The organism is Flavobacterium sp. WV_118_3 (assembly GCF_039778605.1).
Classification (GTDB): Bacteria; Bacteroidota; Bacteroidia; order Flavobacteriales; family Flavobacteriaceae; genus Flavobacterium.
The window spans coordinates 3,096,922-3,151,724 of sequence record NZ_CP156060.1 but is presented as its reverse complement, the minus strand read 5'-3'; the positions used below and the strand labels follow the sequence as shown (position 1 = coordinate 3,151,724).

The window sequence follows — 54,803 nt, the reverse complement described above, 5'->3', positions numbered from 1 at the left end:
CAAAACACAACCAAACTGGCCTTTGCCAAAAACGCCATCGTGGAATTAAACGATGATCATTTAAACAATGTAAATGGCGGATCTCTGTTACTTAGTGCAATTGTAGTGGCTATATCTGTAGCTGCAGGTTACACAGTTGGAAAAAACCTGAATTAAATATACATAAAAAACAAAAAAAGATGAAAACAACAAACACACCAACAAAGCTTGCTTTTGCTAAAAATTCTTTAGTGGAATTAAATAACAATCAGTTACACGATATCAACGGCGGATCAACCCCGTTATGTTCCGGTTCGGCAATCTTTTATACGATTGTTTATACGGGAACGATGAATACCGTATTGGCTCAGGAATAGAAAGGCGATCTCAAGAAAACAACACAGTACACGAAACAGACTTTTGCGAAAAGTTCGGTAGCAGCATTAAACCCTGCAGACAGAATCAATGGTAATGATGGATTGACTATTGTTGACGGAGAAACCTGTTCGGGATACGGATGCTACGGTACAAACGGTTGTAAACGACGTATTTGTCGTAAGTAAAATAGAAAGTCGTCCGGACTTTAAGCGGAAAAAATCACACGACATAACGGAGAAAACCAGCGGTAAGAGAACATCTGTTTACTTGCGTCGGAACCGGTATGACTATTCACAACCTAAAAAACAATAACAGTATGAAAACACAAAACACCAACAAATTGGCTTTTGCCAAAAATTCTGTAGTAGAATTAAATGACGATCAATTGAACACTGTAAATGGTGGTTCGATAACAGTAACCCTTATTGTAACGGTATCGATATTGGCAGCCACTTATCTGGAAGCATAATAAATAAAACCGGAAAACCGAAACGATCCATTGACTGCTTTTTTCGGAATAAGATTCTTAACAAGGATCATTACAACTATATAAAAAGCGGATCATAATCGTTACGATAACGAATTACGACGGATTTGTCGTAAGTAAAACAGAAAGTCGCCCGGACATTAAGCGGAAAAAATCACACGACATAACGGAGAAAACCAGCGGTAAGAGAACATCTGTTTACTTGCGTCGGAACCGGTATGACTATTCACAACCTAAAAAACAACAACAGTATGAAAACACAAAACACCAACAAATTGGCTTTTGCCAAAAATTCTGTAGTAGAATTAAATGACGATCAATTGAACACTGTAAATGGTGGTTCGATAACAGTAACCCTTATTGTAACGGTATCGATATTGGCAGCCACTTATCTGGAAGCATAATAAATAAAACCGGAAAACCGATACGATCCATTGACTGCTTTTTTCGGAATAAGATTCTTAACAAGGATCATTACAACTATATAAAAAGCGGATCATAATCGTTACGATAACGAATTACGACGGATTTGTCGTAAGTAAAACAGAAAGTCGTCCGGACTTTAAGCGGAAAAAATCACACGACATAACGGAGAAAACCAGCGGTAAGAGAACATCTGTTTACTTGCGTCGGAACCGGTATGATTATTCACAACCTAAAAAACAACAACAGTATGAAAACACAAAACACCAACAAACTCGCTTTTACCAAAAGCGCTGTTACCGAATTAAACGATGCACATTTAATGGAAATCAATGGAGGATCGACACCAACAGTAACATTAGCCATAGTAACCATAGTGGTTATTGAAGCCATGATGGCGGAATAAGCAATACTCAAAAACGAAAACCATGAAAACAACACACCGCAACAAACTGGCCTTTGCCAAAAACGATTTAGTCGAACTAAATAACAGTCAGATGTTGGACGTACAAGGCGGAACATCTCCCTTTTTTCCTTCATCCATTATAGGCATAACCATTTTTATAGAAAAAGAAATGGAAACGAGCAACTAAACCTTAAACCATAAAACCATGAAAACAACACACCACAACAAACTGGCCTTTGCCAAAAACGACCTGGTAGAATTAAACAGTAACCAGATGATCAATGTGCAAGGTGGAACCTCTATCATTGCGACAACAATAGTTGGATCCACATCTCTTGTTACAGCTACATCTCCTGTAATATTTGATCAAGCGGAAAAAAATTAAGTCTTAACGATAAAAACAACAACGATGAAAACACAAAACACGAACAAACTGGCCTTTGCCAAAAACGACCTGGTAGAATTAAACAACAGTCAGATGATTGATGTGAAAGGTGGAACCTCGCCTCTTATTTTAACAACACTGTTTACGGTTACTTCTACGACTACTTTATTGGCTGATCAAGCAGTAAATTAATTCTTAACCTTTAAAAATCAAACAATATGAAAACGCAAACTTCCAACAAATTAGCTTTCGCTAAAAGTTCATTAGTAGAACTAAACGACAACCAATTAAACGATGTAAATGGTGGGACGACTCCGGTATGTGTAGGAGTAATCATCGGCCTTTCAATTTATGTCGCAATTGACAAAGCTTTAGACTAATCCTTAACCAACAAAAAACACAAAAATTATGAAAACACAAACTTCCAACAAATTAGCTTTCGCTAAAAGTTCATTAGTAGAACTAAACGACAACCAATTAAATGATGTAAATGGCGGAACGACTCCGGTATGTGTAGGAGTGATCATTGGCCTAACAATGAGCATCGCAATTGACAAAGCTTTAAGTTAATCTCTAACCAACAAAACTTTAAAAACATGAAAACGCAAACTTCCAACAAATTAGCTTTCGCTAAAAGTTCATTAGTAGAACTAAACGACAACCAATTAAATGATGTAAATGGTGGAACCACTCCGGTATGTGTAGGAGTGATCATTGGCCTAACAATGAGCATCGCAATCGACAAAGCTTTAGACTAATCCTTAACCAACAAAAAACACAAAAATTATGAAAACACAAACTTCCAACAAATTAGCTTTCGCTAAAAGTTCATTAGTAGAACTAAACGACAACCAGTTAAACGATGTAAATGGTGGAACCACTCCGGTATGTGTAGGAGTAATCATCGGCCTAACAATGAGCATCGCAATCGACAAAGCTTTAGACTAATCTCTAACCAACAAAACTTTAAAAACATGAAAACGCAAAACGCAAACAAATTAGCTTTCGCTAAAAGTTCATTAGTAGAACTAAACGACAACCAGTTAAACGATGTAAATGGTGGAACCACTCCGGTATGTGTAGGAGTAATTATCGGCCTAACAATGAGCATCGCAATCGACAAAGCTTTAGACTAATCTCTAACCAACAAAACTTTAAAAACATGAAAACGCAAAACGCAAACAAATTAGCTTTCGCTAAAAGTTCATTAGTAGAACTAAACGACAACCAGTTAAACGATGTAAATGGTGGAACCACTCCGGTATGTGTAGGAGTGATCATCGGACTTTCAATTTATGTCGCAATTGACAAAGCTTTAGACTAATCTTTAACCAACAAAAAACACAAAAATTATGAAAACACAAACTTCCAACAAATTAGCTTTCGCTAAAAGTTCATTAGTAGAACTAAACGACAACCAGTTAAACGATGTAAATGGTGGAACCACTCCGGTATGTGTAGGAGTGATCATCGGACTTTCAATTTATGTCGCAATCGACAAAGCTTTAGACTAATCTCTAACCAACAAAACTTTAAAAACATGAAAACGCAAACTACCAACAAATTAGCTTTCGCTAAAAGTTCATTAGTAGAACTAAACGACAACCAGTTAAATGATGTAAATGGCGGAACGACTCCGGTATGTGTAGGAGTGATCATCGGTCTAACAATGAGCATCGCAATCGACAAAGCCTTAAGTTAATCTCTAACCAACAAAACTTTAAAAGCATGAAAACGCAAACTACCAACAAATTAGCTTTCGCTAAAAGTTCATTAGTAGAACTAAACGACAACCAATTAAACGATGTAAACGGTGGAACGACTCCGGTATGTGTAGGAGTGATCATTGGCCTAACAATGAGCATCGCAATCGACAAAGCCTTAAGTTAATCTCTAACCAACAAAACTTTAAAAACATGAAAACGCAAACTTCCAACAAATTAGCTTTCGCTAAAAGTTCATTAGTAGAACTAAACGACAACCAGTTAAACGATGTAAACGGCGGAACCACTCCGGTATGTGTAGGAGTGATCATCGGCCTAACAATGAGCATCGCAATCGACAAAGCTTTAGACTAATCTCTAACCAACAAAACTTTAAAAACATGAAAACGCAAACTACCAACAAATTAGCTTTCGCTAAAAGTTCATTAGTAGAACTAAACGACAACCAATTAAATGATGTAAATGGTGGAACCACTCCGGTATGTGTAGGAGTAATCATCGGACTTTCAATTTATGTCGCAATCGACAAAGCTTTAGACTAATCTTTAACCAACAAAAAACACAAAAATTATGAAAACGCAAACTTCCAACAAATTAGCTTTCGCTAAAAGTTCATTAGTAGAACTAAACGACAACCAATTAAACGATGTAAACGGTGGAACGACTCCGGTATGTGTAGGAGTGATCATCGGCCTAACAATGAGCATCGCAATTGACAAAGCTTTAGACTAATCTTTAACCAACAAAAAACACAAAAATTATGAAAACACAAACTTCCAACAAATTAGCTTTCGCTAAAAGTTCATTAGTAGAACTAAACGACAACCAGTTAAACGATGTAAATGGTGGAACCACTCCGGTATGTGTAGGAGTGATCATTGGCCTAACAATGAGCATCGCAATCGACAAAGCTTTAGACTAATCCTTAACCAACAAAAAACACAAAAATTATGAAAACACAAACTTCCAACAAATTAGCTTTCGCTAAAAGTTCATTAGTAGAACTAAACGACAACCAATTAAACGATGTAAACGGTGGAACCACTCCGGTATGTGTAGGAGTGATCATTGGCCTAACAATGAGCATCGCAATCGACAAAGCTTTAGACTAATCCTTAACCAACAAAAAACACAAAAATTATGAAAACACAAACTTCCAACAAATTAGCTTTCGCTAAAAGTTCATTAGTAGAACTAAACGACAACCAATTAAACGATGTAAACGGTGGAACCACTCCGGTATGTGTAGGAGTAATCATCGGCCTAACAATGAGCATCGCAATCGACAAAGCTTTAGACTAATCTTTAACCAACAAAAAACACAAAAATTATGAAAACACAAACTTCCAACAAATTAGCTTTCGCTAAAAGTTCATTAGTAGAACTAAACGACAACCAATTAAACGATGTAAACGGTGGGACGACTCCGGTATGTGTAGGAGTGATCATTGGCCTTTCAATTTATGTCGCAATCGACAAAGCACTGGACTAATTCAAGACAACAACAACGAAAGAATTATGAAAACACAAAGCGAAACCGGATTAGTTTTTACTAAAAGAGCATTAGCGAAATTAAACGACAATCCGTTTCACGATGTGAATGGTGGAACCACTCCTTATATGTGTCCTTGTACTTCAGGAGTAATGACCTATTACCTGCTGGCTGAATAAGTTTTACAGCAGACGTAAAAAAGGCTATCTGTAATAGATAGCCTTTTTTATTGGCATTAAATCAAATAAAAGAAGAGTAGATTCTGTTTGCCAGGAGTAATTATTATAACGATTTAAAAAATATTTTTTTAGCATTATAAACAGTATTTAAGTTGTTTATTTTCAATTTTTTTTTAACCATTCTAGTTTATAGAAAGTAAGTCATAATAGAAATCATATGTTATACAAAATCATGTTTATAAGCTACTTGTTAAAGTTGAATTGTTTTTTAGTGGTCTGATAGTCAAATGGTTATTTTTGTTTTCTTGAAAAAAGCTAAATATGGTAGTATTTGAAAACAATAACATTTGTTTTACGGTGTTTCTGAAAATAACTTTTTTTTCGACTTTAGAAGCCACATATATATTCTGTTTATTGGGTATACTGTTGGTTATTGTCTTAATCATTTTTGTTTTTTGTTATTACTGGTACAGTAAAAGTGAAAAGGAGCATAAGGAAAAGTTTCAGATTTTATTCAATAAGATTAATGATTTTGAACTGAGAAAAGGACAGCAGAAGAACGTATTGTTTATTTCTGAAAATAACAATGGTCGAAAAGATTTTCCGGATGATGCAACATTTACGATTACGGACGAACGGATAAAGGACATACTTGAGAAATTAAAAAAACTGGCACAACAAAAATATTTTCTGCGTCAGGATTGTACCCTACATAATGTTGCTAAAAAATTAAAAACAAATACCGCTTACCTGTCCAGAATTGTAAACAATGAACTGGGGAAGAGCTTTAGCAATTATATTAACGAGCTTCGAATTAATTATGTCATTTCGGAATTAAAAAGTAATTCAAGGCTTCGGTCTTATTCGATAAGTGCGATAGCAGATGAGATCGGATATAAAAGTCCGGATTCTTTTACTAAATATTTTAAAGTAGCTACTGGTGTTTCACCCGCAGTTTACATCAGAAAAATAGAAAAAATGAAACATACTTCAATCTGAATTAAGTTGCTGTTAATTAGGTTTTTAATTGGTTAAAAGTGTACCGGTTTTTTATAAAAATAGGGTGAGTTTGTTTGTGGAAGCCAAAAAAGCGACATTTCTTTGCCGTGTTGATGAAGGAGAGATGTGACGATACAATCAAGGCATTTCGAGAGCAGCAACGGATGGGTTTTTGTGTAGCGAAAGTATTTTATTAAATATGAGTAGCTACTTCAAAAACACAAAACAGGAAATAGAGTTCTTATATCTCATAGGTATCCCTGTTAAATGGAATACAACTCCCCTGATGTCTGTCTAAAAATCTCCAATCAAATACAGACAGTTTCAAATTTTGAAATGAAACACGAATACACCCCTTTAAGAAAAAAGGAACAACGATTATTTACAATTTGTCTGAATTGTAAAGTTTCCCCTAAAACAAGAAGAAACGGTTTGATTTTTCAGCCGATTGGCGGTACTGTTATTAAAACGGTTAAAAGAGGATTTCAATCCCTTTTTAACTAAAAATAGCTATTGGACTGGCGCGCGTAAAGTCCTGACAGGAGTAACCTGAAAATCCTGAAATAGAGTAAGGGATAATTTTAAATACAATAATTTAGAATGAAAAAGCAGAAATCAAACAATAAGCTTGTTTTCGATAAAACAGCTATTGTAATATTAAATAAGGATCAGTTGCAACAAGTAAATGGAGGAACGTTCTCAGTAGGTTCTTTATGGCAATTGGATCACGGGTTTTGGGAAATAACATATAACAAAAAACCTACTGCCCAGTATTATCATACCGTAACGAGAGACTAGGATATTCCACAGCTATGTAAAAATAAAAACCACAGGAGGAAGCTATAAAAGCAACAATAGCAATAATACGTTTTTTAGGATATAGTATTGCTGTATTATCGAAATCTCGGATCGGTTTTTAGAACAAAGAAAACCCCCATTAGCAACTAATGGGGGTTGAAGAAGAAGAGAGGAGGAACGTATCAGGAATATTTAAAAGAAACTTTCCCGAATTTGTTTCCTTCCGAATTATACGTTTTTTCTAAAAATGAAGTAAGGGCATTTTCGTCGGTAAAAACCTGGTCGATAACCAGGGTGTCATTTTTAAAACCATCAATGCCATTTTTAAGATCCTCACCGGTTCCGAGGCAGTTGGCGATCAATTGCACATTGCGGAACATCAGATCGGCGATCAATGTAGTAAGATTTATTTTTTCAGTCGTTTTCATTTTTTCAGACGACTGGTTATAGACGCCGCAGGTAAGATAGCGTGCGTTGAAGTTTAAACGACTGCATAGTGCCGTTAAATAGGTATCGGCAAAAGCATCCAGTACCACATCAAAATACAAATGATCCGGGAACACCATGTCTTTAAAAGAAAAAATTTCCTTGATAAACGGAAAATGACGTTTTACGGTATCCGTATTTTTTCCGGAATAGGACAATCCGTACACCGTACAGTTTTTATCCTTTAGAAGGTTTAAAAAGAAAAAAGAGGTATTGGAAGTTACTGAAGTCACCAAAACCACATCACCGTCCTTGATATTCGCTTTGCGAATCATTGCTGCCGCGGTTTGCGCTCCGATACTCATACTTCCGGCCTGTTCTTCCGGTATTTCGTCTGGAACTTTCATCAGTTTACCGTGATGATAAATTTCAAATTCTCTACTGGCATGATTGGAAGGGATTCCTGGCATTGCATTATCTTCCGGATACGGAAAGAAGTTATTCCCGATTACTTTGTCGCCCACTTGTAAAGTGGTTACATTTGAACCCACTTCTTCAACAATACCACAAAAATCCGATCCGATAGGATAAAACGTTTCCTGTTCCATATCGCGTACCTTTTTCCAGGCTTGTTCAATAATGCCCAGATCCCGGTAGTTTAGTGAAAAACTGGTTTTACGAACCAAAACATAATTGGCAGTAGTGGTAGCGTTTGTATCAAAATCCGGTGGATTGGCAGTTACAAAACCAAGTGGAATCTGATGTTGATCGATAGCAAACAGATGCCTTTTTCGGGCATCTGTTTTTTCATATAATGACGGACTTAATACAGCTAAGGCTCTCATAAATTATAGCATTTCAACTTGTTTGGAATCGGTGTTTTTAGCTTTCGAGGTGTACAATTGTTTGCTGTAATAACGATACAGATAATCGTAAACCACCATTTCGTGAACGCGTTGTTTTGCGATAAATACCCGGTTACAGATCATATGCAGGTAGCTTAAAGCAATAGAACCGAAAGAAGTAGGCAGTTTTTGTTCCCGTGCCAGTTCCTGAAGGTGTTGTGAAATCGTACTATTTTTAGCCGAACGTTCCTTTAAGATATCCCATATCGGTGCATACATAGCATCGGTTAGCGATTCATCCATAAACAATTCGATATCGCGTTCGTTTTTGGCAAACATCTCGTTGATCTGTTTGTTCAGGTCGCCGGAACCGGAACGATTAAACTCATTTCCGAAACTCGTTTTGGCCACTTTAAGCATTTCCACGCGATCTTTAAGGCTAAAGCCAAGGTCTTCCAATAAGAAATGCATCGATAGTAAACAGAATTTCCAACGGATTTTCTCGCCCTGATCGCCTTCGATCATATCGGAAAATCGCAACGTACATTCACTGTCGTAATGGAATAAACTTTCGGTTTCGGCAATTGCCAGATGACCGTAACGTTGTAATTCTCTCAGATAGGTATCCGTTTGGGTTTTCCAGATGATATTGTTCTTTTCAAACGGTTGAACGTGTTTTTTAATGCTATTGATGCATTCCGTAAAATGTTGCTTGTCGTTTAACAATACGCGAAAGCGTAAGTGATGACCTAAAGCATCATGATAGCGGATAAAAAACCATTTTTGAATCAGGTTTTTAGCTTCCAGTTCGGCAACAATAGGATTGATGGCGCGATTTAAAAGTTCTTCACCGGCTCTTTCACCACAATAGAATTTATAGTACAACCATTCTTCACCGATAGAGAACGACGGAATAGCAGTAATCTCATTTGGAGTACCTTCTGCAAACGATTTGGTTTTATAGGCCGATACGACTTCGGTGTGCTTGTTGTTGGATTCTTTTTTCACTTCCGCATTTCGGTAGGCCGAAACAATAAACTCATTGCAATAGTTTTCGGTAACGGTATCGTCTTTAAACAAGAACTCTTTTAATTGAATAAAACGTTCCCCTTTTAACATCAGGGCAAATACTTTGCAGCTTAAATCGTTAGTAAAGTTTACCACCACTTCGTTATCGCCCTGTACAAAAGCAACCACATCCGGGATTTGACGTTCGCGTTGGAAAGCACGCACCGATTCGATCACGTTTTCCTCTTTTAAACCAGTAATGAATTTAATGTCCTTTTCAGACAAATTCCAGGTCGCTCTCGATAAGATAATATCGTTATAAGACAACCTCGGAAGAAAGTCAAAATCGTTTTGAAGATCACTCCATGAGAAACCGATTCCTGAAGACTCCTGATTTTGAAGGTCGCAAAGGAAGTGATAAATCGGTAAAGCATTAGCGCTAAAGTTATGTGCATTTCCAAGGCGAGGAATAACCTCTTTACCCAGTCTTTTCGAACGCAGGATGATACGGTTGTTTTTTACTGAAACATATAAATCATCAACCAGTATTTGGTGGTCCAGATCCAAAGAGGAACTACCCAGATACGGAATTTCATAGTCTCTCTGGAAACCGCGGTACAGGATATTACCTGTTCGGGCTTGTGGTAAGTGGATAATTTCGGCAATAATTTTATCCGGATGTAACGCATTTTCTTTTTCGGAAATCTCGTTACACAGGTTCATAATATTTTCGTTCAGGTGACCGAAACGCCCGATAAGACCATTAGCCGAAGGACCGCTAACATAGGACAAGGCGATTTTCTCTTCGTTGTTTTCGTGGAACATATTAAAGAAAACCGAGAAACTGTCCGGATACAAACGTTCTTTTTCGTCAAACTGGTTGATTTCCTCATCGGTTAAAGCAATGGTTTTGGTTCCGGATTGCGTCGCCTGAATCAGTTTTCGGAATAAGAAAGCGCGTTCCGGGCTCAGATTCACTTGTTTCTGATTCGAATAGTTCGGAATAATATTTAATTCGTCAACCAATGGTGTTTTGGCACCGGATTGTTTTCCGTAACCGATTCCCACATCCGGATCTAATACCTTGATCAGTGGTTGTTCGTATTCTTCGTATCGCTCCGAGAATTTACGTTTGAATTCTTTTAGGTTTCCTTTTTCGTGTACTGGTTGTAATTTGTTTAAAGCGGTTACACCGTTGCGCAGCTTTTTAAGCACCTTATTGCTCAGACTGGCATTCGGCAGGTTTCGGTAACCGTCCACCTGGAATAATTTAGATTCGTCCACTTCGTCCAGTTCCTGATTCAACAAGCTATAAATTTCCTGATATTTTTCAGGATCGTTAAATACCTTTTCATCCAGCGTGCTGATTTTTTCTTTTAAGTTCACGATCAGTTCGCGGATCACTTGTGCTTCGTGGAAATTAAAACGATCCTCATTAAATATAGTGATCAGTTTTTCGAAATAATCCGCACCAGTTAATGTAAATTCCAGTTCACTCACCAAAAACTGGCTGTCGATAATGGTATTGATAAAGGCAACCGCATCTTTTTCGGTAATGTCGTCCGAAATAAGATATTGAGCCATTTCGGAAATAGTGGCGCCGTTCGTTGCATTTTTCAGGATCACATCCAGATATTCGGTAGCCATAACTTCCGATATTTTATGAAGTCGTGCGTTCTTTTTAAAATAGTATTCCACATAACGGTATTTGTCGAAAACGGTATAGATAGAATTGTTCGGGAAATATTTCAGGACATTTCGGATCGCATTATCTTTCGTGATCACCGGCATAAAACTACCCAAAAAGTACATATCGTATTTGGTAGAACGACTGATGGTTGCGTTTTCGAAATCAATTTTGGTTTCCGGTCCCATATCGATAGCCGATACATGGGCAAACATACCGAAAGGCGTACAGCGGTTCGACATTCTGGACGTATATTTATAAAGCGAACCTTTCAGGTTTTTCAGATCGCTTTCATCCTGGAAAGCTTCTCCTTTTTCCCATAATTCCAGCGCTTTGTAAATACTCGGAGATCCGATAAACAAAGCCTCACGGTTTTTAGGGTTTTTAAAAACCTCCTGGATCATTTCCCAGGTGATATCCATTTTTTTCGGCTCAAGGGGCGTTCTAACGATAGCTTTATTAGCAAAAGAATAATTTTTCATACTATAGTTGGTTTGGGTTTTTTAGTTTAAATTGTTTTGCCACATTTTGTAGTAGTAGCCTTTTTGGTTTAGTAAATCGTCGTGGGTTCCGTTTTCGATCAGTTCCCCTTTTTTAAACGCCATGATAATATCGGCATTTTTTATGGAATGTAGTTTATGTGCGATCACAATAATTGTTTTCCCCTGTTTGGATAAATCATCAATTAAACGTTTGATTACCAGTTCCGATTCCGAATCCAGAGCGGATGTGGCTTCGTCCAGGATGATCACTTCCGGATCTTTATATAAGGCTCTGGCAAAAGCAATACGCTGGCGTTCTCCACCGGATAAATTGGCGCCAAATTCCCCTAAATAGGTATCAAAACCGTTTGGTAACGATTCGATAAAATCGTAGGCCCCTACTTTTTTACTCACTTCAATAATGCGTTCCATATCCGGATTTTGATCACCAATCGCAATATTGGAGATAATCGAACCGTCAAAAAGTTCCACATTCTGTGGTACGGTAGTGATCAATTTGTTGATACTGTCTTTTGCAATATATTTCAGATCGTAATTTCCTACCGAAATCTTCCCGTCGGTTGGATGATAAATATTCTGAATCAGAGAAGCGATCGTACTTTTTCCACTACCACTTTCCCCGACAATCGCAGTGAATTTTCCTTTTTGAATGGTAAGATTCAGCTCTTTAAAAGTATTTCTTCCGATTTCATAGGAGAAATCCACATTTTTGAATTCGATATCACCCAGATTATTTTTATTGAGGTTGATGGTTGCTTCCGTTTTTTCCGTATCCAAATCCATGATACCAAACAAACGATCGGCTGCAATCATGGCATTCTGAATCTGAACATTGGTTCCGATTAACTGCGAAGCCGGACCTGTAAAATAGCCGATTACCGAATAGAACGAGAACAATTCTCCCGGCGTAATTTGTCCGTCGATAGCATAATGCGTCCCGGCCCATAACAAAATCACAGTAAAAATGCGCGATACAAACTCGGTTGAGACCCTTGAAAAAATACTGTTAATACCGGAAGTGTAAATACTTTTTAGAAGATCAATAAAACGCAATTCCGTTTTATTTTTGGAGAAATCTTCCAACGATAACCGCTTTATGGTTCCGATATTTTTAATGGACTCGACTAATTGTGCTTCCAACATAGCATTTTTTTCCATCACCTGACGTTCTGCTTTTTTATTCAGATTGTTGACGATAAAATATATGATCACATAAACCGGAATAATCAGGGAAACAATCAAGGCCAGTTTCCAGTAATAGGTATACATAAAGATAAAAGAGAAAATCACGATCAGGATATTTACCGATACACTTAGCGCTGTTTCGTTGATCAACAAACGAATTTTAACGGCATCACCAATCCGGGACATAATTTCACCGATACGCATCGTGTCGAAGAACTTTTGCGGCATGGTGAACAAATGCTTGTAATACCCCAGAATTAAGCGGGAATCCAGTTGCTGGCTCGTTTTCAGCAGGAAAAAATCCTTTAAGGCACCAAACGTAAATTGCAACAGGATGCAGCCTAAAACGATAACACTCATGAGGTTTAACAGACTTTTGTTGCCACTAACCAATACGAAATCGGTAATTTTTTCTACGTAGATAGACATCGAAAACCCGAGCAAAGTGTAGATGACCGCGCCGATAAATGCCTGAATCAGGATGTATTTATGTGGTTTTAATAAGAACGTAATGCGTTTCAGGTTGGATATTTTTTCGTTTCGTTCCTTAAAAATATCTTCATCCGGAATCAGGATCAGAAAATATTCGGTGGACATTTCCTTGAATTCCCCGTGTGATTTTTTTTCAATTTTTCCGGAAGCCGGGTCCATGATCTGGATATACTTATCGGTTACTTTGTAAATCACGACATAATGTGGAAATTCGTGTTCTTCATGTTTAATGATCACATGCGCAATTGCCGGAAGCGGAATGTCTTTGATACTGTCGAAAGAAGCTTTTACTCCTTTTGCAAGAAACCCCAATTTAATAGCTGCTTCGCGTAATCCCAAAAGGGTAGTTCCTTTTTGACTCGTACTGGCGTATTGTCGGATACGAGCGATTGGCAGACTTAGGTTATAGTGTTCGGCAACTGATGCCAGACAAGTGGCGCCACAGTCACTGAAATCGTGTTGTTTTATAGCAATCTTATTCATTTTTAATGCTGTTATAAGGGTTTAACCAATCTTCAATTTCATCAAATAATAGCTGGAACATACTTCTCTTGGTCAGAAAAAAACGACTGGTTAGTGTCATTCCTTTTTTTAGTTTTCCTTCCGAACCGTTTTTCAGATACAAACTTTTTTTAGCGATCGAGCTTCTGATCTTATATACCGGTGTATCGCTTATAAAAACCACGTCTTTTCCGACATCAATAATTTCTCCGGTTGCAAATCCCCATTGATTGGAGTTGTAGGCATCAATCTGGTATTTTACGTTTTCTCCTTCTTTGATAAATCCGATGTCCGAAGGCGATACATAGGTTTCCACGATAATATCTTTATCGGGTGAGATTTCGGCAATCACATTCCCTGGTGTTACGGTACTTCCTTTAGTGATTCCCTGTACGTTTAGTAATTCCCCGCTAATTGGAGCGATCAGGACATACGTTTTTTCTTCTTCGCGTAACTGATTGGAATTCGAGTGAATATTGGTAACGGACTGTAAATAATCGGTTAGTTGTTTTTGCCAACCTAATTCCGCCTGTTTGATGATGTTTACCCGGTCATTCTTCAATTTGTTTAATTCCAACAGCGTTTTTTCATATTCGGCTTTGGCAATAATTTGTTTGTTATACAAACGATCGGCGCGGTCGAATTCGGCTTGTGAAGTTTTGATTACAACATCAATATTGTACAGCTCCTGTTCGTGTTTCAGGTATTCTTTTTTGTATTGTTCGGTTTTCAGTGCGCCGTAATTTCTTTTTAAAAGGTGACGTAGATCCGTGATATAATCCCGGTACTCGCTGGTTTGTACATTATTTAGGCGTCCTTTTTCTTCAATTATTTTGTGATCAATTACAAGTAAAGTATCACCGGCCTGTACTTTTTTATTTTCTTCCAGCCGGGAAAAGACTACGCGCCCGCTAGCCGGAGCATATAAGGCTGCTTTTTTCTCCTGTGGAATAATTTGTCCACGGCTTGTCGTATACAAATCGACATAGATAAAAGGAGTGGCAATAATGATACTAAACAGGGTAACAAAAATGGCCCAGAAAATAATGTTGGTTTTTTTGTTGTGTTTTGCAATATGATATTCTACCGTACTTTTTAGAATATCCTCCGGAAAAATGTTTTGGTCGTTCATAGCGCTATTAAGTTTTGAGTTGGACTTAACTGACCTTTTCGCTTAAAAAATTCAGTGTTCATAATCGTGTGGGTTTTGATCCAAAACAACGAATAATATATAGCGTACACAAGTGAAGGAACCCGAAATTTATAAAAAATGACTGGTTTTTAAGGTTGTAAAATACTGATTTACAATTATTTATGTTGTTTTGGATTTTGAGAAGCTGCTTTTGGAAGCATACAGTGAAAAAGGAGGAAAGTTGTCCTTTCGAAAGGGAAAGAGGTGCAAAACAGCGTCCCTAAAAAAGGAATAAAAAGGTGTTTTTTGACGAATTATATCGGAAGTCTGTCCAATTGTTTTTCGATTTTTTGAAAAACTTTTTTAATGGGTTTGGACTCTTTAAAGCGATATCCGATAAAAAAATCGAATCCAATACGGCTACTGATAAATTCCGTATTCAGTTCGTTGATGTAGTTAAAATTCCGGTAATTTGCTTTGAAGCCGGAAAAAAAGTTACTGTTGTTAAAGCCCAAAGCGAGGTTGGCATCGATGTTAATATTAACACCTTGTGAATTTTTTTCTAATTCCTGACTGCTTTGATTGTTGAGGTAAAAGTTTTTGGAATGATTATAGCCGATTCCGGGATGTAATCCGGCTGTGGCAAACCATTTTTTGTCCAACACCAGATTGTACATATAGCCGGCCTGAACGATCACATCATAGGAATAAATCTTATCGATAAAGAGCTTGCTGCTATTATCTGCATTGGTTTCCAGTGTATTGTAGGCATAATAAATGCTTGGAATAAAAGAACCCACGCTTTTCATTTGCCGTTCCGTTTGGGATTCGTAGGCGCGATAGGAAAAATTACGATTAACAATAAAGAATGTTTTTCCGCCATAGGTATTCACTTTCATTTGTGCGAAAGCCTCGATAAGGGCATCATTATCCGGATCGACCAAATAATACCCCTGTACGTTTTTATAGATAATCTCCTGTCGAAGTCGATCGGAATAGAAAAACTTAAAACCCAAATCCAAAATTAAAGTATTCCCTTTAATAGCATTGTCGTTATTTCCCGGGAAGAAACTGGGCGAAAAAGAAACCGTAAGCCCCAAAAAACGATAGTCAAATGAAAAACGGAGCTTAAAAATCTCATTCGGAATAAATTTATTTTCCGATTTTTCCTTGACATTGCGGATATACAGATTGTTAATATCGGAATCGATATTCAGTTTGCATATCATTTTATTAGCATAATTGACACGATACAGCGTGTCGTATTTTTGCGTAACTTCTTGAATGGAATCATTCTGTGAAAAAGCAAAAGTCGACAGGAATATGCAATATCCGATGAAAACAAGTTTTCTAAAATCCATCGGTTAGAGGGGAATGGTTAGCGTATCGGTCATGAATCGATTTAAGCCCGCAAGGTACAAAAAACTATTTTAGCCAGTCAACGGGTGTTTTTAAAACGGAAAGCAACTGTTCTTCAACACTGTCTTTTTCCGGGTGATGATCATAAACCCACTGTACATGAGGTGGTAAGCTCATTAAGATACTTTCGATACGGCCATTGGTTTTTAATCCGAACAAGGTTCCTTTGTCGTGTACAAGGTTGAATTCCACATAACGGCCACGTCGGATTTCCTGCCAGGTTCTGTTTTCCGGTGTATAATCCAGTGTTTTCCGTTTTTCAACAATTGGAAGATAAGCCTCCAAAAAGCTGTTTCCGACTTCGGTAACAAAAGCATACCATTGCTCCATGGTCATTGTTTCGGTGGCTTTGCAATGATCAAAGAAAAGTCCGCCGATTCCTCTGGCTTCCTCGCGATGTGCATTCCAGAAATAGGCATCACATTGTTTTTTAAACTGATCGTAAAATGTCGGATTGTGTTTGTCGCAGGCCGTTTTACAAACCTGATGGAAGTGTCTGGCGTCTTCTTCAAACAGGTAATAAGGCGTTAAATCTTGTCCGCCACCAAACCATTGGTTGATAACGTTTCCGTCTTTATCATACATTTCGAAATAACGCCAGTTCGCATGAACCGTTGGCACCATCGGATTTTTAGGGTGAAGAACCAAACTCAAACCACAGGCAAAAAAATCAACGTCACCTACATTAAAATAGGCTTGCATCGCCGCAGGAAGTGGTCCGTAAACGGCAGAAATATTAACGCCACCTTTTTCGAATACGTTACCATTTTCGATCACACGGGTTCTGCCACCACCACCTTCGGGACGTTCCCAGATATCCTGGTGAAAAACAGCCTTACCGTCGGCTTTTTCCAGAGCTGCGGTAATGGTATCCTGTAAATTTTGTATGTAGGTATAAAATTGTTCTTTCATATTATAATTTATAAACGAGCATTAAACCACCGCGGTACGGAAGAGATTCCCCGCTTTTATTGTATTTCTCAGCGCCATCAAGTCGCTCATGAGTTGAAATTGTATATCCTTTGTAAAAACCCTGATGGGTTCCGCCACCTAAAAATAATTCAAGGCTAAAGCGATCATTTATCGGATACAAATAACCAATAGTAGCACCGATCATCACGCCAATACCTTCCTGATAATAATCCATATGAAAGGAATCCCATTTCTGGATTTTATATTGACTTCCACCAATGTGTGCGCCAACAAAAAAACCTTTGTTTATATCTTTGGTATAATAGCGAACTTCTGCAAAAGCCAATGTAAATTCCAACGGACTACCTTTTACCGATTTCCAGAAAGAAGCGGTCGCATCGAACTGGAACGTCATTTTCTCACCGATTTTGGTTTCGATTCCAAAATTCGGAATGGCCGCCAAAGCTGTCGCAACATTTCCTTTAATACGGGTCTGACCGAAAGTAACCGAAGTTATCAGGCAAACCAACAGGTAAAACATGTTTTTGTATGTCACAGGGAAAGGGGGGATTTATTAGGGGATACTCTTTTTTATTTTTGGTATTCTTTTACCGCTTCTACAAATGCTTTTGCATGATCAACAGGGATATTCGGTAAAATACCGTGTCCCAGGTTTACGATATATTTGTCTTTTCCGAAGGCATCGATCATTTCGTGTACCATTTTTTTGATGGTTGGAATAGGCGATAACAAACGCGAAGGGTCGAAGTTTCCTTGTAAGGTGATGTTTCCACCAGTTAAGTAACGCGCATTTTGCGGCGAACACGTCCAGTCTACTCCTATGGCAGAAGCTTTACTTTTGGACATTTCGTTTAGCGCAAACCAACATCCTTTTCCAAAAACAATCACTTCTGTATGTGGTGCCAGAGCTTCTACAATCTGGTTGATATATTTCCAGGAGAACTCCTGATAGTCGACTGGTGAAAGCATTCCGCCCCAGCTATCGAAAATCTGAACGGCATTCACTCCGGTTTTTACTTTTTCGATCAGATAGGCAATCGTGGTATCGGTGATCTTTTGCAATAAAGCATGCGCCGCTTCCGGTTGCGAAAAGCAAAACCCTTTGGCGGTATCGAAACTTTTCGAACCTTTTCCTTCTACAGCATAACAGAAAATCGTCCACGGTGAACCGGCAAAACCGATCAGCGGCACTTCATTGTTTAGCATTTCTTTGGTCAGTTTGATGGCATCCATCACATAACCTAACGATTCCTGAATATCCGGATTGTAAACTTTCGCCACATCGGCAGCCGATCGAATCGGATTTGGAATAATTGGACCTAAATTGTCTTTTAGTTCCACATCAATTCCCATGGCTTGTGGAACGACAAGGATATCCGAAAAAAGGATCGCCGCATCGGGTTTTACAATACGGATCGGCTGAACGGTTATTTCAGCAGCCAGTTCGGGAGTTTTACAACGGGTGAAAAAATCATATTTGTCGCGCAATGCCCGGAATTCCGGTAAATAACGACCTGCCTGACGCATCATCCATACCGGTGGTCTTTCCACGGTTTCTCCTTTTAAAGCTCTTAAAAATAAATCGTTCTGTATCATAATCTGTTGTTTTGAACAATCGTCTAATCGATTGCTTATTTTTTTATTTTAAATATATTGACAATGGTGTGGTTTACTATGTCGGTATCTTCCCATTCCATTCCGAGTTCACTGAAAATAGCTTCGCGTTCCTGATCGGCCGGGCTTACATGGGCGAATAGTGCTTTGATTTTCATGGTGTCAAAAGCCGTTTTAATGCAATGTTGCAAGGCTTCTTCGGCATAACCTTTATCGCGAAATTTGGGAAGAAGTGCATAGCGAAGGACTACTTTTTTAGGATCGTTCGCATCGGGTTCCAATCCGCATTGTCCGATAAGGATGTTACTTTTTTTATCGATCAGGGCATTCAAACCTCCGGATTGCTGTTCGTATCGTAAAAATTGCTCTTCAAACCATTTTTTACAAGCTTCTTCGGGTGCTTTTCCGGCATTATAAAATTCGATGGCCTCGTCATCATGGTGATACGGTAGCCAGTTTTCGAAATCCGACGCAGTCAGTTTTCGGAATACTAAACGATTGGTTTCCTGATTTTCTAAAAGATAATTCATGACGATACGGATTTGAAATGAGTAAGACATTGAATTATCGTGTTTTCAATGGTAGGCTGATTGGCAATAATACGGTTTTGTGTGGTATTTTCCAATGCTTCGGCCGTGGTTGTTCCGATACAAAAACACATTTCGTCGGTTATGGTATTTTCTTTTAGATAACTTTCAACCCCCGACGGACTAAAAAACAAAATGCCATTGGCTTTGGTTTTTATCGGATGCGGGGTTAATAAGGTGGCATAAACGGTCACTTCGTTAAAAGCGATTCCAGCCAGATGCAAGGCTTCGGGTAGTGTATCCCGACGCAAATTACCATTAAAAAAGGTAAAACTGGTTTGCGGATAATGTTGTGTAATATAATCGGCCAGTTCCGCGGCATATCCGGTACAAGCGATTACTGTAAAACCATTTGCTTCGAGTAAGGCTTTGGTTTTGGTGCCAACGCAAAAAACGTCTTTATGTTGTAAGGTTGTCAGATCGGCATGTCTCAGGATACTATGAACCGCATTCTGACTGGTAAAAAGCAGGGAATCGTGAAGGATTGGCATTGAAAAAGGCAAGTCTTCCGTTTTAATAAAATCCGATTCAATAACCGAAAAACCGGCATTCAGCAGGTATTGCTTCTGGTTAGACAGAAGTTTTTTGGTGCTGATGATACGAATCGGTTCGGGCATTATTTTTGTAATGTTTTTTTGATAAGCGTCATCAGGACACTTCCACCATTATCCAATACTTCGCGAGCGGCTTTTTGACCGAGTTCGCGGTAATCGTCCCGGGAAACCACTTTTTCAATCTCGTGTTTTTCGGTTCCGTCCAGCGAAAATAGAACCCCTTTAAAGGTGATAGTATTTTCGGAAATGGTTGCCAAAGCACCGATCGGAGCGGTACAACCACCTTCCAGTTCCCGTAAAAACTGCCGTTCGATATGCGTACAGATTTCGGTTTCGTTATGGTTTAATCGGGCTACGGCTTCACGACAAAAAGCATCATTTTCCATCGCAACAACAACCATTGCCCCTTGAGCGGGTGCGGGAGTCATCCAATCCAGATCGATATACGTATCGGGTTTCAGATTGATACGTTCCAGTCCGGCTGCAGCAAAAACAGCACCGTTCCAGTTGTTGTCGTGTAATTTTTGCATACGGGTATTTACATTTCCGCGTAAATCGACCACTTCGTGCGTTGGATATTTATGGAGCCATTGCGCTTTACGACGAAGGCTTCCGGTGGCAATAATTCCATTACCGTTTAAAAAATCAAGGTTTCCTTTATGGACTAAAATATCGACAGTATTCGCGCGTTCCAAAACGGCTGCCTGCACAATTCCTGTTGGAAGTGCTGTGGGAACATCTTTCATCGAATGAACGGCAATGTCTACTTCGCCTTTAATCATCGCGATGTCGAGCGTTTTGGTAAAAATACCGGTGATGCCCAATTCATACAAAGGTTTATCCAAAATAATGTCGCCTGTAGATTTTACGGCGACAATTTCTGTAGGGTATCCTAAGTCGTTTAGTTTTTTGGCCACGGTGTGCGCCTGCCATAACGCCAGCTCACTGTCGCGCGTACCAATACGTATTGTTTTATTCATTTTTAGCAGTTTCTATCTGGAAAATTTTTTCAATCCATTCGATACTTTCGTCGACCATGGTATTGTTGTCTTTCAGATGATTGGCAAAATGGGTGGTTATTTTCTGTATGATGCGGGTACTGATAATTTCAGCCTGCTCCTCGTCGAAGTTATCGAATTTTTTGCGTTGAAAATTCAATTCACTTTCTTTAATCGTGTTGAGTTTTTCTTTTAACGCATGAATGGTTGGTGCAAATTTTCGGGCTTTGGTCCAGTTAAAGAATTCTTCTTTTATTTCTTCGATAATGGCCTCGGCTGCCGGAATGTGTTTTTTGCGGTTTTCCAGGGTTTCATCGGTCATTTGCGAAAGATGATCCATATGGACCAATGTTACATCCGACAATTCTTTTACATTGTCATCAACATTTTTAGGTACCGATAAATCCAGAATTAACAACGGTTTTTTCAGATTCAGGATGGCTTTGTCGATTGTTGGATTTTGTGCTCCGGTAGCGACAACAAGCACATCGGCTTTTTGAATTTCCAATTGCAGGTCGGCATAATCTTTTACGATCAGGTTGAATTTACCGGCAATTTTTTCCGCTTTGTCTTTGGTTCTGTTGATCAGTGTAATATGATCATTTTTGGTATGTTTAACGAGATTTTCACAGGTATTCCGTCCGATTTTACCGGTTCCGAACAATAAAATATTTTTCGAACTGATATCCGGAACGTTATTCATAATATATTGCACGGCGGCAAACGAAACGGAAGTAGCACCGGAACTGATCTCGGTTTCATTTTTGATACGTTTGCTGGACTGGATTACAGCGTTGATCAAGCGTTCCAGAAAATTATTGACTAAGGTATGATTTTTAGATTCCATAAAAGCATTTTTCAGCTGACTGATAATTTCGAAATCACCTAAAATCTGACTATCTAATCCGGTTCCGACACGAAACATATGGTTAATGGCTTCGTTGTTTTTATAGACATAGGCTACTTTCTGAAAATCTTCGATAGTACCCTGACTGTTTTCGCAAAGTAATTTTATTAACTGAAAAGGATGTTGTGCATAACCGTAAATTTCGGTTCGGTTACAGGTAGAGGTAACGATCATGGCGTCAAGGCCATCGTTTTTGGCTTGAATCAGTAAGTTGTTTTTCGCCTCATTGTCAAGGCTGAATTTCCCTCTCATCTCGGCATCCGCTTTCTTGTAACTCAATCCAACGGCATAAAAAGTTGGATGCTTCGATATTGTATTGTTCTCCATTTTTTCCACTTTAATCTAAAGTTAAACAAAAGTATTACTATCTGATTTATAAAAATAACGCTCAAAGGTCTTTTTGTATCGCTTCGAGATATTTTAAACTAAAATAGGATTGTCTGCTCAAAATCTTTTAAATTTGTAGCGAAATCAATGCCTTACGTAATTTTTATTTGGAATTATTCTAAATAAAGAAAATCCGTGAGTTTTTATTTATATACGAAAAAATACCGCTATGGGTTCTCAGGAAGACATAAAAATTGAAGACGACTTTTCTTTAATTCGTTTTCAGAATGATACGAATGAAGTTGTAAAGTTTGAACGTCCGGTGAGTATGGGGTTGATCCAGTTTCATTTTGGACTGAAGGGAAAAGCGAAGTTTTTGTTTAATCAGGGGAGTTATGGTCTGGATCTGGTTGAGGAAAAATCACTGTTGCTTTACAATCCGCAAAAGGAATTGCCGTTACATTTAACCATCGAACCACATTCGTGGGTGGTATCGGTATTGATTTCGATTCAGAAATTCCACGCGTTATTTTCGTCCGAAGCCGAATATATTCCGTTTCTTAGCGATGAGAACCGGGATAAAAAATATTATAAGGAAGAAAATATCAGTCCGTCGATGGCGATTGTATTGAATCAGATTTTTAATTATAACCTGAATCCGTCCATTAAAAAGCTATATTATAAAGGTAAAGGATATGAATTGCTGAGTTTGTTTTTTAACCGAAGTGAAGATCCCGATGCCGAACAATGCCCGTTTCTGATTGACGAAGAGAACGTATTAAAGATCCGGAAAGCCAAAGATATTGTGTTGGCTAATATGGCGGAGCCACCAGGATTACAGGAACTGGCCGATCAGGTGGGCTTAAATCTGAAAAAACTTAAAATGGGATTCAAACAGATTTATGGTGATTCGGTATACAGTTTTCTATTTGACTATAAAATGGAATATGCGCGAAAATTGCTGGATAGCGGTTCGTATAACGTAAATGAAGTCGGATTGAAAATAGGATATAGTACGGCGAGTCATTTTATTTCGGCTTTTAAAAAGAAATTCGGAACGACGCCCAAAAAATACCTGATGTCGATCAATATCAGTTCTTAATATATAAAGTAGTTATAGGAGTATTAAAAAAAGAGATTAGTAGAAACCATAAAATACTTCGCAAGCCGATAATTTTGCGAAAAAAAGATTTATGAAAGGAGTATTGTTAGTAAACCTGGGTTCGCCGGAAAGTCCGGAACCGAAAGATGTAAAGCCGTATCTGGATGAATTCTTAATGGATAAATATGTAATCGATGTACCTTTTTTACTGCGTGCCTTACTGGTAAGAGGGATTATCCTGAGAAAACGCCCGGAGCGTTCGTCGGAAGCGTATAAAAAAATATGGTGGGAAGAAGGTTCCCCTTTAATTGTACTTTCCAAGCGTACGCATAAAAAAGTACAGGAAAGAGTAGAACTTCCGGTAGCATTGGCCATGCGTTATGGAAATCCTTCCATTTTAAGTGGTTTACAGGAATTGGCCGATAAAGGCGTAACAGAAGTGCTGTTGTTTCCGCTATATCCGCAACATGCGATGGCATCGACTACAACCATTCTGGTATTGGCCGAGGAATTGCGTCAGAAGCATTTCCCGCAAATGAAGTTTACGATAGTACCGGCTTTTTACAATAAAAAGGATTATATCCAAAATCTGGCCGATTCAATTAAAAAGCATCTGGAAGGTTTTGCATACGATCATTTATTGTTTTCGTACCACGGTATTCCGGAGCGTCATATCCGTAAAACCGATGTAACCAAATCGCATTGTAAAATCGACGGAAGCTGTTGTAATACACCATCACCGGCACACGAATTCTGTTACCGTCACCAATGTTTTGAAACGACAAGACAGGTGGTGGAATTATTAAATATCCCCAAAGAAAAATACAGTCAGACGTTTCAATCGCGTTTGTCCGGAGACAAATGGTTGGAACCGTATACCGATATTGAGATCAACAAAATGCCGGAAAAGGGCATTAAAAATCTGGCCGTTGTAACGCCGGCTTTCGTAGCCGATTGTTTGGAGACGCTGGAAGAAATTGCCATGGAAGCCAACCATCAGTTTAAAGAACACGGCGGCGAAAACTTTTTGGCGATACCGTGTTTAAATGACGACGATAATTGGGTTGACACGATGAGCAACTGGATTAAAGACTGGTCTAAAAATTAACGCCATTTAGATGGAAGAATATTATAATTATATAAAGTCCCTGCATCTCATCTTTGTAATCACATGGTTTGCGGGGCTTTTTTATATCGTTCGGTTATTCGTTTATCATGCTGAGGCCAAAGATAAACCGTCGCCGGAAAAAGAGATCCTGATCAAACAGTATCAATTGATGTCCTACCGTTTGTGGTATATAATTACCTGGCCTTCGGCCATATTGGCAAGTGTTTTTGCTTTTTGGATGTTGTTTTTTACAACACTGGGAAATGCCTGGTTACAAATGCCGTGGATGCATGTAAAATTGGGATTTGTGTTCCTGTTGTACTTGTATCATTTAAAATGCCATCAGATTTTTCTGCAATTACAACGCAATGAAATTCGCCATACGTCGGCTTTTTTTAGAATATGGAACGAAGGCGCAACCCTTATCCTGTTTGCGGTAGTGTTTTTGGTTATTTTAAAAGATGCGTTGAATTGGATTTATGGCGTAATCGGAATTTTTGTATTTTCGATCCTGCTCATGTTAGGATATAAACTGTACAAACGAATTCGGGAAAGAAACCAGTCATAAATGTTCAAAGATTTCAAAATAACGCAATTATCATTACAAGTCCGGATTTTTTTCTCGATGATTTGTCTTACGCTGATTGCGTCGGTTTTGATCGCTACCGTGTCGATTTATCAGTTCCGAAAAGAAGCCCGGATTTACCATCAGGACCGATTGGAACGGAAAGAAGATGCGATTACGCAGCACATCAATTATATCCTTTCTACGACAACCTATCCGCTAACAACGGAAAACCTACCGTTAATTTTTAAAGACAAAATCCAGGAATTGGCCAATATTCATGCACTGGAAATCAATATCCACGATCTGAAAGGAAACCTGTTGATTTCGTCCAAAGGAAACTTTTCGATCGATAGTCTGGCGCGTCCCATATCGCCAATCATTTTAAAAATCATACAATCGTCAACAAGCAAACGTTTTGTCGACTTGCGACAGATAGACGGGCAACGGTACCGTTCGTCCTATAGTTATTTGAAAGATACCAAATTCAAACCGTTGGGGATTCTCAATTTACCATACCCGGAGGAAACCAGTTTTTACGAAAATGAGGTGAAAAACTTCCTGATCCGTTTTGGACAGGTTTACTTTTTTATGTTACTCACTTCCATTATGCTGGCGTATTTCCTGTCCAGTTATATTACCAAATCCTTACAGGCGATTAGTGAACGAATTTTTGATACCCGTTTTAACAAGAAAAACGAAAAAATACCGATAGAAGCCTCCAGTAGTAAAGAAATTATTTCCCTGATTACGGCCTATAACGGAATGGTAGACAAACTGGAAGAAAGTGCGGTCAAGTTGGCGCAAAGTGAACGGGAACAAGCCTGGCGTGAAATGGCCAAACAGGTGGCTCATGAAATTAAAAATCCACTGACACCGATGCGTCTTACGGTTCAGAGTTTTCAACGTAAATTTGATCCGAATGACCCCAATGTGAATCAAAAAGTGGATGATTATTCGAAAACATTAATCCAGCAAATCGATACGATGAGTTCGGTAGCGTCGGCTTTTTCCAACTTTGCATCGATGCCGGCACAGCAAAATGAAACGCTCGATGTGGTAAAGGTTGTCCGACTGGCACTGGAGATTTTCAATGAATACTATATTTATTTTGAAGCGGATCAGGAAGAAATTATTACAAAAATCGACCGGACACAGTTGATCCGTATTATTACGAATCTGGTTAAAAATGCGATACAGGCGATTCCGGAAACCGAGCCGGAACCAAAAATTGAAGTAAAGGTTTACAAAGAGCACAACAATGCTAAAATTATTGTTAAAGACAATGGTGTAGGTATCAGTATGGAGCATAAAAATCGTATTTTCGAACCTAAATTCACCACCAAAACCAGCGGTATGGGATTGGGATTGGGAATTATAAAAAATATTGTGGAGAATTATCACGGAACCATCACCTTCCAGAGCGAAGAAGGAAAAGGAACCGTTTTTTTGGTAACATTACCAATCATAAACACCTAAAAATCAGATTATGAACTACGAGAACATTTTAATTGAAAGAGAAAACGGTATCGCGGTAATCACGATTAACCGTCCCACGAAGTTAAACGCCCTTAATAAGGCAACGATAGAAGAATTACACAAAGCATTTAAGTCAGAAAACGAAGACCGATCGATAAAAGTAATCATCATTACCGGTAGTGGCGACAAGGCCTTTGTAGCCGGAGCGGATATTTCGGAATTTGCTAATTTTTCAATTAAAGAAGGAGGAAGACTGGCCGCACAAGGACAGGAAATGCTTTTCGATTTTGTTCAGAATCTGGAAACCCCGGTTATTGCTGCAGTAAACGGATTTGCTTTAGGCGGTGGATTGGAGCTGGCGATGTCGGCTCATTTCCGTATTGCTTCCGACAATGCCAAAATGGGACTTCCGGAAGTATCTTTGGGTGTAATTCCAGGTTATGGCGGAACACAACGTTTACCACAATTAATTGGAAAAGGGCGTGCTATGGAAATGATTATGACAGCCGGAATGATCGATGCTCCAACTGCATTAGGGTACGGATTGGTGAACCATGTGGTACCACAAGCGGAATTACTGGATCTTGCTAAAAATATAGCAACCAAAATCACTAAAAATTCCAGTGTAGCGATCGGAAAAGCGATCCAGTCGGTAAATGCCGGATTCGAAGAAGGCGTAAATGGATACCATACAGAGATCCGGGCTTTCGGAGAATGTTTCGGAACCGAAGATTTTAAAGAAGGAACGACTGCTTTTTTAGAAAAAAGAAAAGCCGAATTTCCGGGGAAATAGATTAAGAGAATAAAGAGAAAGCCCTTGCCAACTAGTTGGCAAGGGCTTTTCATATATAGATTAACGTGGATTAGGATTTTTCGTATATAGTCGGGCTTTAAGTTCTTTAAATTTAGCTTTTGATCTTACATCGGTATTATGTTCGCACCATGATAATGAAACATCTCTTTTAAGGTCGGGATAACGATCCCATCTTTTACAATATTCAGGAGCAAAATTTCTCCAGGGACTTTCCAGCCATGCTCTGTGGCCCAATGGGAATCCGGCATAGGGATAACCAGCAGCGCCATCAACAATGTGAAGGCCGGAAAATTGATTTTCTCTGTAACTTGGATTTGGAGTCATTGGCCCGGAAATAGATCCGTTTGCAACGGTATACCATCCTATAATCTGACTTATAGGGATGCCGCCCATGGCAGAAAATTGATTTTCTCTGTTTCTGAATTGTCCAAGGATATTAGAAGTATAAAAAATATTAGGGGCCTGAGCAATTACATAAATATAAGAAGTCTGCAGACGACTAAATAACCGGTTTCCCTCGATATAAGCCCTTTCAAGAGAGTTGTTAATGCTTATGTAACCATAAGAATCCCTCGTCTCAGATCTGGAATGTAGGTATAAACTCATTTGTTCTACATTTTCTCCCCAGGTCAGATAGGTCTGATCGTCATTGTCATCTCCGATAATTCCTCGAGATTCCTCTATGTGCTCTGGAGTTCTGCTTTCTGCGCGGAAAAACTGGTTTGTGAATCCAGGAACGCTAGTAAATATTGTATAAGGATGCGGACTTCCGGAAGGAATAACGTTTCGGTTATAGTTTGGATTTTCCCGTACTTCCACCTGGTGGTAGCTACCATCTCGAAAATGATACCGAACTGCTCTTCTAATGTTACTGCTGGGAATGTGGCCTAAAAAGGCCCATTCCTGTTGTTCCTGGAATAAAGTAATCAACTGATTGACACTGGCTCTTATACTGCTATTTATAGTATTGTTTGCAAAATGTTGAAATGAGGGTATAACGCCATAGGCATTTGGGGTAGGAGTAATAACATATAACCAGAACTCCTCATTGGGCATAGGTTGAGTAGGATTTGTGGCCCAATTTAGAGAGGAAGAAGTGGATACCCATCCACTTGGTGCTACACCCTGTTGGTATAACGATATTCCGGACACGTGAGCAATCAGATCATTGTTTTGTCCTCTTGGGCTAAAGCCATTTGCAAAGATATCGGAAGGATCCCTGGTGTCTCTCCGGTAAACAGTATTAGGAGGATTTATAATGTCTCTTTCAGGTCTGTTGAGATTGGTCTTTTTTTGGTCTTTTTTTGTAAGAATAAAATCGGTGTATGCACTGGCTGTGAGACGAGGTCCCGTAGTAAGGGTTATATATAATTTGCTGTCTTCCGGATATAATGTTCCTAATATATCCCTGATTACAGCATTTTTAATATATCGGGTATAAAACATATCGCCATCATACTCTATAGAGTTTGTTTTTCCGGATAATATATTTGCATAAATCAGAACTTTTGGATTGTGAAAAGTTAAAGGCTTTTCATGATAATAACCGTAATCCGGAATATCTTGCCGTCTTCCAGACTCCAATTTATGCGAAATAGTAGGAGGGATATCAACATCCTTGGCAGAAACCATGGTAATGGTGCTTTTAAATGCTAAATGATAAGAGACGCTGTCAACAGTAAAAACAGCAAGGTTTCCCATTAAATCGGTTCCTTCCCAAATTCCCAATAAATCATCAATTGAGATATTGTCATCGCGATTTTTATTCGTAGGTGTATTGGATAAGAATTTTTCATCCATCTCAAAATCCGAACAAGAACTTAAAATTACAATAATAAATAAAAGATAGAAATGTTTCATAAGACTAAAATTTATAGATTATACGATCTACAAATTCTGAAAAAATTAGAAAAAAATCATTTTTCAGGGATAAAAGTCCCAGTTCGATCTTAAAAGTTCTTTGTTGGGTTTTTAGGGGTTTACTTTTTGCGAACGTATTCTTTTATCGGTATATTTTTGATGATCACATCAGATAATACTGCGTTGCCATCTTTCACATGTACAAGGGCATACGTAGGGAAGGAAGTAGTATCGCGTACCTGTTTCCGATAAGCTACTTCTGCATCGTAAGCTTTGCTTTCTTCCATATAATAGGTGTTAAAGGGAAACGAAAAGTGAACATTTCCATCGAAAGCATAATTTACTTTAGCGAGAACAAAATCATCCATACTGTTTTTATCTTTGGTTTTAACGGCTTTTTTAATAGCGGCAAATCCATTTGTATCTTTAGTCAGATAAATATAAACAGGATCGCCACTTTCCCAGGTCGAATCTTTAGATGGAAAGGATTCCAATGCATATTGTAGGGCGATATATTTTCCAACAAACGGATTGTTCGGATCTACCGGAGCGGTTTTAAATTTATAGGCCGTACCTTTTTCGATGGTTTGCTGGTTATCCCAGATCATGGAAGCCGGAACTGTAAGTTGTATCAGGGCAACGATTCCAAAAAGGAGTAAAAGCTGTTTTGTTTTCATGACCTGTTATTTTTTGTTTTCTGTAATAGAATATAATTCGCGTAGAAAAATCCGACACCAACAGCAATAAATAGTAAACCCCGGATGACAAAAGAAATATTGGTGTCAAAAAAGCGACAGATGATCAGTACGGCAATTATCACCAAACCATAATTGAGTATGGTGAAATCGGATTGTTGGGAACCGTTTTTGATCAGTAAAGCACCCATAAATAAAACCACAATATTGGTGAGGATCATTCCGATAAGATTGTCGGTTAGTGCCAATAGAAAGATCAGGTTAAAAACCAGAAATACTACTTGAAAACCGTTGATTTGCCGGATGTCTTTTTTCTTTTTTAGAAAATAACGACCGAGTAGCACTAGAGTGGTAATCTGTATGGATAACAGTAGTATCAGATCGCTGGTATTGGAATGATTGGCCTGATAAAATTCCAGCCAAAACCATTTTGAACTCAGGATGATGGACAAAATACTGGTTCCGAGAACGCCTAAAATGGGATAACCGTTTTTGATAAAACGCTGTTCTTCGAAAAAAGAAAGTGTGCTGGTATTGTAAAACAATCCGAACAATGAAATGTAAATCAGGAAGCCCAAACGGGATGTTCCGCTAAAAAAAGCGCCCAACAGAATCGTGATACTAAACGGAAGCAGCCAATGGAAAACCGATGTGATGTTTCCCTTTGGATGGTGTTTGCAAAGGCTGTAATAATGCGGTAGGAACAATGCGATTAGGAGTAGATAAAGCCATGGATAACCGGGGTTTCCATAGCCGGTTTCGACACCATAATACGTAGTAAAAAGCAGATGGAGTAATGCCAGTGCATTCGATTTTAAAATATAAAGCACCGGAACAGACAGCAATATCCAGGTAAGCAGGAAATTGCTAAGATTGCCCGGTATATTATAAATCTGACTGATCAAGGCAATTGTCGCTCCGATAGAAAAAAACAAAAAGGTTCCGGTGACTTCTTTCCAGACGGTACTTTTTTGTTTTACGATGGCATAACCGGTAAAAAACTGACAAATCACAAGCGGAAGAAAGGCCAGCGTAACTTTAGCGGCTTTAGGGAAATCGTCCCAGTTATGTGCAAAAATCAGAATGATTCCCAGGCCGATCAGAATCGCACCCAAGACTCCAAAAATGGTTAACAGACTGTTCGATTTTGTATCCGGACTATTGCGGTAGTAGTGCTCGATAGCCTTTGCCGTTTCCGGACTGATGATTTGGGCATCAACTAATTTGGGTAATTCTTTGACAATTTTCGAACTCATAACGGGATGATTTACCACTAAAATACGGTTTTTAATCTAAAAAAAGCGCAAAAGAAAAACAGTTTAGTTAGTGCTATTGGCCTGTTTTATGTCACGGGTATTTTTCTGAACGGTGATAGCGGCAAATAAACTTAATACGAATGCCATACCATAAAAGCCTTTTTCGCTTAATGCCAGACTGGCATTCCATAAACCGATAACCAATAAAGTGATGGATGCAATAGTAGAAAACCAACTAATTCCATAATAGATTTCCGTAACCGGAATGCCTTCCATTTTATCCCGTACACTTTTTTGAACCGAAATCACAGAGAATAAACCAAATAACAGTAATGTAAAATAATACCCTTTTTCATTTAATTGCATCGTTGCATTGGACAATCCGATACAAAAAGCGGTAACACCAATCAGGAGTACGCCCCATGAAGCACCTACAAAAGCGTTACTGGGTTTTTGCATCCCGGTTTTAGGGTTGTTCTGATTTTTAGAAACGGATTCATCGGTGGTGGTTGTTTTAAAATCTTCCATAATTTATTTTGTTTTTTGTTGAGTCAAAATTCCTATAAAAAATAATGCTTTAAAAATCAATTTTTAATAAAAAATGACGATATAAAAATGATTTTAATATCTTTATTCAGATAAACAAACAATCGATATGAATTCTGTTTCCGGAATTATAAATATACTTTCAAGTACTGAAAAAGAAGAATTTGTATTATTTCTTAAAAAGCAAAATAAAAGACATGATACGCATAATATTCAGCTTTTTACGCTTTTAAAAACTGATGATATCATAGAAAAAAACATTGATTATAAAAACAAGCCGGCATTATATGCACTTCGCAAGCGTTTGTATGATAATCTTATTGCATTTATTGCAAACAAACGTTTTGAAAATGATACTTCGGAAGAAAAGATGATTTTAAAATTGCTTATTGCAAGCAAAGCTTTTTTCGAACACAAACAGTACAAACCGGCCTTTAAGACGTTGCGAAAAGCAGAAGAAAAAGCGGTAAAAGGAGAATATTTTAATCTGCTGAATGAAATCTATCATATCGGAATCGAATACGCACATCTGGATAATAAAATTGTTTTTTCGGAACTGGTTGAAAAATACCAACGAAATCAGAAAAAGTTTTTGCAGGAGGAACAACTCAACCTGGGTTATGCATTATTACGGCAGGAATTGTCAAAAATCAAACGCGGTACAGTGGCTTTCGATTTTCAGAAAACAATCCAGTCAACGATCGAACAATTTAATATCTCGCTAAAAGAAATTCTAACGTTTAAATCGCTGTATCAAATCCTTTTTATTGCCAATGAATATGCTGCGCTCCTTAACGATTATTATCAAATCGAACGCTTTGTAAGTAAAAGTTACCTTTTTATTCAGTCCAAACAGGAACAGGCAGACCGACATTTGTTTTATCATATTCAGATACTGTATTTTATTGCGAACATGCTTTTTAGGAATAAAAAATTTGCCGAGGCATCGACATATCTGGATAAGATGGAAATGACAATGCAAAAACAGGACAAGGTCTATTTTGAACGGTTTTACTGTCGACTCCAATTACTGCGATGTCTTACGGATAATTATTCCGGAAATGCGGCAGCTGCAATTGCACGGGCAGAAAGTGTTTTGAAAACACATAAAGGAGTAGATATTTCTGAAATACTGGATTTGCAGTTAAGTCTGGCGGTCTTCAACTTTCAACAACTTAATCTGAATCGGGTACAGCAAATCTTTAAAAACTTTAACCATAGCGACACCTGGTATGAAAGCAAGCAAGGTATAGAATGGACGATCAAAAAGAACCTGATCGAAATTTTATTACATGTTGAATTAAAAAATCTGGATTATGTACAGTCCCGATTAAATAGTTTTAAAAGGCGGTATAAGAAATACCTGTTGGAAATTAAAGAAGAACGCGTCCATGCATTTCTTTTGTTGGTAGAAAAATACCTGAACGCGCCCGAAAGCTTTGCGTCTTTGACGTTTAGAAACCAGGTTAAAAATGCTTTTCAATGGAAATCATACCGTAAAGAAGACATTTTTGTAATGAGTTTTTATGCCTGGTTAAAAGCAAAGATTGAAAAAACGGATATTTATACGGTCACACTGCAATTGGTACGCGAAAGCTGATTATTTCTCTCCGTCCCATTCGGCATAAAACTGCGATAAAAAGCCTTCCATATAGTGATGGCGTTCCAGTGCAATTTTTTTACCGGTTTCGGTATTCATACGATCTTTTAGCAACAATAATTTTTCGTAAAAATGATTGATCGTTGGCGCTTCCGTTTTTTTGTATTCCTCTTTCGACATATTGAGGTTTACCGGAATATTCGGATTGTGTAAGGTTCTGTTTTTAAAACCACCATAGTTAAACGCACGGGCAATTCCGATGGCACCAATGGCATCCAGTCGGTCGGCATCCTGAACAATATCCAGTTCTTTCGAATGGAACTTGCGATCGAAATTTCCGCCTTTAAACGAAATGTTTTCAATAATGTTGATCACATGCTGTATCGTTTCTTTCGGTGTGTTTTCACTCTCCAGAAAAGCACGTGCCATTTTTGGTCCAACCGTTTCGTCGCCATCGTGAAACTTACTGTCGGCCACATCATGAAGGAGTGCACCGAGTTTTACCACGGTAAGATCGCAGTTTTCACCCTGAGCGATTAACAGGGCATTTTTGTAAACCCGTTCGATATGGAACCAATCGTGTCCGCCTTCGGCATTTTCAAGTTGTTTTTTTACAAAAAGGATAGTGTTGTCAATTAGACTACTCATAATCGGTATAATTTAAAAATCCTTCCGGTTGCGAAAGGATTTTTGAGATGTTACATTATTTTATAATAGCGGGTTGTACCCATTTAAAAATATGAGGTTCCTGAGAAACGACCATCCTCTCGGCGATACGTGTCATTCGGGCCGGTAATTTCATTAAATAATCACGGGCTTTTTCGGCTTCATCGTTCAAACCGGCAATTTTATCGATTTCCCATTTGTCGATTAATTTTTGCAAAATATCCACATAATCCATAGCAGTATATACACCGATACGTTGTGCCGATTCTGAAAACTGTTCGAAAGCCGAGCCTATTCTTTCTCCGGATTCACGAATAAGATGCGCGGGCATCGTGATTTTTTGCTTCATCATATAGTGGAAAGCCATCATCATCTCACTTGGATCCACTTTAAAGATACGGTTTACAAACTCGCTGTAGGCATGATGGTGACGCATTTCGTCTCCGGCAATCATTTTACAGATTTTAGAAAGTTTGTGATCACCAAATTTTTTAGCAATCTGAGCCACACGGTTGTGCGATACATAAGTTGCTAATTCCTGAAAGCTTGTAAATACAAAGTTTTTATACGGGTCACGGTCGGTTCCGGGATCGAAACCATCGGTGATCAAATGCTGCGTGGTGATTTCTACTTCACGCATATTTACACGTCCGGAAAGGTATAAATATTTGTTTAGCAAATCGCCGTGTCGATTTTCTTCACCAGTCCACTGGCGGATCCATTTGGACCATCCGTTGTCCGGGTGTTGTGATACACCTTCCACATCCATCAACCAGGATTCGTAAGTGGGAAGTGCTTCTTCGGTAATGGTATCGCCAACGAGAACTACCCAAAAATCATAAGGTAATTCTTTTGCGATTTCGCGTAATTCGGTTACTTCATCAAGGAAGGATTCTTTTTCGGAATTGGGCAATAAATCTGTTGGCTGCCATATTTTTTCTATTGGCAACAGATATTGCTCGACAAAACTGTCGATGTTCTTTTCCAGAAACTGCATCACTTCCAGACGTACATTTTTTATTGACATAATCTTAGTGTTTTATTCCCTGAACCACTGCATTTTCGGTCTTTTCCATGATTTCTGCGAAGGAATAGTCTTTTACTGCAAAGGGTTCGTGAATAGTGAATTTTAAAGAGTTGCCCAATCCAACCGGGAAAAGTCCAAAACGTGCCATTTTCCAGGAGTTATTGATTGATATCGGAACGATATAGGCTGATGGGGCATATTTACATAAAATTTTCAAACCGTTTTCGGAGAATTTTTTCGGAGCGCCGGTTTTGCTTCGGGTTCCTTCCGGGAAAATTACTGCCGAACGGTGGTGTTGTTCAATATATTCTGCCAGACCTTTAATAGTTGGCAAGGCTTGCTTTGGATCTTTTCTATCTATAAGAACGGATCCGCCGTGTCTTAAATTGTATGAAACGCTTGGAATTCCGCGCCCTAATTCTTTTTTACTTACGAATTTAGGATGCGAACGACGCAGGTACCAGATAATGCCAATGATGTCATACATACTTTGATGATTGGCTACAAAAATTACCGGAACATTTTTCGGAATGCGTTCGCGGTGTTCAAAGGTATATGTAGTGCCAAGCAGATTGGTACACTTGGTTAGCAGGAAATTCAGGTAATCCACACTTTTCTTATGCGCCTGATAGCCAAAAACATTCAGGCAGATCCATTGGATCGGATGAAAAATCACCAGACATAATCCGAAACACAGATAGTAAATAACGGATAACGGATACGAAATTATTTTTTGCATAATTGTGGCTATTTCGCGCAAAGATAAATAATCAATAAATAAAAAAACCACGCTTTAACGTGGTTTCTATTATTTTATATAACAAAATTAACAGTATTCGTTATAAGCGTCTTTTAGATTTTCGGCAATCATCTCTGCCGGGCGACCTTCAATGTGGTGGCGTTCCAACATATGCACCAATTCTCCGTTTTTAAACAAAGCCATACTTGGCGATGAAGGCGGGAATGGGAACATGTGCTGACGGGCTGCATCAACGGCATCTTTATCGACACCTGCAAAAACAGTGATCAACTGATCTGGTTTTTTACCATTATCAAGGCTCATTCGAGCGCCCGGACGTGCATTTCGAGCGGCACAACCGCAAACCGAATTGACTACTACCAAGGTAGTTCCTTCTTTCGAAAGGGCGTTTTCTACATCCTGGGCACTATATAATTCCTGAAAACCAACGTCTGATAATTCAGCACGCATTGGTTTTACCATTTCTTCTGGATACATAACATTTCTTTTTATGATGTTTATGCCACAAAGTTACAAAGTTTTACCGTATTTCAGAATCATCCGATTCATAAAGATTTGTTATTGTATTCCGGGTCATTTGAGCTGAAACAATAAAGGCCCCCAAGGGCCCCTTATTGTTATATATGTAATTAAAAGCGATACGTAAGCATTCCGGAAATGTTTCTCGGATCGGTTTGGTTGATAAACGAAGTTCGGTAGGCATTATAACCGATCTCGTTAAAGATGTTGTTGATAAACAAGCGAACACCCCAATGTTGGTCGAATTTATAAGCTGCCTGAACATTGACATTCATATAGGCATCAATGTCGAACGGTTTTTGCCCGGGAACGATCCCTTCGTGGGTAACCGCTCCGGCCGACCAGTCGTTCATCGGTCTTTTTCCGGTATAATAAGCTCCGGCTCCCACTGAAAGCCCTTTCAAATTTCCGGTAAACGTATAATTAGCCCAGGCATTAAAAGTATGCTTTGGGGTATTTAATGGCGATGAATTATAAACATAAGCCGTATGCTCTTTGTATTGGGCATCAATATAGGAGTAACCGGTGATCACTTCAAGATTTTCCAGGATTCTACCGGATAATTCCACTTCAATCCCCTTACGCTCGTCATTACCTCCTTTTTGATAATAGCCGGTAGCTACCCAGTTTTCATCGTAAACCGGAAGGTTCATGTCTCTGTTGTTAATCTTAAATAAAGTCAGGTTAAAACGCAGTCGGTCGTTAATCCAGGTGGTTTTAAAACCGGCTTCAAACTGATCCCATCTTTCGTTACCCAGCTCTTCGCCATCTTTACTTAATAAAGTGGCGCTTCTTGGATTAGAACTATTGGTATAGGAACCGAAAAGGTTAATGTTTCGCGTAGGGGAAATGATAAGACCTGCCAACGGATTCCAGGCGTCATTGCGTTGTGTTCCCACGGTACTCGATTTGGTAATTTCAACACTGCTGTAACGCAATCCGACAAATGTTTTTAACCATTTGTTCCACGTTATCATATCCTGAACCAATAAGCCTAATGCTCTTGTTTTGGAATCTTCGGAACTACCAAAAGGCAATACACTGTTTGGAGTCGGGTAATTATTAGGGATCGATCCGAAAACATTGATCGTGTCAATGGCCACCGATTTGGAATTGGTTGTCGAAACGCTGCTGCTGGAATAATCCATACCGGCCTGGAACGTATGTTTTACAAAACCGGTTTGTACATCCTGTCCGACTAAATCCAGTTGTAATACATCGTTTACGTCTTTTCGGGTACTGTTGCTAATGGAACGTTTGCGCTCGTTAAAGCTTGATGCCAGTTGTGACAGGCTGGCCCCGGTATCGTCAAGTGCCAGATCCGATTTAAAGTAAGCCGCACGTAATGAAAAAGTATCATTTAATTTTCGGTCAACGCGAATCGTATAGGTGGCATTTTTAGTCGAAACACGATCGGACTTAAAGCCCAGGAATTTATCATGCGGTAAATCATAAATAGCATTTATATCGTTTCCGGCCAGATTAACAGTTCCTAAATCCGGAGTCCGGCTATCGTCCAGATAATCCATTTCTACGGTAATTGTGGTTTTATCGTTGGCTTTCCATTGTAATGACGGGTTAAAATACAATCGTTCACTGGAAATCATACTTCTGTAACTATCGCTTCTTTCGTAAGCACCATTCACACGAAAAGCGATTTTCTCGTTATCATCGATAGGGCCATATACATCAAAGGTAGGACGGAACAACCCCCAGCTTCCACCGCGAAGTGAAACTTCTCCGCCTGACTGGAATTTTGGAGTTTTCGTAACGATATTGATCACGCCACCCGGACTTCCGATATCGGTTGCAACACCTTGTGTAATGGCCGCGGTTCCTTTTAATACCTGGATATTATCGATACCACTGGCATCGGTTAAAATACCGACACCACGGAAATCGGAATTCACACGAACACCGTTTTTCAGAATCGGAATGCCACGGAAACCGCGGGAGGACATACTTTCTCTTTTATTTCCATAAGTCGCAAAAGTATATACACCCGGTACGTTTTTGGTTGCGTCGGAAATCGTCAGGTTTCCTTGTTGTTCGATTAGTTTGGAGGAGATGATCGAAATACTCTGGATTTGTTCGCTTGGTTTTAACGGTAATCGCGTCAAAGCCTGAAGTTTTTCGGGTTGTTTGTTTCGCTTTCCAAATACTTCGACTTCGTCCAGCATTTGTTCGTTCACTTTTAATTTGAAGTTTACCGTAGTACCTGGTTTATCGATGTTAACGATGATGACTTCCGTTTTATAAGACAGACTGGTAATTTTAAGGGTGTATTTACCGTAGGTCAGATTGGAGAATTCATAATTACCGGAAGTATCGGTAATGGTTGATTGGTTGCTTTCTGCGATAATAACATTGGCATGTGCTACCAGATTGTTATTTTCGTCGGTTACAGTTCCTTTTAATGTACCGTTTTGCGCTAATGTGGTTAGGCTGAAAAAAAGGCTAAGGAGTAGAATCGATAAAAGTTTCATATTGCATTATTTAGACTCAATAAATATAATGCAAAACTAAGGCTTTCCTAAAACATAAAAAAAGATAGTGTGGTATATTTTTAAAGGATTCTAACTGTCAGTATTTCAGGTGTTTGTATTTGATTTTTAAATTTATAGTTCATTTATTATTATTGTATAAAACCCTTTTTTTTAACATATTTTTTTTAACAACAATAGGGTTTGAAAGGTAATTTTGGGATATATTGAAAAGACTACGGTGTATGTTTGAGAAAAGTTTTGTTTTATCGAATGTAAAAATAAAATAAAATTTATGCTGTTTTTTTGCAAAAAGTGCTTGTTTTTGGCGTCAGTTATTGATTTTGAAGAGCTTTATTCAGAACCACTTTTAATTCAGGTGTTGTTAAAAAACGATTGATCTGGAAAACAATCTCGTAGTTACGATTTAGAATACAGGAAACCGGGAAAGAAAGTTGCCGTTCCATCTGTCCGAGTACGTAAGCCAGTTCGTGATACCCGTCAGCCTGGTAAGGAAAGATTTCGTTATGAAATCCAATAGTTGATTTCGTCTCGGCATCAAAAGCAATAAAATAGAAATGATCATTTAAAATAGAAATGATTTCCGTATTTTGAAACGTCGTTTTTTGCATCATCTGGCAATACTTACACCAGGAAGTGTGGATAAAAACAAAATAGGGTTTCGGATTTTCTTTGAATTGTTTTTCGGCTTCTTCAAACGTATACGTTTTCAATTGGGCAAATCCGTGAGGAATCACCCAAAAGAAAACGAACAAAAAGAAAACGGTTTTTTTCATTATTTTAAAGTATAGCGCAATCCGAGGAAACCGCGAATGCCCTGATTGGGTCCGTAAACATAACTCGGATCAAAGGTTAGCGCATACGGATTATCCGGTGTGGCGATTACATTTCCACTTGCGTCGTGTTGTACGTTATGATCAAAAGGATCATTGGCACGTGCAATAAGAAACGGATTCCCTTTATTTGGCGTCCAGTTCAATAAATTTTTGACACCACCGTAAATTTCGAAATTTTTTAGCCTGGTGTAGGTCAGTTGTATGTTTTGAATACTCCACACCGGCGAATATTCTTTTCTGGGGTCCAAAGGTCCCAGTAACGGCAAACGCATCGGTCCGTACAGGTTTCCGGTATAATCGATATCCAGATACAATTTCGGAATTTTATACGAAATCGCCCAGGTTCCGGAAAAACGTTCCGTTAGCATCTGTCGTGTGGTGACACCGTTTTCGGTTTTATTCACATCCATATAAGTTGCGCCAAGTATAACTTTTAAACCATTGTTAAACACCATATCGATATTCGTACTGATTCCTTTGGTAATCGCATGTCCGTCCAGATTTTTATAAATAATCTGATTCGGATTGGTATCGTAATCCGGAATAATGGAATTGGTAAAATAGGTATACCAGGCACTGGTTTCGAGTCCGATAAAATTGCCGTCTCCGAAATAGAATTTTTTCAGATAATTCAGGTTGACGTTATAGGAGCGCTCGGGCTTTAAATCGCCTACCACAATTACATCGCGCGAACCGGTAAGTGCGGCGTGTTCTTCGGTAAACAGATTGACAATTCGGAAACCGGTTCCGGCATTTAGTCGGATAATATTGGTATCGTCCACTTTCCATTTATAGGCAAAACGAGGTGTGAAAATAGAACCGTGGTTGCTGTTGTAATCGTATCGGGCACCTAATAAAATACTGTGTTTTTGGGCGAAAGAAATCTCATCCTGTACAAAAAGACTCGGAATCCAGGTTTCATCGGCCGTTACTGTAGCCGGTGTATTGTCGTTATACAATTGATATCGGACAGCTGTACCAAATAATAAATCGTGATTTTTAATTTTTTTATCCCAGGTAAGTTGTCCGAAACCAATACGCTGAATGGCCATAAAAGGGGAATTACCATAAACAGAATTCTGATCGTGATTGGTATAGGAAAACGAAAGCAGCATTTTTTCGCTCACCGGAAGTTCATAAGCTCCGATCAATTCCCAGCGTTTGGTGTAAATACTTTCCCCGTAAACTTCGTCGCCACCGCGGTATTTCTTTTCCCATTGCATCTCACCGCCCCAACGATCTTCGTAAAAATAGCGTCCGGCGATTGAAAACAGCTTGTTGCTTTTCCGGTTAAAATTCCATTTCTGAAAAACCGAAACCCGATCCTGTAGTGTCACATCGGTAAAATTATCATTGTTTTTATCGATAGGATTGCTGTAATTAAAATAATTGACACCGGTTAAAAACGAAACCGATTTTCCGATATTGGATTTAAAACCCAAATCGGTATTCAATTCGCCCCAACTGGTTCCGAAGGCATCGGCCGAAAACACCGGTGCATTTTTCGGGCTTTTGGTGATAATGTTGATCAATCCGCCTACGGCTTCACTGCCATATAAAGACGACGCGGGTCCTTTTACGACCTCTACCCGTTCCAACAGCGAATTTGGAATACCCGACAGGCCATAGACGGTCGACAAGCCACTTACAATAGGCATTCCGTCAATTAAAACCAAAGTATACGGACCTTCCAGGCCGTTAATATGAATGTCGCCGGTATTGCAAACATTACAGTTGAGTTGCGGACGTACCCCGTTTACATTTTGTAAAGCCTCAAAAATATTGGAAGTGGGATTCTTTTTAAAAAAAGTAGGCTTGTACACTTCAACGGGAACAGGGCTTTCGAGTCTGTTCACCGCTTTCAGTGTACCGGTCACTACGACTTCGTCCAACGACTGGTTTTCTTTCAGATCGAAATGAACCATTGCCGGAGTCGCGTTATGAATCGTTATGTTTTTTTTCTGAGATCGGAAACCGGTAAAGCTTACCTGGATTTCGTAGGTTCCGTCCGAAACGTTTTCAATTGTAAAAAGGCCGTTGGCATCGGTCGAAGCACCGAGTTGCGTTTTGGCAATAAGCACATTGGCATATTGTAGCGGAACGCCATCGGAAGTGACTTTCCCTTTTATAGTAGTTTGAGCCGAAATGGAGTAACCGCTTAAAAGGCAGACAAAAAAGAGCAGAATTAGATTTTTCACAATATTATTTTAGATTAAAACGAAGTTAAAATTTAGACAAAACTAAAAATATTTTTTGAATCAAAAAAATTTGTATTTTTGAAAACATAAAATTTACCCATGACGCATTCAGAAGAGAACTATTTAAAAGTCATCTACCATCTATCGGTTGTTTCGCCAAGAGGTGTTAATACCAACGCTATTGCCGGCATGATCGAAAGTAAAGCCTCGTCGGTTACCGATATGGTTAAAAAACTGGCTGAAAAAGAACTAATCCTGTACCAAAAATACCAGGGAGTAACCTTAACGGAAAAAGGCTTGTTGGCGGCCAAGATGATTGTACGTAAACATCGTTTATGGGAGGTGTTTCTGGTTGAAAAGCTTGATTTTACCTGGGATGAGGTACACGATGTAGCCGAAGAACTGGAGCATATCAAATCGGAAAAACTGATCAATAAACTGGATGCTTTTTTAGGCTTTCCGACAGAAGATCCGCATGGGGATCCGATTCCGAATGCCAAAGGAGAGATCAAAAAGATAGACAAACAATTGTTATCCGATCTGGAAACAGGACAAAAAGGGATATGTGTGGGTGTAAAAGACTCTGCTTCGAGTTTTTTACAATACCTGGACAAACAGCAAATCGCATTGGGATCGAAAATTGAGATCATCGGTAAGGAAACTTTTGATATGTCGCTAACGATTATAGTAGACGGAAAAGAAATGATTATATCGAATAAGATTGCGAATAATCTCTTTGTGAAACTAGCCACCTGATTATGATGCAAAAAACAACAAATTCACTGGAAGAAGTACACGAATCGGTTGCCATAGTACAAAATACTTCTGTATGGAAAAAAATCCTGGCCTTTTTTGGTCCGGCCTATATGGTGAGTGTCGGTTATATGGATCCGGGGAACTGGGCAACCGATATTGCAGGGGGAAGTCAGTTTGGTTATAAACTGATTTGGGTACTACTGATGTCCAATATTATGGCGTTGCTATTACAAAGTCTTAGCGCCCGGTTGGGAATTGTCCGCCAGCGGGATTTGGCTCAGGCCTCGCGTGATACGTACTCCCGTCCGGTGAATATGGTGTTGTATATTTTGGCGGAGATCGCTATTGCAGCCTGCGACCTTGCCGAAGTGCTCGGAATGGCTATCGGGTTGCAATTGTTATTCGATATTCCGTTGCTTTGGGGTGTTAGTATTACGATGTTGGATACTTTTTTACTGTTGTTTTTACTGAATAAAGGAATCCGAAAGATGGAAGCCTTTATTATCGCATTGATTGCTATTATCGGTTTGTCTTTCCTGATCGAAATGTTTCTGGCAAAACCCGATGTCACCGAAATTGCCCGTGGGCTTATTCCTTCCATACCCGATAGTACGGCCTTATATATCGCCATCGGAATTATCGGAGCGACGGTCATGCCACATAATCTTTACCTGCATTCGTCATTGGTTCAGACACGGAAATTCGATCGCAGCAAAAAAGGAATCAAACAGGCAATCCGGTATAATTTTCTCGATTCGTTTCTGGCGTTAAACATGGCCTTTTTTGTCAATGCGGCAATTTTAATTTTAGCTGCGGCTGCTTTTTATAAAAACGGAATGCACGAAGTGGCCGAAATTCAGGATGCACACCGATTACTGGAACCCTTACTGGGAACGCATTGGGCTTCGATCTTATTTGCTGTGGCATTGATTGCTGCCGGGCAAAGTTCTACGATAACCGGAACACTAGCCGGACAAATTGTTATGGAAGGCTATCTGAATTTACGGATTCAACCGTGGGTGCGCCGGATCATTACCCGTTTAATTGCGATAGTACCGGCCTTGATTGCAATCATTTATTTTGGGGAGTCGGCCACTGGAAAACTACTCTTGTTAAGTCAGGTGATTTTAAGTTTACAATTGGGATTTGCCATCATACCGTTGATTCATTTTGTAAGTGATAAAACAAAAATGCAGGGATTTGCCATTGGAAAATGGACTAAAATAGCCTCGTGGCTTATCGCGCTGATTATCGTAATGCTAAACGCCAAATTGGTTTTCGATGAAATTGAAACCTGGGTTACTACTTCCGAACATCCTATTTATATCTGGTTGTTTGTGGTGCCAATTGCCATTTTCGCAGCCTTTTTACTACTCTATATTATCATCAAACCATTTGTGGAAAAAAACAGAACGATCCCGAATCTGGTTCCGCATATCAATGAAATCGTAGTAAGTGAATCCAATAAACCGATTGTATATTCCAAAATAGCCATTGCGCTGGATTTTTCAAAAACCGATCAGAAGAGTATTGCGAGTGCGTTACAACTGGGCGGAAAAACGGCACATTATACGATTATTCACGTCGTGGAAACGGTTGGAGCTATGGTACATGGGAATGAAACCCATGACTATGAAACAACCAGTGATCATTACTATCTGGAAGAATATCAGAAAGCACTCGAAGCACGAGGTTATCAGGTGAGTAGTATACTGGATTTCGGAAGTCCGAAAAAAAGTATTGCCAAAGTGGTCAATGAAAATGATTTCGATATATTGGTTTTGGGCGCACACGGACACAACTGGTTTAAAGACCTGTTGTTTGGGACTACGGTCGACGCGGTACGGCACAAAATCACCATTCCGCTTTTAGTTGTTAAAGACCATTAACTGCACCCGCAATCCGGACCACCGCAATTTTTCTTTTTCTTTTTCCAGAAATATTTTCGGATAAAGAAAAGGACGGCCGCAGCCAAAATTACATATACTGCTATTTGTTGAAAATCGATCATGATTATTGCAAAATTTGATACGCAACCAGTGAAACGACATACGCAAAGCCACTCATAAACACCAATTGAATCATCGGCCATTTCCAGGAATTGGTCTCTTTTTTAGTGATAGCCAGTGTTGAAATACACTGCATCGCAAAAGCATAGAAGAACAAAAGGGAAACACCGGTGGCAAAATTAAAGACCTTTCCACCGGTAATCGGATTGATCTCGGCATTCATTCGGTTTTTAATCGTAGTTTCTTCTTCGGAATGACTTCCTACACTGTAAATCGTCGCCAACGTTCCTACAAAAACCTCACGAGCGGCAAAGGAAGTCACCACAGCAATACCGATTTTCCAGTCATATCCCAACGGGCGGATCACCGGTTCGATCGATTTTCCGATTATCCCGATATAGGAATTTTCTAATTTATAGGAAGCAACCAAGTCTTCTTTTTCACCGCTGATTTTATTTTGTGCTAATTCCTGTTCGATAATTTGTTCGGCATTTTTAAAGTTCCCGCCAGGCCCATGCGAACCCAGAAACCATAAAATAACAGACAGTGCCAGGATAATTTTACCAGCTCCAAAAACAAAGGCTTTGGTTTTTTCGATCACATTTAAGGCTACGTTTTTAAATAACGGCACTTTGTAATCCGGCATTTCAATCACAAAATAGGATTTCCCTTTTACTTTTAGGATTTTGTTCAGAATATAAGCGGATAAAATAGCCATTCCGAAGCCCAACAGGTATAAGGTCATTAACGTTAATCCTTGTAAGTTGAAAATACCCAATAGGCGTTTTTCAGGGATGATCAATGAAATTAAGATCGCATATACCGGTAAACGTGCCGAACAAGTTGTAAAAGGCGTTACCAATATAGTGATCAGTCTTTCTTTCCAGCTTTCGATATTACGCGCCGCCATAATCGCCGGGATTGCACATGCCGTTCCGGAAATTAAAGGCACCACACTTTTACCACTCAGCCCAAAGCGACGCATGATTTTGTCCATCAGGAACACCACACGACTCATGTAACCGCTTTCTTCCAAAATAGAAATAAACAGGAACAGAAATGCGATTTGCGGAATAAAAATAATGATACCGCCCAGTCCGGGAATGATCCCTTCCGAAATCAAATCGGTCAATAATCCGGGAGGTAAGTTTTCCGCAGCATAGGCACTTAGCGATGCAAAACTTTCATCGATAAAATCCATCGGAATACTCGACCAGCTAAAAATCGACTGGAAGATTAACAGGAGAATACCGAAAAAGATGATATAACCAAAAAATTTATGCGTTAAAACACGATCCAGTCGGGCGCGGATATCGGTTGCCTCTTCGCGGTTAACGGTATAGCCCACTTTTAGCACATCGTTGATAAACTGATAGCGTTTTATGGTTTCTTTTTGTTGTAATCGTTTTAATTCTGCCTCCGATTTAACAAACGATTGGATTGAAACTTCGTTGCGGTGCAGACCTCCAAAGTTTACATCCTGCGTAATCACAAGCCATAATTTATATAACAGTTGATTTGGAAAAGTATGACGCAGGTTGTTAAAATAGTCCGGATCGATTTCGGAAGCATTCAAACAGGGCTCTGTAGAAAGCTCTTTGTAATTGATGATCAGGTTTTTCAGGTTGTCGATTCCTGTTTTTTTGCGGGAACTTACCAAAGCAATTTTGGTGTTTAATTCCTTTTCCAAATACGGAATATCCAACGTAATTCCTTTCTGTTCCATACGGTCGGACATATTGATCACCAAAATGGTAGGAATTTCCAGATCTTTTATCTGAGTAAAAAGCAGCAGGTTTCGTTTTAAGTTTTCCACTTCGGTAACCACCACGGCAACATCGGGAAAATCCTTGTCGTTTTTATTCATCAACAACTCGATCACGACATTTTCGTCGAGTGAGCTGGCGTTTAAACTATACGTCCCCGGTAGGTCAAGAATGGTCGCTTTAACGGAAGGGGATAATTTGGAAACCCCTTGCTTTTTGTCGACCGTGATACCCGGGTAGTTTCCTACTTTTTGATTTAAACCGGTTAGCTGATTAAAAACGGATGTTTTTCCGGTGTTCGGATTACCTATTAAGGCTACTTTTAACGTGCTTGTACTCATGAACTTATTCCTTTATAATCTCAACCTCAATTTGTCTGGCGGTTTCAAGGCGAATCGCTACGTGGCTGTCGTTAACATTAATATACAACGGATCGCCCAGCGGAGCTACTTGTAACAACTCTACGGTATTACCGGGAAGGCAACCCATTTCCAGTAATTTAAGAGGAATTACGTCAACATTAAAGTCGTTAATTAAAGCTTTCTGTCCTTTTTTTATCTGGGCTAACGTAATTTTCATCTTATTTAGATTGAATTAAAATAGAAACACAAAAGTAAGCATTTAAAACGGATGCGCCATGTTAAAACCGACTTTCACATTTTTTTATGAAACCTGTTTAAAGGATTATTTTTCCTGAGCCGACAACCAGTTGATGTCTTCCAGTAGTCGTTGTACATCTTCCATTTTGGTTCCATCGTAGAATCCGCGGACACGACGTTTGCTATCGACCAACACAAAATTTTCGGTATGTACCATATCATAAAGTTCTTCCGGTTTTCCGGTTTTAACAGCCAGATACGATTTACGGGCAATATAATAAATGTCTTTTTTGTCTCCGGTAACCAAATTCCATTTGGTGTCAATCACGCCTTTTTCCAGTGCATATTTTTTTAACACCGGTACACTATCGATATCGGGTGTTACCGAATGTGACAACAACATTACCTTAGGATTGTTTTTGATTTTGTCCTGAAGCCATACCATATTAGTGGTCATAATCGGACAAATAGTCGGACAAGTGGTAAAAAAGAAATCGGCCACATAAATTTTCCCTTCGTAATCCTTTTGAGTAATCGTTTTTCCGTTTTGATTGACAAAAGCAAAATCGGCAATAGTATGTTTATTGGCTACGTGTTGTATCGTGGTGTCCACCAATTCCGGATTAACCATAGACGGTGTATAGATAGGCAAGTGTTTTTTAGGCGTTAGTGCGTTATAAAAAAGCGTAATGATAATAGCGGAAAGAACAAAAAGAACGATAAAAAACAGTCGGTATTTTTTGAAAAAGCGAAGCATGATATAATTTTTTGCAAAAGTATAAAGAAGTTCGCTATAAGGAGGTTAAATATTGCCTAAATCACAGCAGGTTTAATTTTAACAAATAAAAAAAGCGATTCGGCGATGAATTCTTATTTTTGTTATCGGAAACACAAATAGCAACCAAAATTAACAATATGGAAATAAAAATGAATAAAGGCGTATTATTGGGCGCAACCGCTACGCTGGTTTTGTTTTCCTGTAAATCAGGACAGACTAGCGCATCGGCCGACAAGCAGGCGACGCATCCGGGCATCAATTTGAGCTATATGGACAAATCGGTTAAACCGGGTGATGATTTCTTCCGTTATGTAAACGGAACCTGGTATGACAAAACCGAAATTCCAAGCGATAAAACCCGTTGGGGAAGTTTTGACGAACTACGTCAGAATACGGATAAAGATGCATTAGCGATCTTAAAAAAAGCGGCAGCCGACAAAAATCTGGATCCAAATTCCGATCAGGCCAAAGCGGTAAATGTGTATAAAACATTTATGGATACCATTGCCCGAGACAAAAGAGGTATCGATCCGATTAAAGCGACATTAGCCAAAATTAATGCGGTTAAAAATGTACAGGATCTGAATGCACTTTTACTGGAAATGGAATCAGAAGGCGGTATGGGATTCTATGGAATGGGAGTAGGAGCCGATGCTAAAAACAGTAACCGTAACGTAGTATATGTAGGTTTGGGAAGTCTTGGATTACCGGATCGTGATTATTATGTGTCGGATGATGCCGATTCAAAAGAAAAAAGAGAAAAATACGTAGCGCACGTAGCGCGTATGTTGCAGTTTTTAGGGGAAGGACCAACCCAGGCGAAAGAAGATGCGAATAAAGTATTGGCATTGGAAACGGCAATGGCCAAACCAAGACTGGATCGTGTGGAACGTCGCGACAGACGAAAAACATACAATCCGATGCGTGTAGCCGATTTACAAAAATTGACACCATCGGTAAACTGGAAAAACTATTTTGAAGGTGTAGGCATACAAAACCTGGATTCGTTAGTGGTATCACAACCACGCTATATGACGGCTTTGGAAGACATCTTCAAACAAAATGACGTAGACAGTTGGAAAGCCTATTTGCGTTGGACATTGATCAACAAATCAACAGGTGTATTGACAACCGATATCGAAAATGCCAACTGGGATTTCTATAGTAAAACATTACAAGGAGCGATCAAACAACGTCCTAGAGAAGAAAGAGCCTTACAGGTTGTAAACGGAACGGTAGGTGAAGCCTTAGGAAAACTATATGTAGCTGAAAAATTCCCGGCCGAGGCGAAAGCCAAAGCCAAAGCGATGATCGAAAACGTATTCCTGGCTTTCGAAAATCGTATCAACCGTTTGCCATGGATGACACCGGCAACCAAACAGGGCGCGATCCAAAAATTACGTAAATCGACTGTTAAAATCGGATATCCGGACAAATGGAAAGATTATTCCAAATTGGTAATTACAGGACCTGCTAATGGTGGTGCGTACTACGAAAACATGAAAAACGTAGCCCGTTGGGGATTCCAGGAAAATATCGACGATTTGAAAAAGCCGGTAGACAAAACCCGTTGGGGGATGTCACCGCAAACAGTAAATGCTTATTTCAATCCGTCGTATAATGAAATCGTATTCCCGGCTGCAATTTTACAACCGCCATTCTACGATTATAAAGCAGATGAGGCGGTAAACTACGGTGGAATCGGAGCCGTTATCGGACACGAAATTTCACACGGATTTGATGATTCCGGAGCGCGTTACAATGCCGATGGAAACTTAGTAAACTGGTGGACAGACGAAGATTTAAAACAATTTACAGGATTAGGAGGCGCTTTGGCTGCACAATACAGTGCTTTGGAGCCGCTACCGGGAACATTCGTAGATGGTAAATTTACGTTAGGGGAAAACATTGGTGACCTTGGTGGTGTAAATGCTGCTTATGACGGACTACAGTTATTCCTTAAGAAAAACGGAAACCCGGGTTTAATCGACGGATTTACACCGGAACAACGTTTCTTTATTTCATGGGCGACAATCTGGCGTTCGAAAATGAGAGACGAGGCGATTAAAAATCAGGTGAAAACCGACCCACATTCACCGGGAATGTACCGTGCTTATGTACCGTTACAAAATGTGGATGCTTTCTACGAAGCATTTAGCATTAAACCGGGCGATAAATTATATGTAAAACCAGAAGACAGAGTTAAGATCTGGTAATGCAAAAGCCTCCCATTTGGGAGGCTTTTTTTATAAATCGGCGTTTTATTTTTTCTGAACCACGATTTTCTGAGTGATAGTCGGTTGGTTTTCCGAATTGATCTTTATGATATACACTCCTTCGGAAAGTGCCTGTAAGGATAAAACATTATTCGGACCGTTTAACGGTTGTTGAAGTACGGTTTTACCAGTGATATCAATAAGGGAAACATTGGCTTGTTTCACTTCCAGGTTATTAAAATCGATATTTAAAATATCTTTAGTCGGATTTGGATAAATCAGCATATTGTCGTTTACCGAAATAATTGAGGGTTTTCCAAAATCCAACTCCGGTTCCGCTGCTTTCATATTTTTGGTAGGTAATTCTCTACGATACATAGCGGCCAGAGTAGCTTCATACCATTCTCTATACCAGAACCACCAACCGGAGCTGCGTTTTTCATACTTAATATTAAAAATCTGATCCGGAGCTGTTGGTGCCGCTTTTACCAGAAACTGACGCGAACGGTCATTCAGGTTCCAGTCGCTATATGATGAACTACCGCCGTTACTCCAGTTAAACGACATTCCGGGACCACCGTTACTATAGTCGTAACTTCCAATCCAGGAATTGCTGATCGCCAGATATTCGCTATAGCCATCGTTATCCAGATTACCGGTCATCATTTTATAGCTGAAATGCGCCGGAGTGACATTGGTAGTGGTAAAGCTGGTTCCCAATCCCTGTCCGCCGGTTAAGGTCCAGCCACTTCCGGTAAAACGCATAATGGCCGAAAAACTACTGGACGAATTGCTCACAAAAGCATACAATTCATCACGGGTAGTGGTGCGCATTTTTCCTTTCATATACCGTTGAATCTGTGAAATCTGTAATCCACCGATCCATCCGGAACCGTTGTTGCTCCATATGGTTTGTGGCGAATACCATCCGCCCGGAGACGAATTGAATTTTACCAAATGCGACCATCCGTTTGGATTTACGCAAAGTAATTCGTCTTTTCCGTCGCCATCGAAATCACCCACAAGGAAGGTGTCTTTTGGACCCATATACCAATAGGCAATAGGGGTGTTGCTACCATTATTGCTCCAACGTTCCTTCCACGACCAGGTCGAAGGGAGGTATTCTTTAATTTGCGCCCAACTTCCGGTATCGGTTCGCGACAAGATTTCGGTTTTTCCATCACCGTCAAAATCACCCGAATAGTAACGATCGCCATAATTGCGGTACCAACATCCGAACGTTCGGTTTCCGTTATTTCCCCAAAGGTGATACCAGTCGGTTCCCTGATCGCAGGAGAAATCCATAATACCAGCCCAGTTTCTGTCGGGACTGGCAAAGAAAATTTCTTCATCATTATTTTCTCCGTCAAAATTTCCGGTCAGAATATAATCGCCTTCCTGCATATACCAGGAAGCAACCCATTTCAGATTACGGTTATTGGTCCAGGATTTTACCATTTCGTTAGGATTATTAATATTGGCATAATCGTTTAGACAATACGCATGATTGTTACTTGAGTTCAAGATAATACTTCGGGTATACGGGCTAAAATACAGTGGTGTAAAAGTAGATGTGTACATACACATAATTGGGATGTCACTACCGCTACAGGAAGAAGTTCCGTAGTGTTCATCATCGTGTAGGGAGCCAAAAATATGACCGATCTCATGCGAAATAATCCGGGTACGGGTTGGATCTTTTCCAATCACGCCATAAGCCCAATTCGTGTTACAAAGCGAATTGGTAAAAGCAATTCCAACCGTTCCGTTATCCGGGCGTCTTCCGGTAAATAATAAGGCCAGATCCCGAACTTTATTGGTGTGATTGGCATTCCAGTTGTCCCGGAATTTATACAATAAATCGGAAGCATTATTGGTGTTGTACAATGTCGTATTATTGGGTAAAAGATTGACATGTCTTACGATAAACGAAATATTGAAATAATGCGTGTAAATACATTCTACTAAAAATAAGCTTTGCAGGATATTGGAAGCAGAATTCGTTCCATTCTGATCGCACCATATTTTATCACCTTCAGCGGCAATACTCAGAAATCGTGGCGTACAGTCGTTAAAATAACCTTTCTGTCCTGTTGAGGTCTGTTGGAGCGCATCTTGTATTTGAATGCAACGTGAGTTTTGCGTACTGATAATGTTTCCGAGGTTAAAAACCAGTAACGGATTTTCATCGGTCACAAAATCGTCACCGTTTAGTTTGATAAAATCCTGAAGAGACGTATAATAGAGTACTTCATTGCTTTCGGTATTCCATTTTAAACCGACAAGATTGTCATTAAAAACAGCCAGACGTGCCAGGATGGTTGAATTGTTGTCTACAATTCCTTTTATGGTTGGAACATTATAGTTGAGGTCAGTTTCAAAGGTTCGTTGGAATGTGATCTGATTTTCACCACCTTCATGAGTAACTCCTTCGGTATAATCGAGGGCGCGCATGTCGTGGCGTTGCATGGTAAACTTGGTCGTACCGGCATCAGATTTCAGAATGAATTCAAGCGCATACGGATTTTTGAGCAGGTAATCGTTTAAAGCGGTATAATCAAAACGATAGGCCGAAAAACCTTCCACACGACCGTGGAGATATTCCTGAATTTGAGGACTTAACTGTGTCGGTTGTAATTCATACACCGGCGTTTGGTTTTCCTGAGCTTGGGTATAACTTGGAGGATCGTCCGGACTACTGGTTTCCGGAACCTGCGCCATTGCTGTAAAAGAAAGCAGCAAAGCCGACAGTAGGAGTAAGCTTTTTTTCATAATTTATTGTTTTTGGTGTTAATATGCTATTGGTGACTATGTGAATGCTGTAATACCTTGAAAACAAATGCGAAAAATTATGAGGCTTATAAAAAGGGTAGTTTTTTAGTGCAAAACGTACTATTAAAAGATGTTTTTTCGGCTTAAAATGGTAATTATTGTATCAAATATAAAAAATTAATTAAATGTTTGTTAAAATTTCACCAAGAAACTTACAAAACAAATTTTTTGTGATAAAAGTTGTTAAAAATGAAAAAACCGACCTTGTTGGCCGGTTTGTATAAGGAGGAAATTATTTCCGTTTGGAACGCATTGCCTTAACCTGTGTTAGTGCGGAATCCTGCGCCAGTTTTTTGTAGTCGTCGGAATCGATAGCATAGAGTGCGACTTTACCTTCGGCATTGTGATGCGTTCCCCAACCATAGCGTTTGGACAAAGGGGAACATCGCAAACACGCCTGACTTTTGGAGAAAAAGAACTCCCGTTCCGACTCATAATCGGATTTTGGAATATGATTTTTCAGCGCATAAACCCTAAATAAAATGTCATCCGATGTATAGCGATACGGATTGTCGCGAAGTGTTTCAAACTGTAAATTCACCGCCGATTTTTCGTTTCCGCGTATCGGTGGAATTTCGGCTTGCGAAACCGGACAATCTTCGGCAACGGCAATAAACGTATTGCTATAATTGGTCGACTTCATGGTGTTTCGATTAGATCCCAAAGATTCCCATACAAATCGGCAAAAATGGCCACTTTGCCCCAAGGCTCTGGAACCATATCCCGAACGATGGTAACATTATGTTGTCGGAAATGAGCCAGATCGCGTTCGATGTCGTCGGTATTCAGAAAAAAAGAAACCGTACCGCCGGTTTGGTTGCCAACGCGTTCCTGTTGTGCCGGTGTCGTCGCTTTGATCAAGGCAAATGCGCTACCGGAATAACCCTTTGGTGCCAGCGTTACCCAACGGCTGCCATCGTCGCCGTGTCTGTTTTCCAATACCGAAAATTGAAGTTTTTCCGTATAAAAAGCAATGGTTTCGTCATAATCGTGTACCAAAAGGGTAATATGCGTGATATTTTGTTTCATGAGTGATAGTGGATATGGGGTTCTTTATTCAGGAAAACGCCAAATTCCTGTATTTTGTTTTCCAGCGGTTCGGTTAACGAAGGCGTAAAAGAATCGAAAGGATGGATATCGATGGTTACTTTTTGATTTTTGATGATCCGTTTCCAGATGCCAATAGCCTTTCCGTTATGCAAAATAACCGGATGAAAAATTCCGTTTCGGGTAACCGCTTTTTTATGATGATCAATAGTTAGCGTTGCGGTACGATCTTTATAACTAATGATACATTCGTCGAACGCCGGTAACAGGTGAATCGTATTTTTAGGAACCGATGAAGAAATCGTATGGGAAAACCAATAGGTTTCGGAACCGATACTTTCAGACTGAAAATCGTGTTGGATCAGATCGAGTGCTTTTCGGACTTCAGACAACGACAATCCGGACCACCATTGGAAATCGGCTAGTGTCGCTGGACCATGACTGGAAAAGTACTTCCGGGCGAGTTTTTCCAAGGCCTCCTCCCGACTAATGGTACTTTTTTGCGGAACCCATTCTGCTAACAACGCATACGTGGTTTTTCCGTTTTTGATTTTTCCGCTACAGATCAGTCCGTCCTGTTCGGCCAAAATTAAAATATGCGACATCCGATTGTCGTAGTTCGCAATACCATTTTGCTCGAATAAGGCAACCAATTCCTCACGGGTATGATGCTTGTTTCCGACCAGTGTTTTTTCCAAAATGGAATACGAACGCGAAAGGACTTCGGGCGTCAGTTCGAGTTCTTTTAGCCGTCCTTTGGCAGAACCTTTAATCCGTTTGGCCGATAAATCCAGCATCCAGTAAATATCGGACGCGGCAACCGTATGCCAGGTCGGACGCATAACATGGGTGCGAACAATCGAACCGGAATTAAATGCGGCTTCAATTTCGGTTTCA

General features: G+C 39.3%; 67 protein-coding genes (2 of these 67 only partly in view). 36 read left to right on the top strand and 31 right to left on the bottom strand.

Features of this window, described 5'->3' with window-relative positions; all coding sequences use genetic code 11:
• The 27 genes from ABFU83_RS14750 to ABFU83_RS14620 form a co-directional block, all read left to right on the top strand.
• Positions 1 to 156, top strand: partial view of a class I lanthipeptide gene (locus ABFU83_RS14750; protein WP_347067031.1) — the 3' portion only. It extends 9 nt beyond the left edge of the window; 156 of the gene's 165 nt are visible here — the last part of the coding sequence; its start codon lies off the left edge, out of view; the stop codon is at positions 154 to 156.
• Positions 157 to 179: 23 nt separating this feature from the next.
• Positions 180 to 356: a class I lanthipeptide gene (locus tag ABFU83_RS14745; protein ID WP_347067029.1), complete on the top strand. Its 177-nt coding sequence runs from the start codon at positions 180 to 182 to the stop codon at positions 354 to 356.
• 317 nt (positions 357 to 673) lie between these two features.
• The gene (locus ABFU83_RS14740) at positions 674 to 826 is read left to right on the top strand and encodes a class I lanthipeptide (RefSeq protein WP_347067027.1); all 153 of its coding nucleotides are present in this window, start codon (positions 674 to 676) and stop codon (positions 824 to 826) included.
• A 269-nt stretch (positions 827 to 1,095) separates the two neighbouring features.
• A complete protein-coding gene (locus ABFU83_RS14735; protein WP_347067027.1) occupies positions 1,096 to 1,248 on the top strand; it encodes a class I lanthipeptide in 153 nt (50 codons plus the stop codon).
• A gap of 269 nt (positions 1,249 to 1,517) precedes the next feature.
• On the top strand, positions 1,518 to 1,673 hold the full coding sequence (locus tag ABFU83_RS14730) for a class I lanthipeptide (RefSeq protein WP_347067025.1): 156 nt from the start codon (positions 1,518 to 1,520) through the stop codon (positions 1,671 to 1,673).
• Between the two features lie 22 nt (positions 1,674 to 1,695).
• A complete protein-coding gene (locus tag ABFU83_RS14725; RefSeq protein WP_347067024.1) occupies positions 1,696 to 1,860 on the top strand; it encodes a hypothetical protein in 165 nt (54 codons plus the stop codon).
• A gap of 18 nt (positions 1,861 to 1,878) precedes the next feature.
• On the top strand, positions 1,879 to 2,058 hold the full coding sequence (locus ABFU83_RS14720; RefSeq protein WP_347067022.1) for a hypothetical protein: 180 nt from the start codon (positions 1,879 to 1,881) through the stop codon (positions 2,056 to 2,058).
• Between the two features lie 24 nt (positions 2,059 to 2,082).
• Positions 2,083 to 2,250: a class I lanthipeptide gene (locus ABFU83_RS14715; protein WP_168732800.1), complete on the top strand. Its 168-nt coding sequence runs from the start codon at positions 2,083 to 2,085 to the stop codon at positions 2,248 to 2,250.
• A gap of 26 nt (positions 2,251 to 2,276) precedes the next feature.
• Positions 2,277 to 2,438, top strand: a complete 162-nt coding sequence (locus ABFU83_RS14710) for a class IIb bacteriocin, lactobin A/cerein 7B family (RefSeq protein ID WP_136403534.1) — start codon at positions 2,277 to 2,279, stop codon at positions 2,436 to 2,438.
• A gap of 28 nt (positions 2,439 to 2,466) precedes the next feature.
• Entirely contained in the window at positions 2,467 to 2,628 is a 162-nt protein-coding gene (locus tag ABFU83_RS14705; protein WP_347067020.1) for a class IIb bacteriocin, lactobin A/cerein 7B family, read from the top strand.
• A 26-nt stretch (positions 2,629 to 2,654) separates the two neighbouring features.
• A complete protein-coding gene (locus ABFU83_RS14700) occupies positions 2,655 to 2,816 on the top strand; it encodes a class IIb bacteriocin, lactobin A/cerein 7B family (RefSeq protein WP_136403533.1) in 162 nt (53 codons plus the stop codon).
• 28 nt (positions 2,817 to 2,844) lie between these two features.
• Positions 2,845 to 3,006 carry a class IIb bacteriocin, lactobin A/cerein 7B family gene (locus ABFU83_RS14695; RefSeq protein WP_136403533.1) on the top strand — a complete coding sequence of 54 codons (162 nt, stop codon included), beginning with the start codon at positions 2,845 to 2,847 and terminating at the stop codon, positions 3,004 to 3,006.
• A 26-nt stretch (positions 3,007 to 3,032) separates the two neighbouring features.
• The gene (locus tag ABFU83_RS14690; RefSeq protein ID WP_347067018.1) at positions 3,033 to 3,194 is read left to right on the top strand and encodes a class IIb bacteriocin, lactobin A/cerein 7B family; all 162 of its coding nucleotides are present in this window, start codon (positions 3,033 to 3,035) and stop codon (positions 3,192 to 3,194) included.
• A 26-nt stretch (positions 3,195 to 3,220) separates the two neighbouring features.
• Positions 3,221 to 3,382 (top strand): class IIb bacteriocin, lactobin A/cerein 7B family, encoded by a 162-nt coding sequence (locus ABFU83_RS14685; RefSeq protein ID WP_347067016.1) that lies wholly within the window; start codon positions 3,221 to 3,223, stop codon positions 3,380 to 3,382.
• Between the two features lie 28 nt (positions 3,383 to 3,410).
• Positions 3,411 to 3,572 carry a class IIb bacteriocin, lactobin A/cerein 7B family gene (locus tag ABFU83_RS14680; RefSeq protein ID WP_136403534.1) on the top strand — a complete coding sequence of 54 codons (162 nt, stop codon included), beginning with the start codon at positions 3,411 to 3,413 and terminating at the stop codon, positions 3,570 to 3,572.
• A gap of 26 nt (positions 3,573 to 3,598) precedes the next feature.
• The gene (locus tag ABFU83_RS14675; RefSeq protein ID WP_347067014.1) at positions 3,599 to 3,760 is read left to right on the top strand and encodes a class IIb bacteriocin, lactobin A/cerein 7B family; all 162 of its coding nucleotides are present in this window, start codon (positions 3,599 to 3,601) and stop codon (positions 3,758 to 3,760) included.
• A gap of 26 nt (positions 3,761 to 3,786) precedes the next feature.
• Entirely contained in the window at positions 3,787 to 3,948 is a 162-nt protein-coding gene (locus ABFU83_RS14670; RefSeq protein WP_347067014.1) for a class IIb bacteriocin, lactobin A/cerein 7B family, read from the top strand.
• Positions 3,949 to 3,974: 26 nt separating this feature from the next.
• Positions 3,975 to 4,136, top strand: coding sequence for a class IIb bacteriocin, lactobin A/cerein 7B family (locus tag ABFU83_RS14665; RefSeq protein WP_136403533.1), 162 nt, complete (start codon positions 3,975 to 3,977; stop codon positions 4,134 to 4,136).
• A gap of 26 nt (positions 4,137 to 4,162) precedes the next feature.
• Positions 4,163 to 4,324 (top strand): class IIb bacteriocin, lactobin A/cerein 7B family, encoded by a 162-nt coding sequence (locus tag ABFU83_RS14660; RefSeq protein WP_347067012.1) that lies wholly within the window; start codon positions 4,163 to 4,165, stop codon positions 4,322 to 4,324.
• A 28-nt stretch (positions 4,325 to 4,352) separates the two neighbouring features.
• Positions 4,353 to 4,514, top strand: coding sequence for a class IIb bacteriocin, lactobin A/cerein 7B family (locus tag ABFU83_RS14655; RefSeq protein WP_136403533.1), 162 nt, complete (start codon positions 4,353 to 4,355; stop codon positions 4,512 to 4,514).
• Between the two features lie 28 nt (positions 4,515 to 4,542).
• On the top strand, positions 4,543 to 4,704 hold the full coding sequence (locus ABFU83_RS14650; protein WP_136403533.1) for a class IIb bacteriocin, lactobin A/cerein 7B family: 162 nt from the start codon (positions 4,543 to 4,545) through the stop codon (positions 4,702 to 4,704).
• 28 nt (positions 4,705 to 4,732) lie between these two features.
• Entirely contained in the window at positions 4,733 to 4,894 is a 162-nt protein-coding gene (locus tag ABFU83_RS14645) for a class IIb bacteriocin, lactobin A/cerein 7B family (protein WP_136403533.1), read from the top strand.
• A gap of 28 nt (positions 4,895 to 4,922) precedes the next feature.
• Positions 4,923 to 5,084, top strand: coding sequence for a class IIb bacteriocin, lactobin A/cerein 7B family (locus ABFU83_RS14640; RefSeq protein WP_136403533.1), 162 nt, complete (start codon positions 4,923 to 4,925; stop codon positions 5,082 to 5,084).
• A gap of 28 nt (positions 5,085 to 5,112) precedes the next feature.
• Complete coding sequence (locus ABFU83_RS14635; RefSeq protein WP_136403534.1) at positions 5,113 to 5,274, top strand: class IIb bacteriocin, lactobin A/cerein 7B family; 162 nt, start codon at positions 5,113 to 5,115, stop codon at positions 5,272 to 5,274.
• A gap of 26 nt (positions 5,275 to 5,300) precedes the next feature.
• Positions 5,301 to 5,453 carry a hypothetical protein gene (locus ABFU83_RS14630; RefSeq protein WP_347067009.1) on the top strand — a complete coding sequence of 51 codons (153 nt, stop codon included), beginning with the start codon at positions 5,301 to 5,303 and terminating at the stop codon, positions 5,451 to 5,453.
• 321 nt (positions 5,454 to 5,774) lie between these two features.
• The gene (locus ABFU83_RS14625) at positions 5,775 to 6,452 is read left to right on the top strand and encodes a helix-turn-helix domain-containing protein (protein WP_347067007.1); all 678 of its coding nucleotides are present in this window, start codon (positions 5,775 to 5,777) and stop codon (positions 6,450 to 6,452) included.
• Positions 6,453 to 7,052: 600 nt separating this feature from the next.
• Positions 7,053 to 7,250, top strand: coding sequence for a class I lanthipeptide (locus ABFU83_RS14620; protein ID WP_347067005.1), 198 nt, complete (start codon positions 7,053 to 7,055; stop codon positions 7,248 to 7,250).
• Between the two features lie 182 nt (positions 7,251 to 7,432).
• On the opposite strand, the gene ABFU83_RS14615 is transcribed toward ABFU83_RS14620, so the two are convergent.
• The 12 genes from ABFU83_RS14615 to hemA form a co-directional block, all read right to left on the bottom strand.
• Positions 7,433 to 8,521 (bottom strand): zinc-binding alcohol dehydrogenase family protein, encoded by a 1,089-nt coding sequence (locus ABFU83_RS14615; RefSeq protein WP_347067003.1) that lies wholly within the window; start codon positions 8,519 to 8,521, stop codon positions 7,433 to 7,435.
• Positions 8,522 to 8,524: 3 nt separating this feature from the next.
• Positions 8,525 to 11,698, bottom strand: a complete 3,174-nt coding sequence (locus ABFU83_RS14610; RefSeq protein ID WP_347067001.1) for a lantibiotic dehydratase — start codon at positions 11,696 to 11,698, stop codon at positions 8,525 to 8,527.
• Positions 11,699 to 11,719: 21 nt separating this feature from the next.
• Positions 11,720 to 13,879: a peptidase domain-containing ABC transporter gene (locus ABFU83_RS14605; protein ID WP_347066999.1), complete on the bottom strand. Its 2,160-nt coding sequence runs from the start codon at positions 13,877 to 13,879 to the stop codon at positions 11,720 to 11,722.
• Complete coding sequence (locus ABFU83_RS14600; protein WP_347066998.1) at positions 13,872 to 15,029, bottom strand: HlyD family efflux transporter periplasmic adaptor subunit; 1,158 nt, start codon at positions 15,027 to 15,029, stop codon at positions 13,872 to 13,874. Before ABFU83_RS14600 ends, ABFU83_RS14605 begins: the two co-directional genes overlap by 8 nt.
• A 314-nt stretch (positions 15,030 to 15,343) precedes the next feature.
• A complete protein-coding gene (locus tag ABFU83_RS14595) occupies positions 15,344 to 16,390 on the bottom strand; it encodes a DUF4421 family protein (protein ID WP_347066996.1) in 1,047 nt (348 codons plus the stop codon).
• Between the two features lie 64 nt (positions 16,391 to 16,454).
• The gene (gene hemF / locus ABFU83_RS14590) at positions 16,455 to 17,360 is read right to left on the bottom strand and encodes an oxygen-dependent coproporphyrinogen oxidase (RefSeq protein ID WP_347066994.1); all 906 of its coding nucleotides are present in this window, start codon (positions 17,358 to 17,360) and stop codon (positions 16,455 to 16,457) included.
• A gap of 1 nt (position 17,361) precedes the next feature.
• Complete coding sequence (locus ABFU83_RS14585; protein ID WP_347066992.1) at positions 17,362 to 17,901, bottom strand: DUF3575 domain-containing protein; 540 nt, start codon at positions 17,899 to 17,901, stop codon at positions 17,362 to 17,364.
• Positions 17,902 to 17,951: 50 nt separating this feature from the next.
• Positions 17,952 to 18,977, bottom strand: a complete 1,026-nt coding sequence (gene hemE, locus ABFU83_RS14580) for a uroporphyrinogen decarboxylase (protein WP_347066990.1) — start codon at positions 18,975 to 18,977, stop codon at positions 17,952 to 17,954.
• Positions 18,978 to 19,012: 35 nt separating this feature from the next.
• Positions 19,013 to 19,525 (bottom strand): GNAT family N-acetyltransferase, encoded by a 513-nt coding sequence (locus ABFU83_RS14575; protein WP_347066988.1) that lies wholly within the window; start codon positions 19,523 to 19,525, stop codon positions 19,013 to 19,015.
• Complete coding sequence (locus tag ABFU83_RS14570; RefSeq protein WP_347066986.1) at positions 19,522 to 20,199, bottom strand: uroporphyrinogen-III synthase; 678 nt, start codon at positions 20,197 to 20,199, stop codon at positions 19,522 to 19,524. Before ABFU83_RS14570 ends, ABFU83_RS14575 begins: the two co-directional genes overlap by 4 nt.
• On the bottom strand, positions 20,199 to 21,116 hold the full coding sequence (gene hemC / locus ABFU83_RS14565) for a hydroxymethylbilane synthase (RefSeq protein WP_347066984.1): 918 nt from the start codon (positions 21,114 to 21,116) through the stop codon (positions 20,199 to 20,201). Before hemC ends, ABFU83_RS14570 begins: the two co-directional genes overlap by 1 nt.
• On the bottom strand, positions 21,109 to 22,368 hold the full coding sequence (gene hemA, locus ABFU83_RS14560; protein ID WP_347066982.1) for a glutamyl-tRNA reductase: 1,260 nt from the start codon (positions 22,366 to 22,368) through the stop codon (positions 21,109 to 21,111). The genes hemC and hemA overlap by 8 nt, the downstream gene beginning before the upstream one ends.
• Positions 22,369 to 22,597: 229 nt before the next feature.
• Between hemA and ABFU83_RS14555 the strand changes: the two genes are divergently transcribed.
• The 5 genes from ABFU83_RS14555 to ABFU83_RS14535 all read left to right on the top strand — a co-directional run bounded on the left by ABFU83_RS14555 (position 22,598) and on the right by ABFU83_RS14535 (position 27,415).
• Positions 22,598 to 23,470: an AraC family transcriptional regulator gene (locus ABFU83_RS14555; RefSeq protein ID WP_347066980.1), complete on the top strand. Its 873-nt coding sequence runs from the start codon at positions 22,598 to 22,600 to the stop codon at positions 23,468 to 23,470.
• A gap of 91 nt (positions 23,471 to 23,561) precedes the next feature.
• On the top strand, positions 23,562 to 24,578 hold the full coding sequence (gene hemH / locus ABFU83_RS14550; RefSeq protein WP_347066978.1) for a ferrochelatase: 1,017 nt from the start codon (positions 23,562 to 23,564) through the stop codon (positions 24,576 to 24,578).
• A 10-nt stretch (positions 24,579 to 24,588) separates the two neighbouring features.
• The gene (locus ABFU83_RS14545; protein ID WP_347066976.1) at positions 24,589 to 25,146 is read left to right on the top strand and encodes a CopD family protein; all 558 of its coding nucleotides are present in this window, start codon (positions 24,589 to 24,591) and stop codon (positions 25,144 to 25,146) included.
• A 57-nt stretch (positions 25,147 to 25,203) separates the two neighbouring features.
• Entirely contained in the window at positions 25,204 to 26,622 is a 1,419-nt protein-coding gene (locus tag ABFU83_RS14540; RefSeq protein ID WP_347070227.1) for an ATP-binding protein, read from the top strand.
• Between the two features lie 10 nt (positions 26,623 to 26,632).
• Positions 26,633 to 27,415, top strand: a complete 783-nt coding sequence (locus ABFU83_RS14535; RefSeq protein ID WP_347066974.1) for an enoyl-CoA hydratase-related protein — start codon at positions 26,633 to 26,635, stop codon at positions 27,413 to 27,415.
• A gap of 60 nt (positions 27,416 to 27,475) precedes the next feature.
• On the opposite strand, the gene ABFU83_RS14530 is transcribed toward ABFU83_RS14535, so the two are convergent.
• The 4 genes from ABFU83_RS14530 to yiaA all read right to left on the bottom strand — a co-directional run bounded on the left by ABFU83_RS14530 (position 27,476) and on the right by yiaA (position 31,775).
• Entirely contained in the window at positions 27,476 to 29,296 is a 1,821-nt protein-coding gene (locus ABFU83_RS14530; RefSeq protein WP_347066972.1) for an enterotoxin A family protein, read from the bottom strand.
• Between the two features lie 119 nt (positions 29,297 to 29,415).
• The gene (locus ABFU83_RS14525) at positions 29,416 to 29,973 is read right to left on the bottom strand and encodes a GDYXXLXY domain-containing protein (RefSeq protein ID WP_347066970.1); all 558 of its coding nucleotides are present in this window, start codon (positions 29,971 to 29,973) and stop codon (positions 29,416 to 29,418) included.
• Positions 29,970 to 31,247 carry a DUF2157 domain-containing protein gene (locus ABFU83_RS14520; RefSeq protein ID WP_347066968.1) on the bottom strand — a complete coding sequence of 426 codons (1,278 nt, stop codon included), beginning with the start codon at positions 31,245 to 31,247 and terminating at the stop codon, positions 29,970 to 29,972. Before ABFU83_RS14520 ends, ABFU83_RS14525 begins: the two co-directional genes overlap by 4 nt.
• Before the next feature lie 63 nt (positions 31,248 to 31,310).
• A complete protein-coding gene (gene yiaA / locus ABFU83_RS14515) occupies positions 31,311 to 31,775 on the bottom strand; it encodes an inner membrane protein YiaA (RefSeq protein WP_347066966.1) in 465 nt (154 codons plus the stop codon).
• 127 nt (positions 31,776 to 31,902) lie between these two features.
• Here yiaA and ABFU83_RS14510 point away from each other — a divergent pair, with 127 nt between their 5' ends.
• Positions 31,903 to 33,393 (top strand): hypothetical protein, encoded by a 1,491-nt coding sequence (locus ABFU83_RS14510; RefSeq protein WP_347066964.1) that lies wholly within the window; start codon positions 31,903 to 31,905, stop codon positions 33,391 to 33,393.
• Here the strand turns inward: ABFU83_RS14510 and ABFU83_RS14505 are convergent, their stop codons facing one another.
• The 7 genes from ABFU83_RS14505 to ABFU83_RS14475 all read right to left on the bottom strand — a co-directional run bounded on the left by ABFU83_RS14505 (position 33,394) and on the right by ABFU83_RS14475 (position 41,903).
• Positions 33,394 to 34,041, bottom strand: a complete 648-nt coding sequence (locus tag ABFU83_RS14505; RefSeq protein WP_347066962.1) for an HD domain-containing protein — start codon at positions 34,039 to 34,041, stop codon at positions 33,394 to 33,396.
• Positions 34,042 to 34,096: 55 nt separating this feature from the next.
• Positions 34,097 to 35,086, bottom strand: a complete 990-nt coding sequence (locus ABFU83_RS14500; protein ID WP_347066961.1) for an acyl-ACP desaturase — start codon at positions 35,084 to 35,086, stop codon at positions 34,097 to 34,099.
• 4 nt (positions 35,087 to 35,090) lie between these two features.
• The gene (locus ABFU83_RS14495; protein ID WP_347066959.1) at positions 35,091 to 35,825 is read right to left on the bottom strand and encodes a lysophospholipid acyltransferase family protein; all 735 of its coding nucleotides are present in this window, start codon (positions 35,823 to 35,825) and stop codon (positions 35,091 to 35,093) included.
• 87 nt (positions 35,826 to 35,912) lie between these two features.
• Positions 35,913 to 36,323, bottom strand: a complete 411-nt coding sequence (locus ABFU83_RS14490) for a BrxA/BrxB family bacilliredoxin (RefSeq protein ID WP_300489441.1) — start codon at positions 36,321 to 36,323, stop codon at positions 35,913 to 35,915.
• 152 nt (positions 36,324 to 36,475) lie between these two features.
• Positions 36,476 to 38,851 (bottom strand): TonB-dependent receptor, encoded by a 2,376-nt coding sequence (locus ABFU83_RS14485; RefSeq protein ID WP_347066957.1) that lies wholly within the window; start codon positions 38,849 to 38,851, stop codon positions 36,476 to 36,478.
• Between the two features lie 332 nt (positions 38,852 to 39,183).
• Positions 39,184 to 39,645, bottom strand: coding sequence for a thioredoxin family protein (locus ABFU83_RS14480; protein ID WP_347066956.1), 462 nt, complete (start codon positions 39,643 to 39,645; stop codon positions 39,184 to 39,186).
• A complete protein-coding gene (locus ABFU83_RS14475; protein WP_347066955.1) occupies positions 39,645 to 41,903 on the bottom strand; it encodes a TonB-dependent receptor in 2,259 nt (752 codons plus the stop codon). The genes ABFU83_RS14480 and ABFU83_RS14475 overlap by 1 nt, the downstream gene beginning before the upstream one ends.
• A 99-nt stretch (positions 41,904 to 42,002) precedes the next feature.
• On the opposite strand from ABFU83_RS14475, the gene ABFU83_RS14470 reads away from it, so the two are divergent.
• Together ABFU83_RS14470 and ABFU83_RS14465 are read left to right on the top strand one after the other, a co-directional pair.
• A complete protein-coding gene (locus tag ABFU83_RS14470; RefSeq protein WP_136403507.1) occupies positions 42,003 to 42,659 on the top strand; it encodes a metal-dependent transcriptional regulator in 657 nt (218 codons plus the stop codon).
• A gap of 2 nt (positions 42,660 to 42,661) precedes the next feature.
• Positions 42,662 to 44,548 carry an Nramp family divalent metal transporter gene (locus tag ABFU83_RS14465; protein WP_347066953.1) on the top strand — a complete coding sequence of 629 codons (1,887 nt, stop codon included), beginning with the start codon at positions 42,662 to 42,664 and terminating at the stop codon, positions 44,546 to 44,548.
• On the opposite strand, the gene ABFU83_RS14460 is transcribed toward ABFU83_RS14465, so the two are convergent.
• The 4 genes from ABFU83_RS14460 to ABFU83_RS14445 all read right to left on the bottom strand — a co-directional run bounded on the left by ABFU83_RS14460 (position 44,545) and on the right by ABFU83_RS14445 (position 47,790).
• Positions 44,545 to 44,670, bottom strand: a complete 126-nt coding sequence (locus ABFU83_RS14460) for a FeoB-associated Cys-rich membrane protein (RefSeq protein WP_300488922.1) — start codon at positions 44,668 to 44,670, stop codon at positions 44,545 to 44,547. The genes ABFU83_RS14465 and ABFU83_RS14460 overlap by 4 nt on opposite strands.
• 2 nt (positions 44,671 to 44,672) lie before the next feature.
• Positions 44,673 to 46,775, bottom strand: coding sequence for a ferrous iron transport protein B (gene feoB, locus ABFU83_RS14455; protein WP_347066951.1), 2,103 nt, complete (start codon positions 46,773 to 46,775; stop codon positions 44,673 to 44,675).
• A 4-nt stretch (positions 46,776 to 46,779) separates the two neighbouring features.
• The gene (locus ABFU83_RS14450) at positions 46,780 to 47,013 is read right to left on the bottom strand and encodes a FeoA family protein (protein ID WP_136403503.1); all 234 of its coding nucleotides are present in this window, start codon (positions 47,011 to 47,013) and stop codon (positions 46,780 to 46,782) included.
• A gap of 105 nt (positions 47,014 to 47,118) precedes the next feature.
• On the bottom strand, positions 47,119 to 47,790 hold the full coding sequence (locus tag ABFU83_RS14445; RefSeq protein ID WP_347066949.1) for an SCO family protein: 672 nt from the start codon (positions 47,788 to 47,790) through the stop codon (positions 47,119 to 47,121).
• A 170-nt stretch (positions 47,791 to 47,960) separates the two neighbouring features.
• Between ABFU83_RS14445 and ABFU83_RS14440 the strand changes: the two genes are divergently transcribed.
• A complete protein-coding gene (locus ABFU83_RS14440; RefSeq protein ID WP_347070226.1) occupies positions 47,961 to 50,027 on the top strand; it encodes a M13 family metallopeptidase in 2,067 nt (688 codons plus the stop codon).
• 45 nt (positions 50,028 to 50,072) lie between these two features.
• Here the strand turns inward: ABFU83_RS14440 and ABFU83_RS14435 are convergent, their stop codons facing one another.
• The 4 genes from ABFU83_RS14435 to ABFU83_RS14420 form a co-directional block, all read right to left on the bottom strand.
• On the bottom strand, positions 50,073 to 52,799 hold the full coding sequence (locus ABFU83_RS14435) for a T9SS type A sorting domain-containing protein (RefSeq protein ID WP_347066947.1): 2,727 nt from the start codon (positions 52,797 to 52,799) through the stop codon (positions 50,073 to 50,075).
• A 292-nt stretch (positions 52,800 to 53,091) separates the two neighbouring features.
• Positions 53,092 to 53,502: a DUF6157 family protein gene (locus tag ABFU83_RS14430; RefSeq protein ID WP_347066945.1), complete on the bottom strand. Its 411-nt coding sequence runs from the start codon at positions 53,500 to 53,502 to the stop codon at positions 53,092 to 53,094.
• Positions 53,499 to 53,888 (bottom strand): VOC family protein, encoded by a 390-nt coding sequence (locus ABFU83_RS14425; RefSeq protein WP_347066943.1) that lies wholly within the window; start codon positions 53,886 to 53,888, stop codon positions 53,499 to 53,501. Before ABFU83_RS14425 ends, ABFU83_RS14430 begins: the two co-directional genes overlap by 4 nt.
• A protein-coding gene (locus tag ABFU83_RS14420; RefSeq protein ID WP_347066941.1) for a winged helix DNA-binding domain-containing protein crosses the window boundary here: on the bottom strand, positions 53,885 to 54,803 show its 3' portion. 161 nt of this gene lie beyond the right edge of the window; 919 of the gene's 1,080 nt are visible here — the last part of the coding sequence; its start codon lies off the right edge, out of view; it ends in the stop codon at positions 53,885 to 53,887. Before ABFU83_RS14420 ends, ABFU83_RS14425 begins: the two co-directional genes overlap by 4 nt.

Coding starts and splice junctions, on each gene's coding strand:
- ABFU83_RS14745 (WP_347067029.1), top strand. CDS start 180: ATGAAAACAACAAACACACCAACAAAGCTTGCTTTTGCTAAAAATTCT.
- ABFU83_RS14740 (WP_347067027.1), top strand. CDS start 674: ATGAAAACACAAAACACCAACAAATTGGCTTTTGCCAAAAATTCTGTA.
- ABFU83_RS14735 (WP_347067027.1), top strand. CDS start 1,096: ATGAAAACACAAAACACCAACAAATTGGCTTTTGCCAAAAATTCTGTA.
- ABFU83_RS14730 (WP_347067025.1), top strand. CDS start 1,518: ATGAAAACACAAAACACCAACAAACTCGCTTTTACCAAAAGCGCTGTT.
- ABFU83_RS14725 (WP_347067024.1), top strand. CDS start 1,696: ATGAAAACAACACACCGCAACAAACTGGCCTTTGCCAAAAACGATTTA.
- ABFU83_RS14720 (WP_347067022.1), top strand. CDS start 1,879: ATGAAAACAACACACCACAACAAACTGGCCTTTGCCAAAAACGACCTG.
- ABFU83_RS14715 (WP_168732800.1), top strand. CDS start 2,083: ATGAAAACACAAAACACGAACAAACTGGCCTTTGCCAAAAACGACCTG.
- ABFU83_RS14710 (WP_136403534.1), top strand. CDS start 2,277: ATGAAAACGCAAACTTCCAACAAATTAGCTTTCGCTAAAAGTTCATTA.
- ABFU83_RS14705 (WP_347067020.1), top strand. CDS start 2,467: ATGAAAACACAAACTTCCAACAAATTAGCTTTCGCTAAAAGTTCATTA.
- ABFU83_RS14700 (WP_136403533.1), top strand. CDS start 2,655: ATGAAAACGCAAACTTCCAACAAATTAGCTTTCGCTAAAAGTTCATTA.
- ABFU83_RS14695 (WP_136403533.1), top strand. CDS start 2,845: ATGAAAACACAAACTTCCAACAAATTAGCTTTCGCTAAAAGTTCATTA.
- ABFU83_RS14690 (WP_347067018.1), top strand. CDS start 3,033: ATGAAAACGCAAAACGCAAACAAATTAGCTTTCGCTAAAAGTTCATTA.
- ABFU83_RS14685 (WP_347067016.1), top strand. CDS start 3,221: ATGAAAACGCAAAACGCAAACAAATTAGCTTTCGCTAAAAGTTCATTA.
- ABFU83_RS14680 (WP_136403534.1), top strand. CDS start 3,411: ATGAAAACACAAACTTCCAACAAATTAGCTTTCGCTAAAAGTTCATTA.
- ABFU83_RS14675 (WP_347067014.1), top strand. CDS start 3,599: ATGAAAACGCAAACTACCAACAAATTAGCTTTCGCTAAAAGTTCATTA.
- ABFU83_RS14670 (WP_347067014.1), top strand. CDS start 3,787: ATGAAAACGCAAACTACCAACAAATTAGCTTTCGCTAAAAGTTCATTA.
- ABFU83_RS14665 (WP_136403533.1), top strand. CDS start 3,975: ATGAAAACGCAAACTTCCAACAAATTAGCTTTCGCTAAAAGTTCATTA.
- ABFU83_RS14660 (WP_347067012.1), top strand. CDS start 4,163: ATGAAAACGCAAACTACCAACAAATTAGCTTTCGCTAAAAGTTCATTA.
- ABFU83_RS14655 (WP_136403533.1), top strand. CDS start 4,353: ATGAAAACGCAAACTTCCAACAAATTAGCTTTCGCTAAAAGTTCATTA.
- ABFU83_RS14650 (WP_136403533.1), top strand. CDS start 4,543: ATGAAAACACAAACTTCCAACAAATTAGCTTTCGCTAAAAGTTCATTA.
- ABFU83_RS14645 (WP_136403533.1), top strand. CDS start 4,733: ATGAAAACACAAACTTCCAACAAATTAGCTTTCGCTAAAAGTTCATTA.
- ABFU83_RS14640 (WP_136403533.1), top strand. CDS start 4,923: ATGAAAACACAAACTTCCAACAAATTAGCTTTCGCTAAAAGTTCATTA.
- ABFU83_RS14635 (WP_136403534.1), top strand. CDS start 5,113: ATGAAAACACAAACTTCCAACAAATTAGCTTTCGCTAAAAGTTCATTA.
- ABFU83_RS14630 (WP_347067009.1), top strand. CDS start 5,301: ATGAAAACACAAAGCGAAACCGGATTAGTTTTTACTAAAAGAGCATTA.
- ABFU83_RS14625 (WP_347067007.1), top strand. CDS start 5,775: ATGGTAGTATTTGAAAACAATAACATTTGTTTTACGGTGTTTCTGAAA.
- ABFU83_RS14620 (WP_347067005.1), top strand. CDS start 7,053: ATGAAAAAGCAGAAATCAAACAATAAGCTTGTTTTCGATAAAACAGCT.
- ABFU83_RS14615 (WP_347067003.1), bottom strand. CDS start 8,521: ATGAGAGCCTTAGCTGTATTAAGTCCGTCATTATATGAAAAAACAGAT.
- ABFU83_RS14610 (WP_347067001.1), bottom strand. CDS start 11,698: ATGAAAAATTATTCTTTTGCTAATAAAGCTATCGTTAGAACGCCCCTT.
- ABFU83_RS14605 (WP_347066999.1), bottom strand. CDS start 13,879: ATGAATAAGATTGCTATAAAACAACACGATTTCAGTGACTGTGGCGCC.
- ABFU83_RS14600 (WP_347066998.1), bottom strand. CDS start 15,029: ATGAACGACCAAAACATTTTTCCGGAGGATATTCTAAAAAGTACGGTA.
- ABFU83_RS14595 (WP_347066996.1), bottom strand. CDS start 16,390: ATGGATTTTAGAAAACTTGTTTTCATCGGATATTGCATATTCCTGTCG.
- hemF (WP_347066994.1), bottom strand. CDS start 17,360: ATGAAAGAACAATTTTATACCTACATACAAAATTTACAGGATACCATT.
- ABFU83_RS14585 (WP_347066992.1), bottom strand. CDS start 17,901: ATGTTTTACCTGTTGGTTTGCCTGATAACTTCGGTTACTTTCGGTCAG.
- hemE (WP_347066990.1), bottom strand. CDS start 18,977: ATGATACAGAACGATTTATTTTTAAGAGCTTTAAAAGGAGAAACCGTG.
- ABFU83_RS14575 (WP_347066988.1), bottom strand. CDS start 19,525: ATGAATTATCTTTTAGAAAATCAGGAAACCAATCGTTTAGTATTCCGA.
- ABFU83_RS14570 (WP_347066986.1), bottom strand. CDS start 20,199: ATGCCCGAACCGATTCGTATCATCAGCACCAAAAAACTTCTGTCTAAC.
- hemC (WP_347066984.1), bottom strand. CDS start 21,116: ATGAATAAAACAATACGTATTGGTACGCGCGACAGTGAGCTGGCGTTA.
- hemA (WP_347066982.1), bottom strand. CDS start 22,368: ATGGAGAACAATACAATATCGAAGCATCCAACTTTTTATGCCGTTGGA.
- ABFU83_RS14555 (WP_347066980.1), top strand. CDS start 22,598: ATGGGTTCTCAGGAAGACATAAAAATTGAAGACGACTTTTCTTTAATT.
- hemH (WP_347066978.1), top strand. CDS start 23,562: ATGAAAGGAGTATTGTTAGTAAACCTGGGTTCGCCGGAAAGTCCGGAA.
- ABFU83_RS14545 (WP_347066976.1), top strand. CDS start 24,589: ATGGAAGAATATTATAATTATATAAAGTCCCTGCATCTCATCTTTGTA.
- ABFU83_RS14540 (WP_347070227.1), top strand. CDS start 25,204: ATGATTTGTCTTACGCTGATTGCGTCGGTTTTGATCGCTACCGTGTCG.
- ABFU83_RS14535 (WP_347066974.1), top strand. CDS start 26,633: ATGAACTACGAGAACATTTTAATTGAAAGAGAAAACGGTATCGCGGTA.
- ABFU83_RS14530 (WP_347066972.1), bottom strand. CDS start 29,296: ATGAAACATTTCTATCTTTTATTTATTATTGTAATTTTAAGTTCTTGT.
- ABFU83_RS14525 (WP_347066970.1), bottom strand. CDS start 29,973: ATGAAAACAAAACAGCTTTTACTCCTTTTTGGAATCGTTGCCCTGATA.
- ABFU83_RS14520 (WP_347066968.1), bottom strand. CDS start 31,247: ATGAGTTCGAAAATTGTCAAAGAATTACCCAAATTAGTTGATGCCCAA.
- yiaA (WP_347066966.1), bottom strand. CDS start 31,775: ATGGAAGATTTTAAAACAACCACCACCGATGAATCCGTTTCTAAAAAT.
- ABFU83_RS14510 (WP_347066964.1), top strand. CDS start 31,903: ATGAATTCTGTTTCCGGAATTATAAATATACTTTCAAGTACTGAAAAA.
- ABFU83_RS14505 (WP_347066962.1), bottom strand. CDS start 34,041: ATGAGTAGTCTAATTGACAACACTATCCTTTTTGTAAAAAAACAACTT.
- ABFU83_RS14500 (WP_347066961.1), bottom strand. CDS start 35,086: ATGTCAATAAAAAATGTACGTCTGGAAGTGATGCAGTTTCTGGAAAAG.
- ABFU83_RS14495 (WP_347066959.1), bottom strand. CDS start 35,825: ATGCAAAAAATAATTTCGTATCCGTTATCCGTTATTTACTATCTGTGT.
- ABFU83_RS14490 (WP_300489441.1), bottom strand. CDS start 36,323: ATGTATCCAGAAGAAATGGTAAAACCAATGCGTGCTGAATTATCAGAC.
- ABFU83_RS14485 (WP_347066957.1), bottom strand. CDS start 38,851: ATGAAACTTTTATCGATTCTACTCCTTAGCCTTTTTTTCAGCCTAACC.
- ABFU83_RS14480 (WP_347066956.1), bottom strand. CDS start 39,645: ATGAAAAAAACCGTTTTCTTTTTGTTCGTTTTCTTTTGGGTGATTCCT.
- ABFU83_RS14470 (WP_136403507.1), top strand. CDS start 42,003: ATGACGCATTCAGAAGAGAACTATTTAAAAGTCATCTACCATCTATCG.
- ABFU83_RS14465 (WP_347066953.1), top strand. CDS start 42,662: ATGATGCAAAAAACAACAAATTCACTGGAAGAAGTACACGAATCGGTT.
- ABFU83_RS14460 (WP_300488922.1), bottom strand. CDS start 44,670: ATGATCGATTTTCAACAAATAGCAGTATATGTAATTTTGGCTGCGGCC.
- feoB (WP_347066951.1), bottom strand. CDS start 46,775: ATGAGTACAAGCACGTTAAAAGTAGCCTTAATAGGTAATCCGAACACC.
- ABFU83_RS14450 (WP_136403503.1), bottom strand. CDS start 47,013: ATGAAAATTACGTTAGCCCAGATAAAAAAAGGACAGAAAGCTTTAATT.
- ABFU83_RS14445 (WP_347066949.1), bottom strand. CDS start 47,790: ATGCTTCGCTTTTTCAAAAAATACCGACTGTTTTTTATCGTTCTTTTT.
- ABFU83_RS14440 (WP_347070226.1), top strand. CDS start 47,961: ATGAATAAAGGCGTATTATTGGGCGCAACCGCTACGCTGGTTTTGTTT.
- ABFU83_RS14435 (WP_347066947.1), bottom strand. CDS start 52,799: ATGAAAAAAAGCTTACTCCTACTGTCGGCTTTGCTGCTTTCTTTTACA.
- ABFU83_RS14430 (WP_347066945.1), bottom strand. CDS start 53,502: ATGAAGTCGACCAATTATAGCAATACGTTTATTGCCGTTGCCGAAGAT.
- ABFU83_RS14425 (WP_347066943.1), bottom strand. CDS start 53,888: ATGAAACAAAATATCACGCATATTACCCTTTTGGTACACGATTATGAC.